Genomic DNA, 57,671 nt, shown 5'->3' on the forward strand with positions numbered 1-57,671 from the left:
AACGGTAACGTTGTTTGCTTCTACGCCGTTATTGGTCGTAACAACGCAGGTGGTATCCGTTACTGCGCCATCAAAGGTAATTAGGCCAACATCCGCAGCCATTACTGATACAGAACCCATTGCCATTACAGCTACAGCAGTAGCCAGAATAGTTTTCTTAAACATATCTTTAACATCCATTTATTCGTTATTAGAAAAAAGCCTAAATTTTCGCGCTTAGAGATAAAGCGAGGTGAATATAATATTGTTTTTATGGAAAATATATTAAGAAGTGCTTGAATGATTTTGTAGTTTAACTGAAGTTATTTTTGATGATGTTGAAGGTAATTAGTCTTGCGGAAAATCTCTTTAATATCAGCTAGTAATTTAGTGCGATGTTCGATTTGTCTGAATGAAGTGTGGTTTTGTTAGTAAACATTACGCAAAAAATAATTGTGAGTGAAACGATATTTGCTCATGAATTTTTATGCGTATTTTATTCTGATGTATTTGGTGAGGATATGATTCACGTTGGAAAAAAGCAAGGTAAGGGGTTGTTTAATACGGGAAGCGAATGATTAATAGAGATATGTTTCTGAATGTAAGTTAAATTAATGTGGGAGGGATATAATTCATGTGAATTGTTGGGCTGAATAAATTATCCAGCCCTATAGAGATTCAGGCAACCTGAACTGGAATCGCCTTCGCAGTGCGCTTCATGTCGTTGTCGCCTTCAAAATAGGCCACTTTTGGCTGCCAGCGACGCGCTTCTTCGTCAGACATCATCACGAAGCTGGCGATGATCACGATATCACCCACGTCAGCGCAGTGCGCCGCCGCACCGTTAACGGAGATGATTTTGGACCCGCGCTCGGCGGCGATGGCGTAGGTAGAGAAGCGTTTGCCGTTGTTCACGTTCCAGATATCAATCGCTTCGTTTTCAAGAATACCCGCCGCGTCGAGGAAATCCTGGTCAATGGCGCAGGAGCCTTCATAGTGCAGGTCGGCCTGGGTGACTTTCACACGGTGAAGCTTACCTTGCAGCATTTTGCGAATCATTACGTTTACCTTTAATTATCCAGGGTGAAGAACTACGCCAGCTCAACCACTTTATTGTCGATAAGGCGTGCCTGGCCGAGCCATGCCGCCACCAGAATCACCGCGCGTTTGCTGGTCTGCGTCAGTTCAAGCAGGGTATCAGCGTCGCGGATTTGAATATCGTCAGCGCGGAAGCCTTTGTCGTTCAGCGCCTGCTCTGCAAGGGAGACGATCTCTTCTGCCGCCAGCTCTTTCGCCAGCAGCTGTTCCGCCATGGCGTTCATGACCTTGCTTAAGCCCGGCGCGATCTTGCGCTGGTCAGCGGTCAGGTAGCCGTTGCGCGAGCTGAGCGCCAGACCGTCTTTCGCACGCACAATCGGTACGCCGACGATCTCAATATCGTAACCCATGTCAGCAACCATCTTGCGAATCAACGCCAGCTGCTGGAAATCTTTCTCACCGAAGCAGGCAACGTCCGGCTGCACCAGGTTAAACAGCTTGCTGACGATGGTGGAGACGCCGCGGAAGTGGCCCGGACGGCTTGCTCCTTCCAGCATGGTAGAAATGCCGGGGACATCAACGTACGTCGCTTCGTCGGTGCCCTGCGGGTAGATATCCGCCGGGGCCGGTGAGAAGACGATGTCTGCGTGGCGCTTTTTAAGCTTCTCGCAATCTTCCTGCAGGGTGCGCGGATAGCGCGCCAGATCGTCGGCGCGGTCAAACTGCATTGGGTTAACGAAGATACTGACCACCACGATATCTGCGCGGGCTTTTGCTTCGTCCACCAGCTTCATATGGCCGTCATGCAGGTTACCCATGGTCGGGACCAGTGCGATACGTTTACCTTCCTGACGCGCGCGACGAATATGCTGGCGAAGCAGCGGCAGGGTTTCAATGATTAGCACAACGAGACTCCTTAATGGAAACTGTGTTCTTCACCCGGGTAAACACCGGATTCAACGTCGGCAATATACTGCCTGACCGCAGCGCGCATGTCGCCCGCTTCAGTGAGGAAATTTTTGGCAAATTTCGGGATATGCCCGCCGGTAATACCAAAGGCGTCGTGCATCACCAGAATCTGACCGTCAGTGACATTGCCGGCGCCAATACCAATCACCGGAATGGAGAGCGCGTCGGTGATGCGTTTCGCCAGCTCAACCGGCACGCACTCCAGCACCAGCAGCTGTGCGCCGGCGGCTTCCAGCGCCAGGGCATCCTCAAACAGCGTCTGCGCTGCGTCGCCGCGGCCCTGCACCTTATACCCGCCAAAGATGTTGACGGACTGCGGGGTCAGGCCCAAATGACCGCACACCGGCACGGCGCGTTCGGTGAGCATTTTCACCGTCTCCACCAGCCAGGCGCCACCCTCAATTTTGACCATGTTAGCGCCCGCGCGCATCACCGCCGCCGCGTTTTCAAATGCCTGCTCTGGCGTGGCGTAGGCCATAAACGGCAGGTCGGAAAGCAGAAGGCAGGTCGGCGCACCGCGGCGTACCGCACGGGTGTGATATGCAATATCTTCGACCGTGACCGGCAGGGTGGAATCATGTCCTTGTACCGTCATCCCTAACGAATCTCCGACCAGCATGACGTTGATACCCTCTTCAGCAAACAGTTTTGCGAAGCTGTAGTCATACGCGGTGATGGTGGCGAAGCGTTTTTTTTCCTGTTTGCATTTCTGCAGTAAGGAGATGGTGGTTGGTTTCATACTGTTTCCTGATAGCCCAAAAGCGAATCTTTGCGCATTCTAACAGTAACATTCGAGGGAACAATGATTTTAGGCAACCGATTAACCACAATTATTCTGAGGTCAACCGGTGAGGGAAGAGGCTCACCAGCGAGCGGGTCTTTCCGCGCCGAGGTTGTCCAGAACGGCCTTGAGCGGGATGCCTTCCGGGAAGGTGAGTTCGGGCGCCACTTCAAAGAGCGGCCAGAGCATAAAGCCGCGGTTTTTCATGTCGTAATGCGGTACGGTGAGGCGTTCAGTGTTAATCACCTCGTGACCGAACAGCATAATATCGAGGTCGAGCGTCCGCGGCCCCCAGCGTTCGGCTTTGCGCACGCGACCCTGCTGCATTTCAATGCGCTGAGTGTTGTCCAGCAGCGTTTCGGCATCGAGGGATGTTTCCAGCACCACGGCGGCGTTCAGATAATCAGGCTGATCCTGCGGGCCGAGCGGCGGCGTGCGGTAAAACGAGGAGACCGCCACGATCCGGCTTTGCGGGATCTCGTCCAGCGCCTGTACGGCAGCGTTAACCTGCTCCAGCGGAGAGGCTAAATTACTGCCGATGGCGATATACGCGAGTGTCATGCCGTACCTTCACGACGCGGCGCGCGTTTGCGCGGACGACGATGACGGCGACGCGGGGCTGGCTCTTCATCCAGCCCGGTCAGCATATCTTTTTGCTCCGGCGGGGCGGAAACCTGGAATTCAGCCCACCACTGCGCCAGGCGCTGCAGCTCCTGATTGCGTTCAGTTTCCGCACGCAGCGACAGCAGGTCGAAGGCGGCGCGGAACTTTGGATGCTCCATCAGCTTCCAGGCACGTTTGCCCTGGCGGCGGGACATGCGCAGCTGAAGCTGCCAGATGTCGCGCACCAGCGTGGTAATACGTTTCGGGATTGCCAGCGTGCGGCACCCTTCGTCCAGCACGTCGTTTGCGGCCAGCGCGAAGGCATCGTAATAGGCGAGGCCGCTCTCCTGAGTGATTCTCTGAGCCGTTTCCAGCAGCGGATACCAGAACATTGCCGCAAACAGGAACGCCGGGTTCACGCGCATATCGTTATGGATGCGGTTGTCGGTATTTTTCAGCACCTGCGCAATCATGCGCTCCATTGGGCTGTCACCATTTTCGGTGAAGTAGCGGGTAATGGTCGGGAACAGCGGCTGGAACAGGTTGTATTCGCGCAGCAGATTGTAGGTTTCAAACCCGTAGCCGGCCTGCAAAAGCTTCAGCGCCTCTTCAAACAGGCGGGCAGGCGGCACGTCGTTAATCAGCGTCGCCAGACGTGGGATCGGCTCTGCGGTTTCCGGGCTGATGCGCATGTTCAGCTTGGCGGCAAAACGCACGGCGCGCAGCATGCGCACCGGATCTTCGCGATAGCGCGTTTCCGGCGTGCCGATCAGGCGGATCAGACCCTCTTTCAGGTCCTGCATGCCGCCGACGTAATCGCGCACGGTGAAATCCGCCACGCTGTAATAAAGGCTGTTGATGGTGAAGTCGCGGCGTTGGGCATCTTCTTCGATAGAGCCGAAGATATTGTCGCGCAGCAGCATGCCGTTCTGGCCGCGCTGTGACGTGGTGCGATCGGATGCGCCCGCTTCGTGGTGGCCGCGGAAGGTCGCCACTTCGATGATTTCCGGCCCAAACATCACGTGAGCCAGACGGAAACGGCGGCCAACGAGACGACAGTTACGGAATAATTTACGCACCTGCTCGGGCGTGGCGCTGGTCGTCACGTCGAAATCTTTCGGTTTTTTGCCCAGCAGTAAATCACGCACCCCACCGCCAACGAGATAGGCCTCGTAGCCCGCTTTATTCAGACGATAGAGCACCTTGAGGGCATTTTCACTGATATCTTTGCGGGAAATATTGTGCTGCTCACGCGGAATAACCGACATGTGTGGCTGTGCAATAGCGTCGTTCGCCATGCTCTCTTCGCGGCTTAGCACTTTACGGCAAAAATTAGCGACTCGGGTAAAAATGGTACACCTCGTAGTGTGTTTTGTTATGAAAAAAGCGGCTAATCATAGCTCAGCGCAACGCATTTGAGAATGCTGGATTTTTGGCACTGCCGCGAGCGTCCAGTTGGCAACGGCCATTTTCAGCAGTTCGTCAATGCGCAGATCCTGCCATTCGTTGGTTACATTCTGGTTGAGAAATCGCAGCGCGTCGATCAAAACAGGACGCGGATCGCCGTCTGGCAGGGCAGGGGCGTGGTTTTGCTTGGAGAGCTTAACGCCCTGCGCATTGACCGCCAGCGGCAGATGAATGTAATCCGGTGCCGTCCAGCCAAACTGATGATAAAGCGAGATTTGCCGTACGGTCGGCTCGACCAGGTCCGCCCCGCGCACAATTTCCGTGACGCCCTGGAAACGATCGTCGACGACCACCGCCAGGTTATACGCAAACAGACCATCACGACGATGAATAATAAAATCTTCACATGCCAGACGTTCTTCCGCCTGAATCTCACCGGAGAGCCGATCGTGGAAGCGGGTGACTGGCGCACGCTGTAGCAAGCGTACGGCGGCATTTTCCGGGGGAAGATTCAGCGTGCGGCAGTGACCATCATAAACCCCTCCCACGCCCTGAATACGCGCGCGGGTGCAGGTGCAGTTATAAGAGAGCCCCTGAGCGCTGAGCCAGGCCAGGCGTTCCCGATAGGCTTCATGACGCTGTGACTGCCACAGAACGTCGCCGTCCCAGTGAAGACCGTAATGTTCCAGCTGACGCAGAATGGTGTCTGCAGCACCGGGAACTTCACGCGGAGGGTCAATATCTTCGATGCGGACGAGCCATTTGCCCTGACTGGCGCGAGCCTGCAGGTAGCTGCCGAGCGCGGCAATTAATGAGCCGAAGTGTAATTCACCGGAAGGAGATGGCGCGAAGCGCCCAATATAGTGTGATTCAGACATATCAACAGTAACAAGGCGGGAGAGACTCCCGCCTTTGGAGTGTATTAACAGCGCTGGCGTTAGCCGGCCATCTGTTTTTCGCGGATTTCGGCCAGCGTTTTACAGTCGATGCACAGATCGGCGGTTGGACGCGCTTCCAGGCGACGAATACCGATTTCAACACCGCAGGATTCGCAGTAGCCAAAATCTTCGTCTTCGACTTTTTTCAGCGTTTTCTCGATCTTTTTGATCAGTTTGCGTTCGCGGTCACGGTTACGCAGTTCGAGGCTGAACTCTTCTTCCTGAGCGGCACGGTCTACCGGATCCGGGAAGTTAGCAGCTTCATCCTGCATATGCGAAACGGTGCGATCCACTTCATCCCTGAGTTGATTACGCCATGCTTCAAGAATACGCTTGAAGTGCGACAGCTGGGCTTCGTTCATATACTCTTCGCCCGGCTTCTCTTGATACGGCTCCACCCCAGCGATGGCGAGAATACTCAGGGACGATGTTTTACGGTTTTGCCCTTCTTGCATGTTGCTTCTCCTTAACACGCACTATCGATCCCCGTGTTGGGGGAAAAATCAGGTCGCTATAAATAGCAGATGCTTTTCCGTATGGCAATTATCTAAACGTAACACTTGACAAGCCTGTGAGGAAAAGCGTATTTGCGCACGCGGCCAGAACACTTATTCATCAATCGTCTAATCCCTTATAAGACAATGGGAAGAGACGATCTCAGAGTCATATTATCGGCAGAAAGTTCCGCTTTATAAGCTAAAACCTCTACCCCCTGCTTTTGTGCCTCATTCAACAGTTGTGCGTATTTAGGATCGATATGGCGGGCAGGGGAAAACCGTTCAATCGCTGTATGCAACACCGCAAACAGCAATACGGCGCGTTTGCCCGCCGCCGCAACACTCATTAGCTCTCGCAGATGCTTCTGCCCGCGTAGCGTTACCGCATCCGGAAAGAAGCCATTTTCCTGTTCCGCTAACGTCACTGATTTTACTTCAATATAGCACTCAGGCCGGTCTTCCGCCTGTAACATGAAGTCAATTCTGCTGCCTTCATCGCCATATTTCACTTCTGTTTTATGCGTACCGTAACCCACCAGTTCGGGAATGGCGCCATTAGTCAGCGCTTCCTTAACCAGCTGATTTGCACGCAGGGTATTAACACAAATAAACGCCCCGTTTTGCGTTTCGGTTATTTCCCAGGTATGGGGATATTTGCGTTTAGTATTTTCTGAAGTGGAATACCAGACCGTGTCACCCGGCGCGGCGCATCCGGTCATGGCGCCGGTGTTGGGGCAGTGCAGGGTAAGCTCTTCGCCTTCCGGCGTCACCACGTCCGCGAGGAAGCGTTTGTAGCGTTGGATCAGCGTGGCGGACTGGAGTGCAGGACTAAACTTCATCAGAATTCCTTGTGGTGTCGCCCAGCGTCCAGCGCTGTAGCGGCTTGTAGCGGGTGCGTCCCTGTGCAAAGACGGATTCATAAAGCGCGAATTCATTAACCGGAAAAGCCCAGTGAAAACCCGGCGGCGGAATGGCAACGGCCTGACCGGCATCGCGCAGCAACGTGATGTGCGGATGAAACGGCTGCGGGCTCTGGTAACAGCCGCTGCGCGCTGCCTGCGCGCGCAGCATATTGGCGAGCTGTAACAACCCGCGCGGCGGCTGGCGCGTGCCCAGCCAGACCACGCGCGAACGCAGCCACTGACCCGCGTCGTCGAGATGCAGCGTGAACGGTGGCTGAGAAATTCGCCCGGCCATGGCGGCTAATGCCCGCTGTTTTTCGGCGCTCACGTCACCCAAAAAGGCCAGCGTCAGGTGCAGGTTAGCCGCCGCAACGGGCCGGCCCGCTTCCGGCGGAAAATGTTCCGCGCGCCAGCGAACGATTTGCCGCTGTAGGGTGGTGGGCAATTCAATGGCAAAAAACAGCCGTTTCGACTCAGACATACGGGGGACTCGGTAATGATATGCGCCGATGCTACAATGTACGCCGACTAATGTTAACCCTCTGGAGCTGTTAGTGTCCTCATTGCCGGTCGCCGTCGTCCTTCCTGAGCTTCTCGCTGCCTTACAACATGCCCCGCAGGTTTTGCTTAACGCGCCTACGGGGGCGGGTAAATCTACCTGGCTGCCGTTGCAGATCCTCAAAGAGGGGAAGATTGCCGGAAAAATCATCCTGCTGGAGCCGCGCAGGCTGGCCGCGCGCAACGTAGCGCAGCGCCTGGCAGAACTGCTGAATGAAAAACCGGGCGAAACGGTAGGCTACCGGATGCGCGCCGAAACCTGCGTCGGCCCGTCCACGCGTCTTGAGGTGGTCACCGAGGGCATTCTCACCCGCATGCTGCAAAACGACCCGGAGCTGACCGGCGTCGGGCTGGTGATTCTGGATGAATTCCACGAGCGCAGCCTGCAGGCCGATCTGGCCCTCGCGCTGTTGCTCGACGTTCAGCAGGGGCTGCGCGACGATCTGCGGCTGCTGATTATGTCGGCGACGCTGGATAACGAGCGGCTACGACAGGTATTACCCGATGCGCCGGTCATCAGCTCAGAAGGGCGGGCATTTCCTGTTGAGCGGCGCTATCAGTCGCTTCCTGCTCATCAGCGCTTTGACGAAGCGGTGGCTGTTGCCACTGCTGACCTTCTTCGCCAGGAGCCCGGTTCGCTGCTGCTGTTTTTGCCCGGCGTGGGGGAGATTCAGCGCGTGCAGGAGCAGCTGGCCTCCAGGGTGGGCAGTGACGTACTGCTTTGCCCGCTCTATGGCGCCCTGCCGTTGACCGAGCAGCGTAAAGCCATCCTTCCCGCCCCGGCGGGGCAGCGTAAAGTGGTGCTGGCAACCAACATTGCCGAAACCAGTTTGACCATCGAAGGCATTCGCCTGGTGGTGGATAGCGCGCAGGAGAGGGTGGCGAGCTTTGATCCGCGCACCGGGCTGACGAAACTGCTGACGCAGCGCGTCAGCCAGGCGTCAATGGTGCAGCGCGCGGGCCGTGCGGGGCGTCTTGAGCCGGGAATTTGCCTGCATTTGACCAGCGCGGAGCAGGCTGAACGCGCGGCACAGCAAAGCACGCCTGAGATTTTACAAAGCGATCTCTCCGGGCTGGTGATGGATCTCCTGCAGTGGGGCTGCCCGAACCCTGAACAGCTCACCTGGCTTAATCCGCCGCCTGTCGTGAATCTCGCCGCCGCGCGCAGCCTGCTAACCCAGCTTGGCGCGCTGGAAGGTGAACGTCTGACGGCGCGCGGTCAGAAAATGGCGGCGCTGGGCAACGATCCGCGTCTGGCGGCGATGCTGGTTGTCGCGCAGGGCGAAGATGAAATTGCCACGGCGGCGAAACTGGCGGCTATTCTTGAGGAGCCGCCGCGTGGAGGCAGCAGCGATCTGGGGCAGGCGTTTTCGCGCAATCAGGGAAACTGGCAGCAGCGGGCGCAGCAGCTGTGCAAACGCCTGAACTGCCGGGGCGGTTCACCCGACGGCGATAAGATTGCCTCCCTGCTGGCGCTGGCCTTCCCGGACAGGATTGCGCGCCGCCGCGGGCTGGATGGTCGCTACCAGCTGGCAAACGGCATGGGGGCGATGCTGGACAGCGATGATGCCCTGACGCGGCATGAATGGCTGATCGCGCCGCTCCTGCTGCAGGGCAGCCAGTCTCCTGATGCCCGTATCTTACAGGCGATTGCCGCGGACATAGATGCCCTGACGCGTACCTGCCCGCACCTGCTCCAGCAATCGGACATCGTGGAATGGGATGAGGCCCAGGGGACGCTAAAGGCGTTTCGGCGTAGCCAGATTGGCAAACTGATCCTCGGGACGAAACCGCTGGCGAAGCCGTCGGAAGAAGAGTTACACCAGGCAATGCTGAACGGCATTCGGGAAAAAGGGCTGGGCGTGCTGAACTGGACGCCGGAAGCCGAACAGTATCGCATTCGTCTGCACTGCGCCGCGAAGTGGCTACCGGAATATAGCTGGCCAGCGGTGGATGATGAGACGCTGCTGGCCACGCTGGAGCACTGGTTACTGCCACAAATGAGCGGCGTGCACTCTCTGCGGGCCCTTAAGGCGCTTGATGTTAAGACCGCGTTACAGAATTTACTGGACTGGTCATTACGTCAACGTCTGGATAGTGAGCTTCCTGGGCATTACACTGTGCCCACCGGGAGCCGGATTGCCATTCGTTATCATGAGGATAATCCTCCGGCGCTGGCGGTTCGGATGCAGGAGATGTTTGGTGAGGCAACCACGCCGTCTATTGCGGAAGGGCGGGTGCCGTTGGTGCTTGAGCTGCTCTCGCCTGCGCATCGCCCGTTGCAGATCACCCGCGATCTGGGGGCGTTCTGGGCGGGAAGCTACCGTGAAGTGCAGAAAGAGATGAAAGGGCGCTACCCCAAACACGTCTGGCCGGACGATCCGGCGAATACGGCGCCAACGCGGCGCACGAAGAAGTATTCGTGAAAGGGGAGTGCGGCTAGATGAGTGCGGTCTGATGCCCTCACCCCGGCCCTCTCCCACGGGGAGAGGGAGAAAACACTAAAGACTTTCCTGACAGGAAAGTCTTGCTGTTTATTTTGAGAGATTTCTTCTTTCACAGGCCTGTGGAAGAAAAGAGAATCTGGCCTTTGCGCCTGAAAGTTGCGGAGAAAAAGCATGGCGGGGAATGACCGCGAGCCAATAGGACGTAAGGGAAAACCCGCGCGTCCGGCGAAAGAAAAAGTAAGCCGTCGTCGCCTCAGAGATGAGGACTATGACGATGACTATGAAGACGATTATGAGGATGAAGAACCCATGCCGCGTAAAGGGAAAGGCAAAGGGCGTAAGCCTCGGGGCAAGCGCGGCTGGTTCTGGCTGCTGCTGAAGCTGTTCATTGTTTTTGTGGTGCTGATCGCGATTTACGGCGTCTATCTGGATCAGAAGATCCGCAGCCGTATCGACGGTAAAGTCTGGCAGCTGCCTGCGGCAGTGTATGGTCGCATGGTGAACCTTGAGCCGGATATGTCCATCAGCAAGAACGAGATGGTGAAACTGCTGCAGGCCACACAGTATCGTCAGGTCACGAAGATGACGCGCCCGGGCGAGTTTACGGTGCAGGCGAAGAGCATTGAGATGATCCGCCGCCCGTTCGACTTCCCGGACAGCAAAGAGGGGCAGGTGCGCGCGCGTCTGACCTTTGACGGCGATCGGCTGGAAACCATCGAGAACATGGACAATAACCGCCAGTTCGGTTTCTTCCGTCTCGATCCGCGCCTGATCACCATGCTCTCGTCCGCCAATGGCGAACAGCGCCTGTTCGTGGCGCGTAACGGCTTCCCGGACCTGCTGGTGGATACCCTGCTGGCGACCGAAGACCGCCATTTCTACGAGCACGACGGTATTAGCCTTTACTCCATCGGCCGTGCGGTGCTGGCTAACCTGACTGCGGGCCGTACCGTGCAGGGGGCAAGTACGCTGACCCAGCAGCTGGTGAAGAACCTGTTCCTCTCCAGCGAGCGTTCTTACTGGCGTAAAGCCAACGAAGCGTACATGGCCGTGCTGATGGACGCGCGCTACAGCAAGGATCGTATTCTTGAGCTGTACATGAACGAGGTGTACCTCGGCCAGAGCGGCGATAACGAGATCCGCGGCTTCCCGCTGGCGAGCCTGTACTACTTTGGCCGCCCGGTGGAAGAGCTGAGCCTTGACCAGCAGGCGCTGCTGGTGGGCATGGTCAAAGGGGCGTCCATTTACAACCCGTGGCGCAACCCGAAACTGGCGCTGGAGCGTCGTAACCTGGTGCTGCGTCTGCTGCAACAGCAGCAGGTGATTGACCAGGAACTGTACGACATGCTGAGCGCACGTCCGCTGGGCGTGCAGCCGCGCGGTGGAGTGATCTCTCCGCAGCCTGCCTTCATGCAGATGGTGCGTCAGGAGCTGCAAAGCAAGCTCGGGGATAAGGTCAAAGATCTCTCCGGCGTGAAGATCTTCACAACCTTTGACTCGGTAGCCCAGGACGCGGCAGAAAAAGCGGCGGTTGAAGGGATCCCGGCGCTGAAGAAACAGCGCAAGCTGAGCGATCTGGAAACCGCGATGGTGGTGGTTGACCGTAACACCGGCGAAGTGCGCGCGATGGTGGGCGGCGCCGAGCCGCAGTATGCGGGCTACAACCGTGCAATGCAGGCGCGTCGTTCGATTGGTTCTCTGGCAAAACCGGCGACCTATCTCACCGCGCTGAGCCAGCCGAATCTGTATCGCCTGAACACCTGGATTGCCGATGCGCCAATCTCCCTGCGTCAGCCTAACGGCCAGGTCTGGTCACCGCAGAACGATGATAAACAGTTCAGCGGTCAGGTAATGCTGGTGGATGCGTTGACCCGCTCCATGAACGTACCCACGGTTAACCTCGGTATGGCGCTGGGTCTGCCGGCCATTGTCGACACCTGGCAGAAGCTGGGCGTACCGAAAGATCAGCTGCACCCTGTTCCGGCGATGATTCTGGGGGCGCTTAACCTGACGCCGATCGAAGTGGCGCAGGCATTCCAGACCATTGCCAGCGGCGGGAACCGCGCACCGCTCTCTGCCCTGCGTTCGGTGATTGCCGAAGATGGCTCCGTGCTGTATCAGAGCTTCCCGCAGGCTGAACGTGCCGTTCCTGCGCAGGCGGCCTATATGACGCTGTGGACGATGCAGCAGGTTGTGCAGCGCGGCACCGGTCGCCAACTGGGGGCGAAATATCCAGGTCTGCATCTGGCGGGTAAAACCGGGACCACCAACAACAACGTCGATACCTGGTTTGCCGGTATTGATGGCCGTGAAGTGGTGATCACCTGGGTAGGCCGTGACAACAACCAGCCGACCAAACTGTACGGGGCGAGCGGGGCGATGTCGATTTACCAGCGCTACCTGGCGAACCAGTCTCCTGTGCCGCTGAATCTGGTCGCGCCGGAAGATATCGTCGATATGGGCGTGGATGGTTCCGGTAACTTTGTCTGCGGCGGCGGGATGCGTACCCTGCCGGTCTGGACGACCAACCCGGATTCCCTGTGCCAGCAGAGCCAGCCTGAACAGCCAACGGGTAACCCGTTCGATCAATCTTCTCAGCCGCAGCAGCCGCAGCAACAACCGGCCCAGCAGCAGAACGAGAAGAAAGACAGCGATGGCGTGGCCGGCTGGATCAAGGACATGTTTGGCGGGAACTAATTAATTTCCTGAATAAAAAAGCCGCTTTATATTTAAGCGGCTTTTTTTTGCCTTTTACACTTTGTAATTTATTAAAAAAATTAAATCTCAAATTAAGAATTTTTAAGTTTATCTATTTTTCATTTAAAACATGCGCTTGGAATGAATAGTGTATCACGTGCCATTGCCCACTCTGGACATAATGAAGAAAAATCTGATGTAATCTCCTCAAGAAATTCACGGGTTCAAAGAATATTTCTTTCGAGCCAATGGCGTAACATGTTGGATAACATTCTGACGCGAAATATTTGTAGCGAGAATGGATGCCTCTATCATCAAATATAAGGATATTATTATGAATAAGTATGTTGTTTCTTCGTTATTAGCCGGAAGCATAATGGCCGCGCTGTCTCTGCCTGTATTTGCATCCAATGATTCCGGTACGGTGAATTTCGCCGGGAAAATTGTTGCTGATACCTGCGAAATTAACGTGGATGGCTCCGGAACTAACGCTTCCACCGTCACTTTCGCCGATACCTATCCTTCGGATTTTGGCGCTGACGGTACGGTTGGCACCTCAAAAGCCTTTAAGATTGAAGTGAAAAAATGTGACCCACTGGTCGCTAAACTGAACCTCAAGTTCAGCGGTACGACGACAGATGCCGCATACAAGCGCTTGAAGAACGATCTGACAGGCGCAGGCAATGCGACCAACGTGGGTATTATCGTTAGTAATGATAACGGCTCAAAAGGCGATGTTGTTTTCGACGGTTCAGTACCGGATGCGGGTACCGATGTGAATAACGACGCGACCGGGGCAACGGCTTCTGTCTTTAACTACACCGCGAAAGTGATTCAGGTAGGTGATACCGCACCAACCGCGGGCCATTACTCCTCCTCTGCAACATTCGAGGTTGTCTATCGCTAAGCAATGACTGGCAGCCTGAACGGCTGCCTTTTTGGAACATTGTATGAAGACTTTATTTAAATTGTTATGTGGTTGTTTAATTATCTCCTGCTGTTCAGTACAGGCAAGCGTTGTTCTCGGTGGTACGCGAATTATTTATCCATCGAATAAATCAGAAGTTCAGATAGCACTTAAAAATAAAGATCCGCATACACGTTATCTGGTGCAAAGCTGGGTCAGTTATCCCAACGATGCAAAAGCGCCATTCATTATTACGCCTCCTGTTTACAAATTGCAGGAAAATCGTCAAACCCTTTTGCACGTTATTTTTACCGGCGATAAAAAAAGTCTGCCAGCGGACCGCGAATCTCTATTTTTGGCAAATGTTAAATCCGTTTCGGCACTTTCGCCTGAGCTAAAAGAGAAAAATACGCTGCAGTTTGCGATGAAAACGCGCCTCAAACTTTTCTGGCGTCCCGCTCAGCTGAAAGAAACCGATGCGCTGAGCGCTTATGAAAAAATCACCTTCCATCGCCAGGGAGACACGCTGATCGCAAACAACCCGACGCCGTTTTACGTCTCGTTTGGCGAGCTGGCCGTTGGCGGGAAAAATGTTCCGGTGAAAGAGACCAAAACCACGCCGGGCGCCATTTCAATGATGGTGGCACCGTTCAGCGAGCAGCGTTTCGCGTTACCTGCATCAGCTAAGGGCGCGGTGACCTGGACGGCAATCAATGATTTCGGTGGACAAACCCCGCAGCGCAAGCAGGGTCTTTAAATAATCATGTTGGTATTTTATGTCGTCATCTCTGCTTCACAAACAGGTACTGTCCGGGATCGCGCTGGCGCTGCTCGCCGCGATCCAGCCTGCAAGTGCCGATGACGAATTTAACCTGCGGATCCTTGAACTGGATACGCCGCTCGAAAATACCTCTACGCTAAAAAACTTCATCAATGATAACGGGTTACTCGCTGGAAGCTACCTCACGACAGTCATGTGGGATCGGGATGTTGTGGATAAACGTCCCATCGCTTTCGTGCTGTCTGACGATAAACAGCGCCTGCTGCCGGAGCTGACCAAAGCGGATCTGCGTGATTACGGCGTGAAAGTCGACACGATCCCGGACTTAAAAGATCTGGATGACGGAGCTTACGTCCGCGATATCTCCCATTTTATTGAAAATGCCCGTTATGAATACAATCAGGATGACCAGACCCTGAAGCTGGTCATCCCGCAAGCGTATCGCGATCGCGCTGCCGCGGGCGCGATACTTCCAAAATTCTGGGATTACGGCGCGCCTGCCGCCTGGACAAGCTATCAACTCAGCGGTTCTCAGCAGCACTACAGTTCGGGCAAAACCTCTTCGACCTGGCTTGGCCTGGAGTCCGGGATTAACCTTGGGGCGTGGCGGCTGCGGAATAACAGCACCTGGAGCGACGCGTCCGGATGGGAGGCCATTGCCAGCACGTTACAACGCGACATCAAAACGCTGAAAAGCCAGCTTGAGATTGGCCAGACGTATACCAACGGTGAGCTTTTTGACAGCGTCCAGATGACCGGCGTGAAGCTGGAAACGGATACTTCTATGCTGCCTGTCAGCCAGCAGGGCTTTGCACCTGTCGTGCGCGGTATTGCTAATAGCGATGCGAAAGTCACTATCAAGCAAAACGGCTACACCATCTATCAAACAAACGTCTCGCCGGGGCCGTTTGAGATCCGCGATTTAAGCCAGGTAACATCCGGAGCCGATCTGGAAGTAACCGTCGAAGAGGCGGACGGCAGCGAGCATAGCTTTATCCAGGCCAGCGCGTCGGTGCCGGTGTTGCAGCGGGAAGGCGGTTTTAAGTATTCACTGGCAGCAGGGCGCTATCGCGGTAATGAAGGTGAAGATGAACCTACCTTTGCGCAAGGTACGGCCATCTATGGTCTGCCTTACGGCGTCACGGCGTATACCGGCGCGCTGGGTGCATCCCTTTATCATGCGCTGCTGCTGGGGCTCGGCGCTGACCTGGGGCATTTCGGCTCGGCATCTGTCGATCTCACCGCCGCGCGAACCGCGTTTGATGACGGACGTGACGATGCCAGCGGTTTATCCTGGCGGGCTCAGTATTCAAAAGATATTCCCGACACGGATACGACCGTGACGCTTGCCAGCTATCGCTACTCCACGTCGGGCTTTTATACCTTTCAGGAAGCTATCGATCGGCGTGACAGCGAGATCGATGACGGCATTTATACCTACCGCAGAACCAACAACCGCCGTAGCCGCATGCAGCTCAACCTTTCCCAGCGTATTTCAGACTGGGGTTCGGCCTATCTCAACGGCTATCAGCAGGATTACTGGGATATGGACGGCCACGAACGTAGCGTCAGCGCGGGGCTGAGCTCCAGCTGGCGCAATATCACCTGGTCGATAAGCTACAACCTGACCCGCACGCCAGATGCCGATACCGACAGGCAAATGGCATTGACGGTCAATATTCCCTTATCGAAGTGGCTGCCTGATGCCTGGGCAACCTACAGTGCTAACACCGCCAGCGGTGGGTTTGTCTCGCATCAGGTCGGGCTCGGCGGTACTGCTCTTGAAGACAATAAGCTGAGCTATAACCTCCAGCAGACCTACGCCAGCCAGGATACGGGCTACGGTGGCAGCCTGTCCGGGCGTTACCGCGGCGCTTCCGGTGAAGTGGGGATGGGGTACAGCTACGGTGGTAACAATCGGCAGTGGAACTACAGCGCTCAGGGGTCAATCGTTGCTCACGAGCATGGCGTGACGCTGGGGCAACCCGTGCGCGACGCCTTCGCCATTGTGCACATTAAAGATGGCGATAACGTCAAAGTGCAAAACGGACGCGGCATTTCAACTGATCGGTTTGGTAACGCGATCGTTCCCTCTCTGACCGCCTACCGGCACAACGTCATTACGGTCAACACTCAGGATCGGGAAGATATTGATATCGACGCGGCGACGAAGGATCTCGTCCCGACGAAAGGCGCCGCGCTGCACGCCACCTTCGATGCGCGCGTTGGACGACGCGCGCTGGTAACTTTGCTCTACGCGGACAAACCCGTGCCGTTTGGTGCCGTCGTAGCGCTGGATAACACCACGGCAATCGTGGGTGATGACGGTGAGGTTTACCTGACGGGGCTGTCCGGCAACACCACGTTTAGCGTGCAGTGGGGGGAAGCGCGCGATCGGCAGTGTCAGGGGACGCTGGATATTCCTTCACAGAGCGCTGCCGGGATCGTCAAAGCAACGGTCAACTGCCATTAACAGAGGTATTTCATGAAGCTACGCCGTTCTTTCAACACGTTCCTCTCACCCGTGCTGCTTCTGCTGGCGGGCGTCTTTTTCCATTCAGCCCGTGCAGAATGTACCTTTAACGGCAGTTCTGACGTGGATGCCGTGGTGACGTTTCAACTTCCTCCGGTGATTGTTGTTCAGCCCGATACGCCCGTCGGCACCGTGATTTATGATGGTAGCGTTGAAAGTAAAGAGGTGACGGTAGAGTGTTACGGTGAAGCGCAAATTCGGCGCGGGTACCTTTATCTGGCGGATACCGATGCGCGCGAAGATGTTATGTCTGGGGTTTATCAAACCAACGTGCCGGGTATTGGCATTCGCGCGGCTTCGTCGAACGAGCGCTTACCCAGCTACAATGAGGAGAATATTATTCGGCCTATCCGCTATCTGGGATCGACCCACGGCTCTTCGCAGAGTACGTCCGTATTTCGTGCCGCCGCACAGTTGGTGGTGACGGGGGATATCCAGGAGGGATATCTCGATACCTCGCGTTTAACCTCAATGGATATTCTGGGCAACGCGGTAATCGGTGAAATGCGGTTTTCCCCCACCAGCGTTCACATTACGACCAACACCTGTAATCTGGTCGACCGAAACATCTATGTGCCGCTGAAAACGGTCAATACGCAGGACTTTAACGGGCAATACTCGGATATTCTTACCGACGACAGTTTCAGGATTGAAATCACCGACTGTGCGGCGGGAACAAAGATCGATTATCAGTTCACCAGCGCGGGCTCGACGGGGGTCACGAACGGCACTATTTTAGGTATTGCTGCCGGAGACTCTGCCGCCGATGGCGTCGGCATACAGATCCTTGACCAGAATAATACGGTACTGCAGTTCGATCAGAACTACACGGCGATAACCAGCACGCAGGACAAAGTCCCTGTCGACATTCCGCTCAAGGCCCGCTACATCAAAACGGGGGAGGTTAAAGCCGGCAAAGTCGACTCTGTCGCGACGTTCGAAGTCTTTTACCGCTAATCCATCCTGCCCGCTCTGGAGGGCTTTAACGATCATTTCGCTAAAATTATTAACCCCCTGTTTTCATCTGGTTAATTCTTAAACCCTTAAATCTTGTAGGGCCGCTTACTGCTTGCTATGCAACCAGCGTTTCGCATATTATTCTGCGGTCATAATAATAATTCTCGTTTACGTTATCATTCACTTTTCCATCAGAGATAAACATGGCGCTTTCCAATACTGCTCAGCCAATTAACACGTCGCTGCGTAAAGTCGCGGTTGTCGTAGCCACAGCGGTTGCCGGCATGTCTGCTTACGCACATGCTGCTGAAACCCCGAAAAAAGAAGAAACCATTACGGTAACCGCAGCACCTGCTGCCCAGGAGAGTGCCTGGGGGCCAGCTGCGACTATCGCTGCGAGACAGTCCGCCACCGGTACGAAAACAGACACGCCAATCCAGAAGGTTCCGCAGTCTATTTCTGTGGTGACAGCCGAAGAGATGGCGCTGCACCAGCCGCGCTCGGTGAAAGAAGCCCTGAGCTACACGCCGGGCGTTGCGGTAGGCACGCGCGGCGCGTCCAACACCTATGATTATTTGGTTATTCGCGGCTTCGCGGCCGATGGGCAGTCGCAGAATAACTACCTCGACGGCATGAAAATGCAGGGGAACTTCTACAACGACGCGGTAATTGACCCGTACATGCTGGAGCGTGCCGAGATCATGCGCGGCCCGGTTTCCGTTCTGTACGGCAAAAGCAGCCCAGGCGGTTTGCTGAACATGGTCAGCAAGCGCCCAACGACCGAGCCGCTGAAAGAGATCCAGTTCAAAGCGGGTACGGACAGCCTGTTCCAGACCGGCTTTGACTTTAGCGATGCGATCGATGATGACGGCGTTTACTCATACCGTCTGACGGGCGTTGCGCGTTCGAACAATTCGCAGCAGGAAGGTAAAGGCGAACAGCGTTACGCCATCGCGCCATCGTTCTCCTGGCGTCCGGATGACAAAACCACCTTCACGTTCCTCTCCTACTTCCAGAACGAGCCTGAAACCGGCTACTACGGCTGGCTGCCAAAAGAGGGGACGGTCGATCCGCTGCCAAACGGCGATCGTCTGCCGACTGACTTCAACGAAGGTGCGAAGAATAATACCTATTCCCGTAACCAGAAGATGGTGGGATACAGCTTCGACCACGAATTTAACGATACTTTCACCGTACGTCAGAATCTGCGTTTTGCCGAGAATAAAACCTCGCAAAACAGCGTTTACGGTTATGGCGTATGTACCGACCCGGCAAACAGCGGGAACAAGCAGTGTGCCGCGTTAGCCCCGGCAGACAAAGGCCATTATCTGGCGCGTAAATACGTCGTCGATAACGAAAAACTGCAAAACTTCACCGTTGATACCCAGCTGCAGAGCAAATTTTCTACCGGTGAGGTGGACCACGTCCTGCTGACCGGCGTTGACTTTATGCGTATGCGTAACGACATCAACTCCTGGTTCGGCTACGACGATTCTGTTCCGCTGCTGGATCTCTACAATCCGGTGAACAGCGATTTTGATTTCGGTTCGAAAGATCCTGCTACCTCCGGCCCGTATCAGATCCTCAACCGTCAGAAACAGACGGGGCTCTACGTACAGGACCAGGCGCAGTGGGATAAAGTGCTGGTGACGCTTGGCGGTCGCTATGACTGGGCCGATCAGGAATCATATAACCGCGTGTTGAACACCACCTCCAAACGTGATGACACCCAGTTCACCTGGCGCGGTGGCGTTAACTATCTGTTTGATAACGGCGTAACCCCGTACTTCAGCTACAGCGAATCGTTTGAACCGGCTTCGCAGACCGATGCACAGGGTAAACTGTTCTCGCCGTCTAAAGGCAAACAGTACGAAGCTGGCGTGAAATATGTGCCTAACGATCGTCCGATCGTTGTCACCGGCGCGTTGTACCAGCTGACCAAAACCAACAACCTGATGGCCGACCCTGCGGGCTCCTTCTTCTCCGTTGAAGGCGGCGAGATCCGCGCCCGTGGCGTAGAGCTGGAAGCCAAAGCGGCGTTATCTGCCAGCGTGAACGTTGTGGGTTCCTATACCTATACCGATGCCGAGTACACCACGGACACCAACTACAAAGGCAACACGCCAGCTCAGGTACCGAAACACATGGCATCCCTGTGGGGCGATTACACCCTGTATGATGGTGCGCTGTCTGGTCTGACGCTGGGTACCGGCGTGCGTTACACCGGCTCCAGCAAAGGCGATCCGGCGAACTCCTTCACGGTGGGCAGCTACACCGTGGTGGATGCGCTGGTCAGATACGATCTTGCTCGCGTTGGCATGGCAGGCTCTAACGTCGCGCTGCACGTGAACAACCTGTTCGATCGCGAGTACGTCGCCAGCTGCTTCAATACCTACGGTTGCTTCTGGGGTGCTGAACGTCAGGTTGTTGCCACCGCGACCTTCCGCTTCTAATCGCTTTTTGGGCACGGTTCGCCGTGCCCTTTTTATTTAAGTTGGCTGACATGCAGGATAATAAAACGCAATCCGACACCACCTTTACGCTCAATCATCTCTCCTTTCGCGTACCCGGGCGCACCCTGCTGCATCCGCTCTCTCTGACGTTCCCTGCCGGTAAAGTGACGGGCCTGATTGGCCACAACGGCTCCGGTAAATCCACGCTGCTCAAGATGCTGGGACGCCACCAGCCGCCTTCGGAAGGGGATATTCTGCTGGACGATCGGCCGCTGGAGAGCTGGAGCAGTAAAGCCTTTGCCCGCAAAGTGGCCTATCTGCCGCAGCAGCTGCCGCAGGCGGAAGGGATGACGGTGCGCGAGCTGGTGGCGATTGGCCGTTATCCTTGGCACGGGGCGCTTGGCCGCTTCGGCGTCGCCGACCGGGAGAAAGTGGAAGAGGCGATTGCGCTGGTTGGGCTAAAACCGCTGGCTCATCGTTTGGTGGATAGCCTCTCCGGCGGTGAACGCCAGCGGGCGTGGATTGCGATGCTGGTGGCGCAGGACAGCCGCTGCCTGCTGCTGGATGAACCGACCTCTGCGCTGGATATCGCCCATCAGGTGGACGTGCTGGCGCTGGTGCATCGCTTAAGCCAGCAGCGTGGCCTGACGGTGATCGCGGTCCTGCACGATATCAACATGGCGGCGCGCTACTGTGACTACCTCGTCGCGCTGCGCGGCGGCGAAATGATTGCCCAGGGCACGCCGTCTGAGCTGATGCGCAGCGAAACGCTGGAACATATTTACGGTATTCCGATGGGTATTTTGCCTCACCCGGCCGGGGCTGCACCGGTGAGCTTCGTGTACTGATGCTGGATAACATTTTCCTTAGCCGCCGTCGTCTGCTGACGGCAATGGCGCTCTCACCGCTGCTGTTTAAAATGAATGCGGCGCGCGCTGCCGCCGTCGATCCTCACCGCATTGTGGCGCTGGAGTGGCTGCCGGTCGAGCTGATGATGGCGCTGGGCGTCACGCCGTATGGCGTGGCGGACATTCCTAACTATAACCTCTGGGTGAACGAGCCGAAGCTGCCGGACTCGGTGATCGACATCGGCCTGCGCACGGAGCCAAACCTCGAACTGCTGACCCAGATGAAACCGTCGTTCCTGTTCTGGTCTGCGGGCTACGGTCCGTCAGAAGAGACCATGGCGCGGATTGCGCCCGGGCGCGGTTTTTCCTTCAGCGACGGTAAAAAACCGCTCACCGTGGCGAAAAACTCCATTAACGAGATGGCGCATTTCCTCAACCGCGAGGCGGAGGCCAAAAAGCACCTCGATGAATTCGATGCCCTGATTGACGCCCTGAAGCCGCGCTTTGCCAACCGGGGCGATCGCCCGCTGCTGATGGTGACGCTGCTGGATGCCCGCCATATGCTGGTCTTCGGTAAAAACTGTTTGTTCCAGGAGGTGCTGGACAGCTTCGGCATTCGCAATGCCTGGGAAGGGGAGATGACCTTCTGGGGCAGCACCGCCGTCGGTATCGATCGTCTGGCGGCGTTTCGCGATGTGGACGTGCTGTGCTTCGACCACGGCAACGAGCGTGAAATGCAAACCTTAATGGCGACGCCGCTCTGGCAGGCGATGCCGTTTGTGCGCGAGAAGCGCTTCCAGCGCGCACCCGCAGTATGGTTCTACGGCGCGACGCTCTCGGCCATGCATTTTGCCCGCGTGCTGGATAACGCGCTGGGAGGCAAGGCATGAGTACGCGTATCGCCCGTTTCCCGGTGCTGCTGTTGTCCCTGCTTTTTCTGGTCGCGCTGGCGTTCACCGGGTTCAATCTCTCGACGGCGTTACCGCGCGCGCAGTGGGGCGCCGCGCTGGCCTCGCCGGATATCGACAATATTCAGCAGATGCTTTTCCACTACAGCCTGCTGCCGCGACTGGCGATTTCACTGCTGGTCGGGGCCGGTTTAGGGCTGGTGGGCGTGTTGTTCCAGCAGGTGCTGCGTAACCCGCTGGCAGAGCCGACCACGCTTGGCGTCGCGACCGGCGCGCAGCTTGGGATCACGATAACCACGCTCTGGGCGTTACCCGGGGCGTTAACCGCGCAGTTTGCGGCTCTTGCAGGGGCATGCGTGGTGGGGGCGCTGGTCTTTGGCGTGGCCTGGGGTAAACGCCTTTCCCCGGTAACGCTTATCCTGGCCGGGCTGGTCGTCAGTCTCTACTGCGGCGCGATTAACCAGCTGCTGGTGCTGTTCCATCACGATCAGCTGCAAAGCATGTTCCTGTGGAGTACCGGTACGCTCACCCAGACCGACTGGAGCATTGTGCAGCGCCTGTGGCCGCAGCTGGCGGGCGGCGTGGTGCTGACGCTGCTGCTCCTGCGTCCTCTGACGCTCATGGGGCTGGATGATGGCGTGGCGCGCAACCTGGGGCTGGCGCTGTCGCTGGCTCGCCTGGCGGCGCTCACGCTGGCGATTGTGCTCAGTGCTCTGCTGGTTAACGCGGTCGGCATCATCGGGTTTATTGGCCTCTTTGCGCCGCTGCTGGCGAAAATGCTCGGGGCGCGTCGTCTTCTGACACGCCTCCTGCTGGCGCCGCTGATCGGGGCGCTGATCCTCTGGCTTTCCGATCAGATCATTCTCTGGCTGGCGCGCGTCTGGATGGAAGTGTCTACCGGGTCGGCAACGGCGCTTATCGGTGCGCCGCTGCTGCTGTGGCTGCTCCCGCGTCTGCGCAGCATCAGCGCTCCAGCGATGGACGCGGGCGATAAAGTCTACGCTGAACGTCGGTCGGTGCTGTGGTTCAGCCTTGCCGGTCTGGCTGTGTTGCTTATCGCCTCGTTTACCGCCCTCGCGTTTGGGCGCGATGCCGCAGGCTGGCACTGGGCAACGGGTGACTTACTCAACGAACTATTACAGTGGCGCTGGCCGCGTATTCTCTCCGCGCTGATTGCCGGGGTGATGCTGGCGGTGGCGGGCTGTATTATTCAGCGTCTGACCGGCAACCCGATGGCAAGCCCAGAAGTGCTGGGGATCAGCTCCGGCGCGGCCTTTGGCGTGGTGCTGATGCTCTTCCTTGTACCGGGCAATGCGTTTGGCTGGCTGATGCCTGCCGGGAGTATCGGTGCGGCGGTCACGCTGATGATTATTCTGATTGCCTCTGGTCGCGGCGGATTTTCTCCGCACCGCATGCTGCTGGCCGGTATGGCGCTCAGCACCGCCTTTACTATGCTGCTGATGATGCTGCAGGCGAGCGGCGATCCGCGCATGGCGAAGATCCTGACCTGGATTTCCGGTTCAACCTATAACGCCACCGCCAGCCAGGTTGTCTGGTCAGGGAGCGTTATGCTCGTGCTGCTGGCGATTGTGCCGCTGTGCCGTCGCTGGATGACCATTCTGCCGCTGGGGGGCGAAACCGCGCGTGCGGTTGGTTTAGCGCTAACGCCAACGCGCGTCGCGCTTCTTCTGCTGGCGGCGTGTCTGACGGCAACCGCCACCATGACCATCGGGCCGCTAAGCTTTGTTGGGTTGATGGCGCCGCATATCGCCAGAATGATGGGTTTCCGACGGACGATGCCGCATATTGTGATGTCGGCCCTGACGGGCGGGATCATTCTGGTGTTTGCCGACTGGTGTGGAAGGATGGTGCTGTTCCCGTATCAGATCCCGGCGGGCCTGCTGTCGACCTTTATCGGTGCGCCGTACTTTATCTATCTGTTGAGAAAGCAGAGTCGGTAATAAAAGTAAACGGCAATCCTTGGATTGCCGTTTTAGTGTTTGCTCCCTCTCCCCGTGGGAGAGGGTTGGGGTAAGGGCTTCACCCAGCGCATATCTTACAACTTCGCAAACACCTTACGCGCCGCGTCGATGGTGTTATTGATATCTTCTTCGCTGTGCGCCACGGACATAAAGCCCGCTTCGAACGCGGACGGTGCCAGGTACACGCCTTCTTCCAGCATCAGGTGGAAGAAGCGCTTGAAGCGTTCAACGTCGCACTTCACCACGTCCTGATAGCGGGTTACGGTTTTCGCATCGGTGAAGAAAATCCCGAACATGCCGCCCACGTGGTTAACAACCAGCGGAATTCCCGCTTCTTCTGCGGCTTCCAGCAGACCGTTTGCCAGCTGCGTGGTGCGGTCCGTCAGGGTTTCGTGAATACCCGGCTGCGCCACTTCGGTCAGACAGGCGAAGCCCGCAGCCATGGCAATCGGGTTACCGGAGAGCGTGCCCGCCTGGTAAACCGGCCCGGTTGGCGCCAGGGCTTCCATCACGTCCTTACGACCGCCGAAAGCACCGACCGGCATGCCGCCGCCGATGATTTTGCCGAGACAGGTCAGGTCCGGCTCAACGTCATAGTAAGACTGGGCGCCCGCCAGCGCCACGCGGAAGCCGGTCATCACTTCGTCGATGATCAGCAGCGCGCCGAACTCATCGCACAGCGCGCGCAGGCCCGGCAGGAAGTCAGGCTGCGGCGGGATGCAGTTCATGTTGCCCGCAACCGGTTCAACGATAATGCAGGCGATCTCCTGCGGATACTGCTCGAACGCCGCGCGAACGGTATTCAGATCGTTGTAGGTGCAGGTCAGGGTATGCTTCGCGAAATCCGCAGGTACGCCAGGCGAGTTTGGCTGGCCGAGGGTCAGCGCGCCGGAGCCCGCTTTCACCAGCAGGCAGTCCGCATGGCCGTGGTAGCAGCCTTCGAATTTGATGATTTTGTCGCGACCGGTAAAGCCGCGCGCCAGGCGGATGGCGCTCATGGTGGCCTCGGTACCGGAGTTCACCATACGCACCATGTCCATGGTCGGCACCAGTTCGGTAACCAGCTCCGCCATTTTCACTTCCATCTCGGTTGGCGCACCGAAGCTCAGGCCGCGCTGCGCGGCTTCGATGACCGCGTTACGAATAGCGGGATGGTTATGTCCGAGAACCATCGGCCCCCAGGAACCGACGTAATCGATATAGGCTTTGCCATCGACATCGTACAGATACGCGCCGTCAGCACGTTCAATAAACAGCGGCGTGCCGCCCACGCCGGTAAAGGCGCGTACTGGCGAGTTCACGCCACCGGGGATTAGCTCGCGGGCTGCACTGTAGAGGTTTTCAGACTTGCTCATGGCGTCGTTCCTGGTTCGTATAAAATGATTAAGCACACTATTCTAAGTGATCCGCAGAAGGTTATGAAATTTTTAGCCTGGTAATGCTTTAAGATTTGTTAAGTATTTTTCAGGCGACGCAGGGAAGGTCTCTGGTAAAATCTTCGCGGCTTTTTGTATGACGAATAAGAACAGGACATGAAATCAGATTCTCCGTCTTTTGAAGAACAACAGTTTACGCGCGCCCAGCACCGAATCAGTATTCGGCGGCTGCTCAATCGCGATAAAACGCCGCTGGCGATCCTGCTGGCCGCTGCGGTGGTGGGTACCCTTGCAGGCCTGGTTGGCGTGGCGTTTGAAAAAGCGGTTAATGCCGTACTCAACTGGCGAGTGGGAACCGTAGCCGGTTTTGCCGAGCGCGAATGGCTGGTCTGGGTAGCGGCATTCGGCCTGTCTGCGCTGTTTGCCATGGTGGGGTATTTTCTGGTGCGTAAATTCGCCCCGGAGGCGGGCGGGTCTGGCATACCGGAAATTGAAGGCGCGCTGGAGGAGCTGCGCCCGGTGCGCTGGTGGCGGGTGATCCCGGTTAAGTTTATCGGCGGCATGGGGACGCTGGGCGCGGGGATGGTGCTCGGCCGTGAAGGGCCAACGGTGCAGTTGGGGGGGAACGTCGGCCGCATGGTGGGCGATCTGTTCCGCATGCGCAGCGCCGAGGCGCGTCATACGCTGCTGGCCACCGGTGCAGCGGCGGGGCTTTCCGCGGCGTTTAACGCGCCGCTGGCGGGTATTTTGTTCATCATCGAAGAGATGCGCGCGCAGTTCCGCTACAACCTGATCTCCATTAAAGCGGTGTTTACCGGCGTCATTATGTCGAGCATCGTCTTTCGCATCTTTAATGGCGAAGGGGCGGTGATTGAAGTCGGTAAACTGACCAACGCACCGGTTAATACTCTGTGGCTATACCTGATCCTCGGCATGATTTTTGGTGTGGTGGGGCCGCTGTTTAACACCTTTATCTTACGCGCGCAGGATATGTTCCAGCGCGTTCACGGCGGCAATACCACGAAATGGGTGCTGATGGGCGGCCTGCTGGGCGGCATTTGCGGCGTGCTCGGCTTTATTGAACCGAATGCCGCGGGCGGCGGTTTCGGGCTGATTCCGATTGCCGCAGCCGGGAATTTCAGCGTGGGTTTGCTGCTGTTTATGTTTATCTCCCGGGTTATTACCACGGTACTGTGCTTCTCCTCCGGCGCGCCCGGCGGGATTTTTGCCCCGATGCTGGCGCTGGGCACGCTGCTGGGCACCGCGTTTGGTATGGCGGCTGAGGCGGGGTTCCCCGCTTACCACCTGGACGCCGGCACCTTTGCAGTGGCCGGGATGGGGGCGCTGCTGGCCGCGTCCCTGCGCGCGCCGTTAACCGGCATCGTGCTGGTGCTGGAGATGACGGATAATTACCAGCTCATTTTGCCAATGATCATTACCTGTCTCGGGGCGACACTATTAGCCCAATTCCTGGGTGGAAAACCGCTATACTCCACCATCCTCGCGCGTACCCTGGCAAAACAAGAGGCGGAGCGGGCCGCCGCGCAGAATACTTGAATGAATTACCAGGGTATTAGATAATGACGAAAAGAATTGGGTGAATTTTACCCAATAGCAGTATTCATGGGAGCATAAGATGAGTGATGACGTAGCTGTGCCGCTGGAGTTTACCGAAGCAGCAGCCAACAAAGTGAAAACCCTGATTGCCGACGAAGACAATCCGGATCTGAAACTGCGTGTCTATATTACCGGTGGCGGCTGCAGCGGCTTCCAGTATGGTTTTACCTTTGACGATCAGGTGAACGATGGCGATATGACCATCGAGAAGCAGGGCGTCGCGCTGGTAGTTGACCCGATGAGCCTGCAGTATCTGGTGGGCGGCTCGGTGGATTACACCGAAGGTCTGGAAGGTTCGCGTTTTGTGGTGACCAACCCGAACGCCACAAGCACCTGCGGGTGTGGTTCTTCATTCAGCATCTAAGCGCGTGCGGGCTGATGCCCTCACGCCGACCCTCTCTCACAGGGAGAGGGAGAAAAGACTAAAAACGGTAACCTGAGGGTTACCGTTTTGCTTTTACCTTCCATTATCATCCAGCGCAAACGTCGGCAGCTTCAGGTGCCAGCGTATCGCCGCTAAACGTATCACCAGCGTAACGACCATCCCCAGCATCGCCGCATTTTCCAGCGGTACCGCGAAGGTGTAGTATGCCGTGGCGTGCACAATCCCGCCAATGATGCAGGCTGTGGCATAGATTTCGGTACGCAGGATCATCGGTACTTCGCGCGCCAGGATGTCTCGAATGATCCCGCCGCCCACGCCGGTTAAGACCCCCATGCAGATCGCCACCATTGGCCCTGTTCCGGCATTGAAGGCTTTATTCACCCCGATCCCCACAAACACGGCCAGACCCACGGCATCCAGCACCGGCAATATCCACTTTGGCAGCCTGCGAGGCTGGCGAACCAGCATGATAGTCAACAGGCAGGTGACCATTGCGACCACAAGATCGGTAGGATCTTTCACCCAAAACACCGGGCCATTTGCCAGCGCCATATCGCGGATTGTCCCGCCGCCAACGGCGGTCACCACGCCCAGCACCAGCACGCCAAACGGATCCATGCGTAGTTTTCCGGCGAGCAGGACGCCGGAGATAGCAAAAACGGCTGTACCAAGAATATCCAGCCAATAAACGAGCATCGTTAAATCCTCGAACGTATGTTAATGACCCTCTGCCAGGGCGGCACAGAGCTGTTTTGCGGCGAGGATAATACGCGGGCTGGCGCGTTCAAACCAGTCACCGTTGAGTGCGATCACCGGAATTTTTAGCTGGTTCTTCCAGAATTGTTTAATTTTAGGAATCTCGCTCGCATTTCCGACCACGACGATGGCCTGCGGCTGGCGCGCCAGAACCTGCTCACGGCTCACCTGAGGCCACGGTACCTGGCTGGCAGCAAAGATATTTTCCCCGCCGCAGACTTCCAGCACCTGGTTCTGTATCGAGCCTTTTCCGGTGGTAAACAGCGGTTGGCTGCCAAACTGCAGGAAAATGCGCTTTTTGGCTGGCGTATCGTATTGGGCTTTCAGCGCGGCATAGTCGCTGAGCATCTGGTTCGCCGCACTCTCGGCTTTTTGAGGCGCAGGGCTATAAGGGGCCAGGGCGAGCAGCGCCTGGGCGACCTGCTCAATACTTACCGCGTCAACCCACATGACCTTGATGCCAAGCGAGGTGAGCTGGTTGACCTGCCGCTCGGCGTTACCGCCGCGCCAGGCCAGCACGAGATCCGGCTTAAGCGCCACGATGCGCTCAAGGTTCATCCCTTGCCAGGTTGCCACTTGCTCAATACCGGCCGCCTGCGGGGGGTAATCCGAAAAGCTGCTGACGCCAACGGGAGTGATCCCGGCGGCAAACGCCAGTTCGGTATTAGCGGGGGAAAGGGTAATCACACGCGGCGCGGCGAACAGCCACGCCGGTGCGAGCAGCAGCAGGGCGGCCAGCGCCCTGATAGACCGTTTAGCCACGTGCCAGGTTCTGCACCAGGCGTTCCACCATCACGGTGGACTGTTTTGCCGCAACGGCCAGGAACTCGTCGAAGCTGATGTGAGACTGCTGGTCTGCCACGTCAGAGATGGCGCGAACTACCACGAACGGTACGTTGAAATTGTGGCAAACGTGCGCAATCGCGGTCGCTTCCATCTCAACGGCAACCGCCTGCGGGAAGTTATGACGGATTTTCGCCAGACCAACGGAGCCATTGATGAACGCATCACCGCTGACAATCAGGCCGCGTACCGCGTTGAGATTGAGCTCAGCAATGCAGGCTTCAGCCGCCGCAATCAGTTTATCGTCAGCTTTAAACCCTGCCGGGCAGCCCGGAAGCTGGCCGTATTCGTAGCTGAACGCGGTGACGTCGGCGTCGTGGTAACGCGCTTCGTCGGAGACAACGATGTCGCCCACTTTCAGCGTCGGTGCCAGACCGCCTGCCGAGCCCGTGTTAATGATGACGTCCGGCTTGCAGCGCTCAAGCAGCAGGGTCGCACCCAGCGCAGCAGCCACTTTACCGATGCCTGATTTCAGCAGAGCCACCTCAACACCGTTCAGCTGGCCGGTGTAGATCTCACAACCCCCGAGAGAGAGGGTCTGACGGTTCTCAATTTTGTCACGCAGGAGCGTAACTTCTTCTTCCATTGCACCAATAATGCCGATTTTCATAGATTTACTCGCGATGTGCCTTGTTAAGAGGCATAGTCTATCATGCGGTTAAGGGGAAACGCATTCTCACGCGGGGGAGCACATGTCACCAATCGATTTTCGTACCAAAATTAACTGGCACCGTCGTTTCCGTTCGCCACAGGGCGAAAAGAGCGAACATGAGATCCTGCGTATCTTCGAAAGCGATCGCGGCAGGATTATTAACTCGCCCGCCATCCGGCGTTTACAGCAAAAGACCCAGGTATTCCCGCTGGAGCGTAACGCCGCGGTGCGCACGCGCTTAACCCACTCAATGGAAGTGCAGCAGGTCGGGCGTTATATTGCCAAAGAGATTTTAAGCCGCCTCAAAGAGCTGCGTTTACTGGAAACCTATGGTCTGGATGAGCTGACGGGGCCTTTCGAAAGCATCGTTGAGATGGCCTGCCTGATGCACGATATCGGCAACCCGCCTTTTGGCCACTTTGGCGAGGCGGCCATTAATGACTGGTTTAAACAACGGCTTTATCCGTCGGATGCGGCAAGTCAGCCACTCAGCGATGACCGCTGCATCGTGCGCGATTTACGCCTGCGCGAGGGCGAAGAAGGGCTGAACGATCTGCGCCGTAAAGTTCGCCAGGATCTCTGTCACTTTGAGGGCAACGCGCAGGGGATCCGGCTGGTGCACTCCCTGATGCGCATGAACCTGACCTGGGCGCAGGTTGGCTGCATTTTGAAATATACGCGTCCCGCATGGTGGATGGGAGAGACGCCCGCGTCCCACAGCTATTTAATGAAAAAGCCGGGCTATTACCTTTCCGAAGAGGCCTATATAGAACGGCTGCGTAAAGAACTTTCCCTGACGCCAAACGGCCGCTTCCCATTGACGTGGATTATGGAAGCCGCCGACGATATTTCCTATTGCGTGGCCGACCTGGAAGATGCCGTTGAGAAAAGAATATTCAGCGTCGAGGAGCTTTATCAGCATCTTTATGCGGCATGGGGAATCCATGAAAAAGGATCGCTGTTTGCGCAGGTTGTCGAAAATGCCTGGGAAAAATCGCGCTCAAATACGTTAAGCCGCAGTACGGAAGATCAGTTCTTTATGTATTTGCGGGTCAACACGTTAAATAAACTGGTGCCGTATGCCGCCTCGCGCTTTATTGATAATTTGCCGCAAATCTTCAGCGGGGAATTCAACCATGCGCTGCTGGAAGATGACAGCAGTTTCAGCCAACTCCTTGAGCTTTATAAGCATGTGGCGATGCGGCATGTGTTCAGCCATCCTGATGTTGAGCAGCTGGAACTGCAGGGATACCGTGTAATCAGTGGATTACTGGAAATTTATTCCCCGTTGCTTCAGCTCTCCGTTGAGGAGTTTAGCGAGCTGGTGGAAAAAGAACGCGTGCGGCGAATTCCTATCGAATCCCGGCTTTATCAGAAACTCTCTACCCGTCATCGGCTGGCGTATGTCGAAGCGATAGGTAAGCTGGATCGCCACGCTCCGGAATGGCCGGTGATGGAATATTATTATCGCTGCCGTCTCATCCAGGACTATATCAGCGGCATGACCGATTTGTATGCCTGGGATGAATACCGCAAGCTCATGGCCGTGGAATAATTCCGGAGTTTTGTAAAGAAGGCCAATAAATTTTTACCTTTTCCATAAACTTATGGCCGGAACTAAGCGGTATAAAATGAATCTGAGTTACACAGCAATTTTGCGTTACCTGTAAATCGAGATTGAGAAACATGAAAAAAACCACATTAGCAATGAGTGCACTGGCTCTGAGTTTAGGTTTAGCGCTGTCTCCTCTGACTGCTACTGCAGCCGAGACCGCGTCGTCGGCAGCAACCGCGCAGCAGATGCCAAGCCTGGCACCGATGCTCGAAAAAGTGATGCCATCGGTGGTGAGTATTAACGTTGAGGGCAGCACGACCGTCAATACGCCGCGCATGCCGCGTAACTTCCAGCAGTTCTTCGGTGACAATTCACCGTTCTGCCAGGACGGTTCCCCATTCCAGAGCTCTCCGTTCTGTCAGGGCGGTGGCGCAGGGGATGACGGCCAGGGTGGCGGCCAGCAACAGAAATTCATGGCGCTTGGCTCGGGGGTGATTATTGATGCGGCGAAAGGCTACGTCGTGACCAACAACCACGTTGTGGATAACGCTAACAGCATTAAGGTTCAGCTGAGTGATGGTCGTAAGTTCGATGCCAAGATGGTCGGTAAAGACCCGCGCTCTGACATCGCGCTGATCCAGATTCAGGATCCAAAAAACCTGACGGCGATTAAAATTGCCGACTCCGATTCGCTGCGCGTGGGCGATTACACCGTCGCTATCGGTAACCCGTTCGGTCTGGGTGAAACCGTGACCTCCGGTATCGTCTCTGCGCTGGGCCGTAGCGGCCTGAATGCGGAAAACTATGAAAACTTCATCCAGACGGATGCGGCCATTAACCGCGGTAACTCCGGCGGTGCGCTGGTGAACCTGAACGGCGAGCTGATCGGTATCAACACCGCTATTCTGGCACCGGACGGCGGCAACATCGGGATTGGCTTTGCTATCCCGAGCAACATGGTGAAAAACCTGACTGCTCAGATGGTGCAGTACGGCCAGGTGAAACGCGGTGAGCTGGGTATTATGGGTACCGAGCTGAACTCCGAGCTGGCGAAAGCGATGAAGGTGGATGCGCAACGCGGCGCGTTCGTGAGCCAGGTTATGCCGAACTCCTCTGCAGCGAAGGCGGGTATTAAAGCGGGTGATGTGATCACCTCCCTGAACGGTAAACCGATCAGCAGCTTTGCCGCCCTGCGTGCGGAAGTGGGCTCGATGCCGATTGGCAGCAAAGTGACCCTTGGCCTGCTGCGTGACGGCAAACCGGTTAACGTGAGCCTGGAGCTGCAGCAGAGCAGCCAGAATCAGGTGGATTCCAGCACTATCTTCAGCGGTATTGAAGGTGCCGAGATGAGCAATAAAGGCGCAGATAAAGGCGTGGTGGTGAACAACGTGAAGGCGAATTCACCTGCTGCCCGTATCGGCCTGAAAAAAGGCGATGTGATCATGGGGGCTAACCAGCAGCCGGTGAAAAACATCGCTGAACTGCGCAAAATTCTCGACAGCAAACCGTCCGTGCTGGCGCTGAATATCCAGCGCGGTGACACCTCAATCTATCTGCTGATGCAGTAATCCTTTTAAGCCCCTGTACGCAGGGGCTTTCTCGTTTCTGTGACGCCTACCGCAACTCCATACTTCCCCCTCTCACTTTGTGCATTCGCACAATGCAGCCGTTGCTGAACTTCCCTATGCTTGAGCTCTGCTCACAGGAGGGTTACATGGCTGGCTGGCATCTTGATACCAAAATGGCGCAGGATATCGTGGCGCGCACCATGCGCATCATTGACACCAATATCAACGTAATGGATGCCCGCGGGCGCATTATTGGCAGCGGCGATCGCGAGCGTATTGGTGAATTGCACGAAGGTGCCCTGCTGGTGCTCTCTCAGGGACGCGTGGTTGATATCGACGATGCGGTAGCGAAACACCTGCACGGCGTGCGTCAGGGGATTAACCTGCCGCTGCGTCTGGAAGGGGAAATTGTTGGCGTTATTGGCCTGACGGGCGAACCGGAATCCCTGCGTAAATACGGCGAGCTGGTTTGTATGACGGCGGAAATGATGCTTGAGCAGTCGCGCCTGATGCACCTGCTCGCCCAGGACAGCCGTTTACGCGAGGAGCTGGTAATGAACCTGATTCAGGCGGAAGAGCATACGCCTGCACTCAGCGAATGGGCGCAGCGTCTGGGGATCGATCTGAACCAGCCGCGCGTGGTGGCGGTGATTGAGGTCGATAGCGGACAGCTTGGCGTAGACAGCGCGATGGCCGAGCTGCAGCAGCTGCAAAATGCGCTGGCGACGCCGGAGCGCGACAACCTGGTGGCGATAGTCTCGCTGACGGAAATGGTGGTGCTTAAACCCGCGCTCAATTCGTTCGGCCGCTGGGATGCTGAGGATCACCGTCGTCGCGTGGAACTGCTGATTTCCCGTATGGAGGAGAACGGCCAGCTGCGTTTTCGCGTTGCTCTGGGCAATTACTTTACCGGGCCGGGCAGCATCGCCCGGTCCTGGCGTACCGCGCGCACCACCATGATGGTGGGCAAGCAGCGGATGCCGGAGAGCCGCAGTTATTTTTATCAGGATCTGATGCTGCCGGTGCTGCTCGACAGCCTGCGCGGCGGCTGGCAGGCGAACGAGCTGGCGCGTCCGTTAGCGCGCCTGAAGGCGATGGACAATAACGGCTTGCTGCGCCGGACCCTGCAGGCGTGGTTCCGCCATAACGTGCAGCCGCTGGCGACGTCTAAAGCGCTGTTTATTCACCGCAACACCCTGGAGTATCGGCTTAACCGAATTTCGGAGCTGACGGGGCTGGATTTGGGAAACTTTGACGACAGGCTGCTGCTCTATATAGCGTTGCAGCTGGACGAGCAGAGATGATGCAGCGTGCGTTTTTCACCCTCTCCCACAGGGAGAGGGCCGGGGTGAGGGGATCAGACCGCACCGGACTTATTTATTGCGCGTTAATTTCTCAAGATCCGCTTCAATCTCGCTGATCTTGTTGGTGACAACGCTTTCAAGGTGACGCAGATCGTCGAGGATCTTGCGCTTGAGATCGACTTCGGTGCGATCGCGCTGGCAAATCTGATCGAGTTCATCGATCACATAGCGCAGGTTAGGGCTAATTTCCTGCACCTCTTTGTACCCTTGTCCTACGCCGTCAGCGACGACGGTCTTACGCTGGCGTGGATATTTAAACTTCACGCTCTTGGCGAAAAACTCTCCTTTATCCTTGTGAAAATAGATTTTTAAAATGTCGTTGTTGGCTTCCTGGCGAAGGCTGTAACGATCGATTTCATCAGGATTGGTAATGCCCAGACTTTTCAGATTATCGTACATAGCGGTACCCTTATCTCAACATAACCTTTGAATAATTAACGAAAAAATTCCTTTTTGCCACCCTCACATACAAAAAAAGCGGGGTCGATCCTGATTACATTTCACTGAAATTACCGGGCAGGGAAGGTGCATTGCCCCCACTCGTTTATTGTTGTTTTTAACGACTACGTCAAGTGGAAATAAATTTTATACCTTAATCGGCATTCTCATCGCTGACGCAGCATAGCGATAGCCGTGAGAAAAGAAGAGCGAGACGGTATTCAAAACCGGGGAAATGAGGCAAAGTTATCGCACGAAAGCGTAGCCCGCGGAGATAATGACATGTCAGGACGCATTGATTATCAAATTGAAAAATACAGCTTTGGCGCCGCAGAGGAGAGCCCAAGGCTCACGCACCAGTGGGCAGAAGTTGCCGCAGAGTGCCGCCAGCTAAAGGCTGGTGCGGAAGAGCGTCTACGCATTGCCTTACTGAACGTGGATTATGTCACCAGCTTCGAACTGCCGTTCCGACTGGTGCTGACCCGCGCCCCTCAGCTTATCGCCGGGCTGCGCGATGAGTTTCAGCTAAGCCAGAAGAACGTCATCTTTAACGGCAAGCGCTTTGGCTGCGTCTACAGCCTGAAAGCCGATCTCAATGCGATTCCCGAGGCTTTTCAGTACCGCATGAGCACCCGCATTAGGCGGATCGATCCCACCGGGCTTACTGCAGAGCCTTTCCGGCAGATTGCCAAAGAGGTAAAAGCGCCGCGTGAGCGACTGAAGCTGGCGCTGGAGTCGGGTCTGGCCGTGACGGCTCTCGACGGGCTTTTCTGGCTTGGGAGCCAGCGTATGGCGGCGGATATCGCAGGGTTGAGAAAAAAGGGAATGGCAATCGCGACGGCGGAAACGGACGTTTTTGATGATTATACCGGGACGCACAGGCGGGTCCCGGTATATCAACGCGTCGGGGATTAGTCGATGGTGCGCAGCAGTTCGTTGATGCCCACTTTACCGCGGGTTTTTGCATCTACTTTCTTCACGATAACCGCACAGTACAGGCTGTATTTACCGTCTTTTGACGGCAGGTTACCGGAAACGACCACGGAGCCCGCAGGAACGCGACCGTAGTGCACTTCGCCAGTTTCGCGGTCGTAAATACGGGTGCTCTGGCCGATGTAAACGCCCATGGAGATCACGGAGCCTTCTTCCACGATCACGCCTTCCACCACTTCTGAACGTGCGCCGATGAAGCAGTTGTCTTCGATGATGGTCGGGTTAGCCTGCAGTGGCTCCAGAACGCCACCGATGCCGACGCCGCCGGACAGGTGAACGTTTTTACCGATCTGCGCGCAGGAACCGACGGTTGCCCAGGTATCAACCATGGTACCTTCGTCAACGTACGCACCGATGTTCACATAGGATGGCATCAGCACGGTGTTACGTGCGATGAATGCGCCCTGACGTACAGCCGCCGGTGGTACCACGCGGAAGCCTTCTTTCTGGAAACGCGCTTCGTCGTAATCCGCGAATTTCATTGGCACTTTATCGAAGTAGCGGCTTTCTGCTCCGTCGATAACCTGGTTATCGTTGATGCGGAAAGAGAGCAGCACGGCCTTCTTCAGCCATTGATGAGTGACCCACTGACCGTCGATTTTTTCTGCCACGCGCAGCGCGCCGGAATCCAGCAGGGAAATAACCTGGTTTACCGCTTCACGGGTCACGGTATCCACATTTGCCGGAGTGATCTCGGCGCGACGCTCAAAAGCGGACTCAATAACGTTCTGTAACTGCTGCATTGTTTACTCTTTCCATTTCACTAAAAAACACGTCACCCTTTATCGTTTGGATTGAGGGCTGCTGTCAACCGTTGTTGCACTTCAAGCTGCAGGTCATTATTAAGGGCACGCCGGTCTGCGGTGGCGATTATAAATAAATCTTCTACTCGCTCGCCAATGGTTGTAATTCGGGCGCCATGAAGCGAAATTCCCAGATCGGCAAAAACCTGGCCGACGCGGGCAAGCAGCCCTGGCTGGTCGAGCGCGATCAGCTCCAGGAACGATTTACGGTCGGTGTGGGTCGGCAGGAAATTAACCTCGGTATCGACGGTAAAGTGGCGTAATTTAGCCGGCTGGCGACGCGGCTGCGGCGGCTGCCAGCTGCGCTGGGTAATCGCCTGCTCCAGACCGAAACGTATCCCTTCATGCCTGTCCGACGACAGCGGGCTGCCGTCCGGCTCCAGCACGATAAAAGTATCCATCGCCATGCCGTCGCGGGTGGTAAAAATCTGCGCGTCGTGAACGCTCAGGTTACGCCTGTCCAGCTCGGCGCAGACGGCAGCAAACAGATAAGGCCGGTCCGGGCTCCAGATGAATATCTCCGTTCCGCCGCGCGTGGCCTGCGGGCTCAGCAGGATCATCGGTTGTGACAGATCGTGCTTCAACAGGTGCCGCGCGTGCCAGGCAAGCTGGTTTGGGCTGTGGCGCACAAAATAGTTGGCACGACAGCGGGCCCAAATCTGATGCAGCGCCTCTTCATTAATGTTATCCATCCGCAGCAGCGCCAGCGCCTGCAGCTGGTGATGACGCACGCGCTCGCGCATGTCCGGGGTGTTTTGCATCCCGCGACGCAGCTGTTTTTCGGTGGCGAAGTACAGCTCGCGCAGCAGGCTCTGCTTCCAGCTGTTCCACAGGGTCTCGTTGGTGGCGCAAATATCGGCCACCGTCAGGCAGACCAGATAGCGCAGACGGTTTTCCGTTTGCACCTCTTCGGCGAACTGCTTAATCACCTCAGGGTCCTGGATATCGCGACGCTGGGCGGTGACCGACATCAGCAGGTGATGGCGCACCAGCCAGGCGACCAGCTGCGTTTCACGTGAGTTGAGACCGTGCAGTTCGGCAAATTTCAGCACATCCTGCGCGCCCAGCACCGAGTGATCGCCGCCGCGGCCCTTGGCGATGTCGTGGAACAGAGCGGCAATCAGGATCAGTTCCGGGTGGGTCAGGCGCGGCCACAGTTCCACGCACAGGGGATGGCGGGAGCGCGTCTCTTCTTTCGCAAAGCTTTCCAGCTTGAGCATCACGCGGATGGTGTGTTCATCCACCGTGTAGGCGTGGAACAGATCGAACTGCATCTGCCCGACGATGTGCGACCACTGCGGCATATAGGCCCACAGTACGCTATGGCGGTGCATCGGCAGCAGCCCGCGGCTGACGGCGCCCGGGTGGCGAAGCATGCTCAGAAAAAGCGAGCGTGCTTCCGGGATGTAACACAAAGGCTGCGTCAGATGGCGGCGCGCGTGGCGCAGATGGCGCAGGGTAGTGGAGTAGATCCCGGTGATCGTGCTGTTGCGCACCATGGTGTAGAACATCCGCAGGATCGCTTCCGGCTCGCGGATAAACAGCGCTTCGTCGCGCAGATCGATCAGCGTGCCGCGGAGCTGGAATTCGTCATCAATCGGGCGCGGCTTTTCGTCCGCCGTCAGGGCGAGGATCGCTTCATCAAAAAGCTGCAACAGCATCTGGTTCAGCTCGGTGACCCGGCGGGTGACGCGGAAGAAATCCTTCATCATCTGCTCAACCGGCTCGTTGCCTTCGCCCTGATAGTTCAGCCGCTGCGCCACGCTGAGCTGACGGTCAAACAGCAGGCGGTTATCGTAGCGGGTAACTTCCAGATGCAGGGCAAAACGGATGCGCCACAGCAGGTGCAGGCATTCGTTCAGCTCGTTACGCTCGGCCTCGGTCAGGAAGCCGAAGCCGACCATCTCGTCCATCGAGGTGGCGCCAAAGTGGCGACGGGCGACCCACTGTAACGTGTGGATGTCGCGCAGGCCGCCGGGGCTGCTTTTAATATCGGGTTCAAGATTATAGCTGGTGCCGTGGTAGCGCTGGTGGCGCTGGTTTTGCTCCTCGACCTTGGCGGCGAAGAATTTCTCAGATGGCCAGAAGCCGTCGCTGAAAATATGCTTTTGCAGCTCCAGGAACAGCGCGACGTCGCCAATCAGCAGGCGGGTTTCAATCAGGTTGGTGGCGACGGTCAGGTCAGATAACCCCTCCAGCAGGCACTCTTCCAGAGTGCGCACGCTGTGGCCCACTTCAAGCTTGACGTCCCAGAGCAGGGTCAGCAGCTCGCCTATTTTCTGCGCCTGTTCGTCCGGCAGCTTTTTGCGGCTTAAGATCAGGAGATCGATATCGGAGAGCGGATGGAGCTCACCGCGGCCATAGCCCCCGACGGCAACCAGCGCGACGTCGCTAACCTGCCCGAAACCGTAGTCGATCCACAGACGCTGCAGGAGCTGGTCGATAAATTCGGTGCGCGCTTCGATGAGCTGCTCGGCAGATACGCCCGCGTCGAACGCGCTGCCCAGCCAGCGGTGGAAAACATCCATATGGGCTTTTATGTGCGCGCAGGTCAGCTCGTGCGGCGGCCAGACGCCCGGGTTATCGGGCTGGTCGGGGAGGGTGGGAAGTGCTGTGTTAGCATACTGTTCGGGTAATAGATTACTCATCGTGCGCCACCCATAAGAAAAAGCTATCGCCATTAAAAAAGCCGGCATTTGCCGGCTTCTTATCACTCAATGTTCGTCAGTATCGCCGGGATGGTGTCATCCTTGCGCAACGTCATAATTTCGCAGCCGTTGTCCGTTACCACAATAGTATGCTCGTACTGGGCAGACAAGCTTCTGTCTTTGGTTTTCACCGTCCAGCCGTCTTTCATGGTGCGAATACGGTAGTCACCGGCGTTGACCATCGGCTCGATGGTGAAGGTCATCCCTTTTTGCAGCACCACGCCGCCGTCATCGGCATCATAGTGCAGCACCTGCGGCTCTTCGTGGAAGACGCGGCCAATGCCGTGACCACAGTACTCGCGCACCACGGAGAAACCTTCCGCTTCCACGAATTTCTGGATTGCGGCACCGAGGGTGCGCAGGCGAATGCCCGGCTTAACCATTTTCAGCGCCAGGTACAGGCTCTCTTGCGTCACTTTGCACAGACGCTCGCCCAGAATAGTTGGTTTGCCAACGATGAACATCTTAGAGGTGTCACCGTGGTACTCGTCTTTAATGACGGTCACGTCGATGTTGACGATGTCCCCATCTTTCAGCAGTTTTTCGTCGTCCGGAATACCGTGGCAAACCACTTCATTAATAGAGATGCAGACGGATTTCGGGAAGCCGTGGTAGCCGAGACAGGCGGAAACCGCGTGCTGCTCGTTAACGATATAGTCATTACAGATGCGATCCAGTTCGCCGGTGCTGACGCCCGGCTTCACGAACGGCTCGATCATTTCGAGTACTTCCGCGGCCAGACGACCGGCGACGCGCATCTTTTCAATTTCTTCAGGTGTCTTAATAGAGATAGCCATGTAATCTGTCCATCGGTGTCGATTTTTTCGACAATACTAGTCTAAGTGTCGTCAATGGTATCAGTCAGGCACGTCCCGTGCCAAATTGAGAATCATTAACAGCACACTCCGCCAACAACTGTTGGTTTCTGGTCGTGTTTTGTGGTATAAAGCGCGCCGGACTTCCGATCCATCTCAGATACACAGGCTGGACGGAAGCGACAAATCTCACTTTGTGTAACAACACACACGTATCGGCACATATTCCGGGGTGCCCTTCGGGGTCGGTAATATGGGATACGTGGAGGCATAACCCCAACTTTCAATATAGAGGTTTTAAAACATGGCAACTGTTTCCATGCGCGACATGCTCAAGGCTGGTGTTCACTTTGGTCACCAGACCCGTTACTGGAACCCGAAAATGAAGCCTTTCATCTTCGGCGCGCGTAACAAAGTTCACATCATCAACCTTGAGAAAACTGTACCAATGTTCAACGAAGCCCTGGCTGAGCTGAACAAGATCTCTTCCCGTAAAGGTAAGATTCTGTTCGTTGGTACTAAGCGCGCTGCAAGCGAAGCTGTGAAAGATGCTGCTAACAGCTGCGACCAGTTCTTCGTGAACCATCGCTGGTTGGGCGGCATGCTGACCAACTGGAAAACTGTTCGTCAGTCCATCAAGCGCCTGAAAGATCTGGAAACCCAGTCTCAGGACGGTACTTTCGACAAGCTGACTAAGAAAGAAGCGCTGATGCGCACTCGTGAACTGGACAAGCTGGAAAACAGCCTGGGCGGTATCAAAGATATGGGCGGCCTGCCAGACGCGCTGTTCGTAATCGATGCAGACCACGAGCACATCGCTATCAAAGAAGCTAACAACCTGGGTATCCCGGTATTCGCTATCGTTGATACCAACTCCGATCCGGACGGTGTTGACTTCGTTATCCCGGGTAACGACGACGCAATCCGTGCTGTTAGCCTGTACCTGAGCGCTGTAGCTGCTACCGTTCGTGAAGGCCGTTCCCAGGATCTGGCTTCTCAGGCGGAAGAAAGCTTCGTAGAAGCTGAATAATAAGGTTTTACCCCTTATTAGTACCGTGTATGAATAGGGGCCCATTATCGGCCCCTTTTTTCAATTTACACTGTTTGGCCTCCGGCCGGGCAGTTCACATCTCCCGAGGATTTAAGAATGGCTGAAATTACCGCATCCCTGGTAAAAGAGCTGCGCGAGCGTACTGGCGCAGGCATGATGGATTGCAAAAAAGCGCTGACTGAAGCGAACGGCGACATCGAGCTGGCAATCGAAAACATGCGTAAATCCGGTGCGATCAAAGCAGCTAAGAAAGCAGGCAACGTTGCTGCTGACGGCGTGATCATCACTAAAATCGACGGCACCTACGGCATCATTCTGGAAGTTAACTGCCAGACTGACTTCGTTGCTAAAGATGGCGGTTTCCAGGCATTTGCGAACAAAGTTCTGGACGCAGCTGTTGCTGGCAAAATCACTGACGTTGAAGTTCTGAAAGCACAGTTCGAAGAAGAACGTGTTGCGCTGGTTGCTAAAATCGGTGAGAACATCAACATCCGTCGCGTATCTTCTCTGGAAGGTGAAGTACTGGGTTCTTACCAGCACGGCGCACGTATCGGTGTTCTGGTTGCGGCTAAAGGCGCTGACGAAGAGCTGGTTAAACAGCTGGCAATGCACATCGCTGCAAGCAAGCCAGAATTCGTTAAGCCAGAAGACGTGTCTGCTGAAGTGGTAGAGAAAGAGTACCAGGTTCAGCTGGACATCGCGATGCAGTCTGGTAAGCCAAAAGAAATCGCAGAGAAAATGGTTGAAGGCCGCATGAAGAAATTCACCGGCGAAGTTTCTCTGACTGGCCAGCCTTTCGTTATGGATCCAAGCAAGTCTGTTGCTCAGCTGCTGAAAGAGCACAACGCTGACGTAACTGGCTTCATCCGCTTCGAAGTGGGCGAAGGCATCGAGAAAGTTGAGACTGACTTCGCAGCAGAAGTTGCTGCAATGTCCAAGCAGTCTTAATGATTGAAAAGGAGCCGCCTGAGGGCGGCTTCTTTTTGTCACCCGTCACAGGAAATCAGACAGGCTCCAGTATCGCCGTGCTGATTTGCGGCATATTATGTCGCCAGAATTAACTCCCATCTTAATCGTTGACAGTCTCAGGAAAGAAACATGGCTACCAATGCAAAACCCGTGTACAAACGCATTCTGCTTAAGCTGAGTGGCGAAGCGCTGCAGGGATCGGAAGGCTTCGGTATTGACGCAAGCATCCTTGATCGCATGGCACAGGAAATCAAAGAACTGGTCGAACTGGGTATCCAGGTTGGCGTGGTCATTGGCGGTGGCAACCTTTTCCGTGGTGCTGGTCTGGCGAAAGCGGGGATGAACCGCGTTGTGGGCGACCACATGGGTATGCTGGCAACCGTGATGAATGGCCTGGCAATGCGTGACGCTCTGCATCGCGCTTATGTGAACGCCCGCCTGATGTCTGCGATTCCCCTGAATGGCGTATGCGATAATTACAGCTGGGCAGAGGCTATCAGCCTGCTGCGCAACAACCGCGTGGTGATCCTCTCCGCCGGTACGGGTAACCCGTTCTTTACCACCGATTCCGCTGCCTGCCTGCGCGGTATCGAAATTGAAGCCGACGTGGTGCTGAAAGCGACCAAAGTAGACGGCGTGTTTACTGCCGACCCGGCAAAAGATCCGTCTGCGACCATGTACGATCAGCTGAGCTACAGCGAAGTGCTGGATAAAGAGCTGAAAGTGATGGATCTTGCCGCCTTCACGCTGGCTCGCGACCACAAACTGCCGATCCGTGTCTTCAACATGAACAAGCCCGGCGCACTGCGTCGCGTGGTCATGGGCGAAAAAGAAGGCACTTTGATCACGGAATAATTTCCGTCGACGATAAATACAGGTAAGATTCCGCTTTACTTTGTAGTGGTATCTTACCTGGACGCGCCTTTGGCGTTGTCATGAATTAAACGCGACTATACTTAGCACACCTGTAGCGCTGTGCTGGCGGATAGTCTGCCTGAGACAAGTTTTCAAGGATTCGTAACGTGATTAACGACATCAGAAAAGATGCTGAAGTACGCATGGACAAATGCGTAGAAGCGTTCAAAAACCAAATCAGCAAAATCCGTACTGGCCGTGCTTCCCCAAGCCTGCTGGATGGCATCATCGTAGAATACTACGGTACGCCAACCCCTCTGCGTCAGCTGGCGAGCGTGACGGTTGAAGATACCCGTACGCTGAAAATCAACGTCTTCGATCGCTCTATGAGCCCGGCCGTTGAGAAAGCGATCATGGCCTCTGACCTGGGGCTGAACCCAAGCTCTGCGGGCGCTGACATCCGCGTTCCGCTGCCTCCGCTGACGGAAGAGCGTCGTAAAGACCTGATCAAAGTGGTTCGCGGTGAAGCTGAGCAGGGTCGTGTTTCCGTACGTAACGTGCGCCGCGACGCGAACGATAAAGTGAAAGCACTGCTGAAAGAAAAAGAGATCAGCGAAGATGACGATCGTCGTTCTCAGGACGACATTCAGAAAATGACCGACGCTGCCATCAAGAAAATTGATGCGGCGCTGGCAGAAAAAGAAGCGGAACTGATGCAGTTCTGATTTCTGTCGTACACTGATAAACGCCGTTCAGAGGGACTTCGGGTCTTGCTGGCGGCGTTTTGCTTTTATCTGGTCTAACTTTTTCGGGCATCTCATGAAGCATTTAACACTCCTCGGCTCAACCGGCTCCATTGGTTGCAGTACTCTCGACGTCGTCCGCCATAATCCTGAACTTTACACCGTGACAGCGCTGGTGGCCGGTAAGAATGTGCAGCGGATGGTCGAGCAGTGTCTGGAGTTTATGCCCCGCTATGCGGTGATGGATGACGAAGAGAGCGCGCGCCTGCTGAAAGCCCAGCTGCGTGAGAAGGGCAGCCGAACCGAGGTGCTGAGTGGCCAGCAGGCGGCCTGCGAGATGGCGGCGCTGGATGAGGTTGACCAGGTTATGGCGGCCATCGTCGGCGCGGCCGGGCTGCTGCCGACACTTGCTGCGATCGATGCCGGTAAAGATGTTTTGCTCGCTAATAAAGAGTCGCTGGTGACCTGCGGACGTCTGTTTATGGACGCGGTAAAACAGCGCGGGGCGCGTCTTTTACCGGTCGACAGCGAGCACAACGCCATTTTTCAGAGTTTACCGCAACCTTTTCAACAGAACCTGGGGTACGCTGACCTGGAGCAGAATGGCGTTGTGTCGATTCTGCTTACCGGGTCTGGTGGCCCGTTCCGTGAAACGCCACTGTCTGAACTGCGCGCAATGACGCCGGATCAGGCGTGCCGTCATCCGAACTGGTCAATGGGGCGTAAAATCTCCGTGGATTCTGCCACCATGATGAACAAAGGTCTGGAATACATTGAAGCGCGCTGGCTGTTTAATGCGTCGGCGAAACAGATGGAAGTACTGATCCACCCGCAGTCGGTGATTCACTCGATGGTGCGCTATCAGGATGGCAGCGTGCTGGCACAGCTCGGCGAGCCGGATATGCGTACGCCTATTGCCCATTCAATGGCATGGCCGAACCGGGTGAAATCCGGCGTGAAGCCGCTTGATTTCTGTAAGCTCAGTTCTCTGACGTTCAGTGAACCAGACTACGATCGTTATCCTTGTCTGAAGCTTGCAATGAACGCCTTTGACCAAGGGCAGGCGGCGACGACGGCACTGAATGCAGCCAATGAAATTACCGTTGACGCATTTCTGAATCAGCAGATCCGTTTTACCGATATCGCGACCTTAAATTTATCGGTACTGGAAATGATGGATTTGCGCGAGCCACAAAGCGTGGAAGAGGTGCTGGCGGTGGATACAGCTGCTCGTGATATTGCGCGTAAACAGGTGACACGTCTCGCAAGCTGGTGATAAAGCAAGCACTAGTGGTCGTGCTATTTGTTAGCGTTGGGCTTCAGTGATATAGTCTGCGCCACCTGATCGCAGGAATTTGACTTTATGTGGTCAGGTAAGCCGTGGTTTGACACGGCTTTTTTATGTACAGGCTTAAGTATTCCTGAGTACCGTTAAATCCTTTCAGGGACAAAAAACGCGTTATGTTGTCTGCGAATCAACCAATAAGCGAAAACTTGCCAGCTCATGGCTGCCGTCATGTAGCAATCATTATGGATGGCAACGGGCGCTGGGCGAAAAGACAAGGGAAAATACGAGCCTTTGGGCATAAAGCGGGAGCGAAATCTGTTCGCCGCGCCGTCTCTTTTGCCGCCAATAACGGCATTGATGCGTTAACGCTCTATGCTTTTAGCAGTGAAAACTGGAATCGACCTCCGCAGGAAGTGACTGCGTTGATGGAATTGTTCGTGTGGGCGCTAGACAGCGAAGTAAAAAGCCTGCACCGCCACAACGTTCGCCTGCGCATCATTGGCGATACCAGTCGTTTTAACTCACGTTTGCAGGAGCGGATTCGTAAAGCAGAAGCGCTGACGGAAAATAATACCGGTCTGACGCTCAACGTTGCGGCGAATTACGGTGGACGCTGGGATATTATCCAGGGCGTTCGGCATCTGGCCGAACAGGTTCAGGAAGGGCTGTTGAGACCCGACCAGATTGATGAAGAGGCGCTAAGCAAGCAAATCTGCATGAATGAACTGGCACCTGTGGATTTGGTAATTAGGACAGGGGGGGAACATCGCATAAGTAACTTTCTGATATGGCAAATTGCCTATGCTGAACTTTACTTTACGGATGTTCTCTGGCCCGATTTTGATGAACAAGACTTTGAAGGTGCGCTGCATGCCTTTGCCAATCGAGAGCGTCGTTTCGGCGGCACCGAGCCAGGTGGCGACAAAGCCTGATGGGGGTAGCTTTTGCTGAAGTATCGCCTGATTTCCGCTTTTGTTTTAATACCCATTGTCATTGCGGCGCTGTTTTTACTGCCCCCGGTGGGATTCGCCATTGTCACGCTGGTAGTGTGCATGCTCGCCGCCTGGGAATGGGGACAGTTTAGCGGCTTTACCTCGCGCAGCCAGCGGGTATGGCTTGCGGTACTCTGTGGCTTTATCCTGGCCATAATGCTGTTTACGTTGCCTGAATATCACCATGATATTCATCAACCGCTGGTAGCCGGCTCCCTGTGGGTGTCGTTGGCCTGGTGGGTTGCCGCGCTGTTGCTGGTGCTTTTTTATCCAGGTTCAGCCGCAATATGGCGACATTCAAAAGTGCTGAGACTGATTTTTGGTTTGCTCACCATTGTTCCGTTTTTCTGGGGCATGGTCGCGCTGCGCGCCTGGCACTATGACGAAAACCACTACAGCGGTGCGATCTGGCTGCTTTATGTGATGATTCTCGTCTGGGGGGCTGACTCCGGGGCCTATATGTTTGGTAAACTGTTTGGCAAACATAAGCTGGCACCAAAAGTTTCTCCGGGGAAAACCTGGCAAGGCTTCATCGGCGGCTTGTTTACGGCAGCGATCATCTCCTGGGGCTATGGCGTCTGGGCAGATCTGGCCGTGGCACCGTCAATACTGCTGGTGTGCTCGATTTTTGCTGCACTTGCCTCAGTGCTCGGTGATTTAACCGAAAGTATGTTTAAGCGTGAAGCAGGGATTAAGGACAGCGGACATCTTATTCCAGGGCATGGCGGTATACTGGATCGCATTGACAGCCTGACAGCGGCTGTTCCAGTATTTGCTTGCCTGCTTTTACTGGTATTCGGGACGATTTAACGGAAGGTTTTATGCTGAGCATTCTCTGGAATCTGGCGGCGTTCATTGTTGCACTGGGTGTACTGATTACCGTGCATGAATTTGGCCATTTCTGGGTTGCTCGCCGTTGTGGTGTGCGGGTAGAGCGATTCTCCATCGGTTTTGGCAAATCACTCTGGACGCGCACCGACCGTCACGGCACGGAATTTGTCATCGCCCTTATCCCGCTTGGCGGCTACGTCAAAATGCTCGACGAACGCGTTGAGCCAGTCGCTCCCGAACTGCGACACAGTGCGTTTAACAACAAAACCGTTGGACAACGCGCCGCCATCATTGCTGCCGGACCGGTAGCCAACTTCATCTTTGCGATTTTCGCTTACTGGCTGGTGTTTATCATCGGCGTCCCTGGCGTGCGTCCGGTAGTGGGGGAGATTGCACCTGACTCCATCGCGGCGAGTGCGCAAATTACATCCGGGATGGAACTTAAAGCGATTGATGGCATCGAAACCCCTGATTGGGATGCCGTGCGACTGCAGCTGGTAGCCAAAATTGGCGATCCGCAGACAACTATCAGCGTATCGCCGTTTGGGTCAGACGCGCGTCAGGACAAAGTACTGGATTTACGCCACTGGCGTTTCGAGCCAGACAAAGAGGATCCCGTCGCTGCGCTGGGCATTCGTCCCCGCGGCGCGCAGATTGAGCCGGTATTAGCTGAAGTACAGGCAAATTCGGCGGCGAGCAAAGCGGGTTTGCAAGCTGGCGACAGGATCGTTAAAGTCGATGGTCAACCATTAACAGAGTGGATGACCTTTGTTACTCTGGTGCGCGATAATCCGGGGACGTCCCTCGCGCTGGAAGTTGAAAGGCAAGGCAGTCCGCTTTCGCTGACGCTGATCCCGGATACGAAGTCGGTCGGCAAAAAGGCAGAAGGGTTTGCAGGCGTTGTGCCAAAAGTGATCCCGCTGCCAGATGAGTACAAGACAATACGCCAGTATGGGCCGTTCAGCGCCATTCTTGAAGCCACGGATAAAACATGGCAACTGATGAAGCTGACGGTCAACATGTTGGGGAAATTGATAACCGGTGATGTGAAACTGAACAACCTCAGTGGGCCAATCTCGATTGCTCAGGGGGCTGGGATGTCAGCGGAGTTCGGGGTGATTTACTATCTCATGTTCCTCGCGCTTATTAGCGTGAACCTTGGGATAATCAACCTGTTCCCGCTTCCCGTTTTAGACGGGGGTCATCTGCTGTTTTTAGCGATTGAAAAGCTAAAAGGCGGGCCGGTATCCGAGCGAGTTCAAGACTTTAGTTATCGCATTGGCTCGATTTTGCTGGTGCTGTTAATGGGGCTTGCACTTTTCAATGATTTCTCTCGGTTGTAAGAGAGTTAGTTAGGAAGAACGCATAATAACGATGGCGATGAAAAAGTTGCTCATAGCGTCGCTGCTGTTTAGCAGCGCCACCGTATACGGTGCTGACGGGTTCGTAGTGAAAGATATTCATTTCGAAGGCCTTCAGCGTGTCGCCGTTGGTGCGGCCCTCCTCAGTATGCCTGTGCGCCCCGGCGATACGGTTAATGATGAAGATATCAGTAACACCATCCGTGCTCTGTTTGCCACCGGCAACTTTGAGGACGTCCGCGTCCTGCGCGATGGTGATACGCTGCTGGTACAGGTAAAAGAACGTCCAACGATCGCCAGTATCACTTTCTCCGGCAACAAGTCGGTGAAAGATGACATGCTCAAGCAAAACCTTGAAGCATCGGGTGTTCGTGTGGGTGAATCTCTGGACCGCACAACCCTTTCAGACATTGAAAAAGGTCTGGAAGACTTCTACTACAGCGTCGGTAAATACAGCGCCAGCGTGAAAGCGGTTGTCACTCCGCTCCCGCGTAACCGTGTTGACCTGAAGCTGGTCTTCCAGGAAGGTGTTTCTGCGAAGATCCAGCAGATCAACATCGTGGGTAACCACGCGTTCAGCACCGACGAACTGATCTCGACCTTCCAGCTGCGCGATGAAGTGCCGTGGTGGAACGTAGTTGGCGATCGTAAATACCAGAAGCAGAAACTGGCGGGCGACCTTGAAACCCTGCGCAGCTACTATCTGGATCGCGGTTATGCCCGCTTCAACATCGACTCGACTCAGGTCAGTCTGACTCCGGACAAGAAAGGTATCTACATTACGGTTAACATCACTGAAGGCGATCAGTACAAGCTTTCCGGTGTTGAAGTGAGTGGTAACCTGGCGGGGCATTCTGCTGAGATCGAATCGCTGACCAAAATTCAGCCGGGCGATCTGTATAGCGGATCCAAAGTCACCAAAATGGAAGACAGCATTAAGAAGCTGCTCGGCCGCTATGGTTATGCCTATCCGCGCGTACAGACTCAGCCGGAAATCAACGACGCGGATAAAACCGTTAAGCTGCACGTTAACGTTGATGCGGGTAACCGTTTCTACGTGCGTAAGATCCGCTTCGTCGGTAACGACACCTCCAAAGACTCCGTTCTGCGCCGTGAAATGCGCCAGATGGAAGGTGCTTGGCTGGGCAGCGACCTGGTCGACCAGGGTAAAGAGCGTCTGAACCGTCTGGGCTATTTTGAAACCGTAGACACTGAAACTCAGCGTGTACCGGGCAGCCCGGATCAGGTTGATGTCGTTTATAAAGTGAAAGAGCGTAACACCGGTAGCTTTAACTTCGGCGTGGGCTACGGCACGGAAAGCGGCGTGAGTTTCCAGGTAGGCGTCCAGCAGGATAACTGGCTGGGTACGGGTTACTCTGTTGGTATTAACGGTACCAAAAACGACTACCAGACCTACTCTGAGTTCTCCGTTACCAACCCATACTTCACCGTTGACGGTGTGAGCCTGGGCGGTCGTATCTTCTATAACGACTTTAAAGCGGATGATGCAGATCTGTCTTCCTACACCAACAAAAGTTACGGTGTGGACGGAACGCTTGGCTTCCCGGTTAACGAATACAACACCCTGCGAGCGGGCTTAGGTTACGTGCATAACGACCTGTCCAACATGCAGCCGCAGGTGGCGATGTGGCGTTATCTGGACTCTATCGGCCAGTCTGCAAGCACGTCCAGCGATGACAACGGTTTTGCTGCAGATGACTTCACCTTCAACTACGGCTGGACTTACAACCGTCTTGACCGCGGTTACTTCCCAACGGAAGGCTCTCGCGTCAACCTGAACGGTAAGGTGACCATTCCTGGTTCCGATAACGAGTTCTATAAGGTGACGCTGGATACCGCGTCCTACTTCCCGATTGATGACGATCACAAGTGGGTGGTTCTGGGTCGTACCCGTTGGGGCTATGGTGACGGTATCGGCAGTAAAGAGTTGCCGTTCTATGAGAACTTCTACGCGGGTGGTTCAAGCACCGTGCGTGGCTTCCAGTCCAACAACATTGGTCCGAAAGCGGTTTATTACGGCGGTAATGATGAAGATAACTGCGCAAGCCGCGATCCAAAACAAGTATGTAGCTCTGATGATGCGGTAGGCGGTAACGCCATGGCCGTGGCCAGCCTGGAGTTCATCACCCCAACGCCATTTATCAGTGATAAATACGCGAACTCCGTACGTACGTCCTTCTTCTGGGATGCGGGTACGGTGTGGGATACCAACTGGGAGAATACTGCCCAGATGCGCGCGGCTGGCGTACCAGACTACAGCGATCCGGGCAATATTCGCATGTCTGCCGGTATCGCATTACAATGGATGTCACCGCTGGGGCCGTTGGTCTTCTCCTACGCCCAGCCGTTTAAGAAATACGATGGAGACAAAGCGGAGCAATTCCAGTTTAACATTGGTAAAACCTGGTAATAATCCGCTGCAATGGAATGCGTTGGCAGTGTAGCGCTGACAACCGGCGATCGGTAAAACGGTCGCCTTGCCACGCAAAGAACGGTACCTTCTGGTGCCAATGGGATGGTAAGGAGTTAATTGTGAAAAAGTGGTTATTAGCTGCAGGTCTCGGTTTAGCGATGGCAACTTCTGCTCAGGCAGCAGACAAAATCGCAATCGTCAACATGGGTAATTTGTTCCAGCAAGTCGCTCAGAAAACCGGTGTTTCTGCGACTCTGGAAAACGAATTCAAAGGCCGTGCGAGCGAACTGCAGCGTATGGAAGGCGATCTTCAGTCCAAAATGCAGCGTCTGCAGCGTGATGGTTCTACCATGAAAGCAAGCGATCGCAGCAAACTGGAAAAAGACGTTATGGCTCAGCGCCAGACCTTCTCCCAGAAAGCGCAGGCTTTCGAGCAGGATCGTCAGCGTCGTTCTAACGAAGAGCGCGGCAAGCTGGTGACTCGCATTCAGACTGCTGTTAAAGCAGTTGCTGCCGATCAGAGCATCGATCTGGTTGTTGATGCGAACGCCGTTGCTTTCAACAGCAGCGATGTTAAAGACATCACCGCTGATGTTCTGAAACAGGTTAAATAAGTAATGCCTTCAATTCGACTGGCTGATTTAGCTCAGCAGTTGGATGCAGAATTACACGGTGATGGCGATATCGTCATCACCGCTGTTGCGTCCATGCAATCTGCTAAAGCTGGCACGATTACCTTCATGGTAAGCCCTAAGTACCGTGAACAACTGGCTCAATGCCAGGCGTCAGCTGTTGTTCTGACGCAGGACGATCTTCCTTTTGCCACTGGAAGCGCGCTGGTAGTGAAAAACCCCTACCTGACGTATGCACGCATGGCTCAAATTCTTGATACCACGCCGCAGCCGGCGCAGAACATTGCTGCCAGTGCAGCGATTGATCCGACGGCTAAGCTGGGTAACAACGTGGCCGTTGGCGCGAATGCGGTTATTGAATCTGGCGTTGAGCTGGGCGATAACGTCGTCATTGGCCCTGGATGCTTCGTTGGGAAAAATACGAAAATCGGCGCTGGAACCCGTTTATGGGCCAACGTGTCCGTTTATCATGAAGTTGAAATCGGCGAAAATTGCCTCGTCCAGTCCAGTACCGTGATTGGTTCTGATGGCTTTGGTTACGCGAACGATCGCGGTAACTGGGTTAAGATCCCACAGCTTGGTCGCGTTATTATTGGCGATCGCGTGGAGATCGGGGCCTGTACAACGATCGACCGTGGTGCACTCGACGACACGATCATTGGCAATGGTGTTATCATCGATAACCAGTGCCAGATTGCGCATAACGTTGTGATTGGCGACAATACCGCGGTTGCGGGGGGTGTCATCATGGCGGGCAGCCTGAAAATTGGTCGTTACTGCATGATTGGCGGCGCGAGCGTGATTAATGGCCATATGGAAATATGCGACAAGGTGACGGTGACGGGTATGGGCATGGTAATGCGTCCTATCACTGAACCTGGCGTCTATTCCTCCGGTATTCCGCTGCAACCCAACAAGGTATGGCGTAAAACAGCAGCGCTGGTGATGAACATTGATGATATGAGCAAGCGACTCAAGTCTCTTGAGCGTAAGATCGATCAACAAGACTAAACGTCACCCGTTTAACGCCATCTTTCCCGGCCTGTCGGCTTTCTAATAAACCGGCAGGCCGTGTTATTATTGTTATCAGTACATTTTGACAGGAAGAGTATTTTGACTACTGACACTCATACTCTGCATATTGAAGAGATTTTAGAACTTCTGCCGCACCGCTACCCGTTTTTGCTGGTAGACCGCGTGCTGGATTTTGAAGAAGGTCGTTTTCTGCGCGCAGTGAAAAATGTTTCCGTGAACGAGCCGTTCTTCCAGGGACACTTCCCGGGTAAGCCTATTTTCCCGGGTGTGTTGATTCTGGAAGCGATGGCTCAGGCTACCGGTATTCTGGCGTTTAAAAGCGTCGGTAAGCTGGAGCCGGGTGAACTGTATTACTTCGCAGGTATTGATGAAGCGCGCTTCAAGCGTCCTGTCGTACCTGGTGATCAGATGATCATGGAAGTCACTTTTGAAAAAACGCGTCGTGGCCTGACTCGCTTCAAAGGCGTAGCGCTGGTTGACGGCAAAGTTGTTTGCGAAGCGACGATGATGTGTGCTCGTAGCCGGGAGTCCTGATACGTGATTGATAAATCCGCCTTTATTCATCCTACCGCTATTGTGGAAACCGGTGCCATCATTGGTGCTAACGTCCACATTGGCCCGTTCTGTATTGTTGGACCCCATGTCGAAATTGGTGAGGGTACAGTACTGAAATCTCACGTTGTCGTGAATGGTCACACGACCATTGGCTGCAATAACGAGATCTATCAGTTCGCTTCCATCGGCGAAGTTAACCAGGATCTGAAATATGCTGGTGAGTCGACCCGTCTGGAAATCGGCGATCGTAACCGTATTCGCGAAAGCGTCACCATTCATCGTGGAACAGTGCAGGGTGGTGGGTTGACGAAGGTGGGCAGCGACAACCTGTTTATGGTAAATGCGCATATTGCGCACGACTGTACCGTGGGCGATCGCTGTATTCTTGCCAACAACGCAACGCTGGCAGGACACGTATCGGTTGATGACTTCGCAATTATTGGCGGCATGACCGCAGTCCATCAGTTCTGCATAATTGGTGCACACGTGATGGTCGGCGGATGCTCCGGTGTGGCGCAGGACGTTCCACCGTATGTGATTGCGCAGGGTAACCATGCCACGCCGTTTGGCGTGAACATCGAAGGCCTCAAGCGTCGTGGTTTTAGCCGCGAAGCGATTACCGCCATCCGCAACGCGTACAAGCTGCTGTACCGTAGCGGTAAAACGCTGGAAGAGGCGAAGCCGGAAATTGCCGAACTGGCGAATAAGCATCCTGAAGTGAACGCGTTCATGGAGTTCTTTGACCGTTCCACGAGGGGTCTGATTCGTTAATGGTCGACAGTCGTCCGCTTACGATAGCCCTGGTCGCCGGAGAAACCTCCGGCGATATTCTTGGTGCAGGTCTCATCCGTGCGCTTAAGGCGCGTGTACCCAATGCTCGCTTTGTGGGCGTAGCGGGCCCGCTGATGCAGGCAGAAGGCTGTGAAGCCTGGTATGAAATGGAAGAGCTGGCCGTTATGGGCATTGTTGAGGTGCTGGGGCGCCTGCGACGCCTGCTGCATATTCGTGCCGATCTCACCCGCCGCTTTACCGAACTCAAACCCGATGTGTTTGTCGGTATCGACGCACCCGATTTCAATATTACCCTCGAAGGTAATCTGAAAAAGCAGGGCATCAAAACCATTCACTACGTCAGTCCGTCCGTGTGGGCGTGGCGACAGAAACGCGTTTTCAAAATCGGACGGTCCACCAACCTGGTGCTGGCTTTCCTGCCTTTCGAAAAAGCGTTTTACGACAGATTTAATGTTCCGTGCCGTTTTATCGGCCATACCATGGCGGATGCGATGCCGCTGGATCCGGATAAAAACGCGGCGCGTGACGTGCTTGGTATCCCGCATGATGTGCACTGTCTGGCGCTGCTGCCGGGTAGCCGGGGCGCGGAAGTGGAAATGCTCAGCGCTGATTTCCTGAAAACGGCGCAAATTCTTCGCAAGACTTACCCCGATCTTGAAGTGGTGGTGCCGCTGGTGAATGCCAAACGCCGCGAGCAGTTTGAGCGCATCAAAGCCGACGTTGCCCCGGATCTTCACGTCCGTCTTCTCGACGGGAAAGGGCGAGAAGCCATGTATGCGAGCGATGCCGCACTGCTGGCTTCCGGCACGGCAGCGCTGGAGTGTATGCTGGCGAAATGCCCGATGGTGGTCGGTTATCGCATGAAGCCGTTTACCTTCTGGCTGGCAAAACGTCTGGTGAAAACGGATTATGTCTCCCTGCCAAACCTGCTTGCCGGGCGCGAGCTGGTTAAAGAGCTTTTGCAGGATGAGTGCCAGCCGCAGGCGCTGGCGGATGCCCTGCTGCCGCTGCTGGCAAACGGCAAGACCAGCCACCAGATGCACGATACCTTCCGTGAACTGCATCAGCTGATCCGCTGTAATGCTGATGAGCAAGCGGCTGATGCAGTGCTGGAGTTAGCAAAATGATGGAATTTATTTATCCCCACACGCACCTCGTTGCCGGAGTGGATGAAGTCGGGCGCGGCCCGTTGGTCGGTGCCGTGGTGACCGCCGCGGTGATCCTCGATCCAACGCGCCCGATTATTGGTCTGAACGACTCAAAAAAACTCAGTGAGAAACGCCGCCTGGCGCTGTTCGATGAAATTAAAGAGAAGGCGCTGGCCTGGAGCGTTGGGCGCGCAGAGCCGAATGAAATCGACGATCTGAATATTCTGCACGCCACGATGCTGGCAATGCAGCGAGCTGTTGCTGGCCTGAAGGTTGTGCCTGAATATGTGCTGATCGACGGTAACCGTTGCCCGGCGCTGCCGATGCCTTCTATGGCCGTTGTTAAAGGAGACAGCCGCGTCGCAGAGATCAGTGCAGCTTCTATTATTGCCAAAGTGACGCGCGACGCCGAAATGGCCGCGCTGGACCTCACTTATCCTCAGTATGGTTTCGGCCAGCATAAGGGGTATCCAACGGCTTTCCATCTGGAAAAGCTGGCTGAACATGGCGCAACCGAACATCACCGGCGCAGCTTTGGCCCGGTGAAGCGCGCGCTGGGACTGGTGTCCTGAATCAATACGCAAGCAATTAAGTAACGCGGAATCTGAAGATGGCTGAACCACGTTTCGTACACCTGCGGGTGCATAGCGACTACTCCATGATCGATGGGCTGGCGAAGACCGGGCCGCTGGTAAAAAAGGCGGCCTCTCTGGGCATGCCTGCGCTGGCGATCACCGATTTTACCAACCTGTGTGGCCTGGTGAAGTTCTACGGGACGGCGCATGGCGCGGGAATGAAGCCTATCGTCGGTGCGGATTTTCATGTGCAGAGCGATCTCATCGGGGATGAGCTGACGCAAATCTCCGTGTTGGCCATGAACAATACGGGCTACCAAAACCTCACTCTGCTTATCTCAAAAGCCTATCAACGCGGTTACGGCGCGCTGGGCCCGTGGATTGACAGGGACTGGCTGGCTGAGCTGAACGAAGGGCTGCTGCTGATCTCCGGCGGCCGCATGGGCGATGTCGGTAAATCACTGCTGCGCGGTAATAGCGCGCTGGTGGATCAGTGCGTCTCGTTCTATGAAGAGTACTTCCCGAATCGTTACTATCTGGAGCTGATTCGAACCGGTCGCCAGGATGAAGAGAACTATCTGCACGCTGCTGTCGCGCTGGCTGAAGAGCGCGGCTTGCCCGTGGTGGCAACGAACGACGTGCGTTTCCTGGAGTCCGGCGATTTTGACGCGCACGAAATTCGCGTCGCTATCCATGATGGCTTCACACTCGACGATCCAAAGCGTCCGCGCAACTACTCATCGCAGCAGTATATGCGCAGCGAAGAGGAGATGTGCGAGCTCTTCTCCGACATTCCGGAAGCGCTGGAAAACAGCGTAGAGATTGCCAAGCGCTGTAACGTGACCGTGCGCCTCGGCGAATACTTCCTGCCGCAGTTCCCGACGGGGGACATGACTACGGAAGATTTCCTGGTCATGAAATCGAAAGAGGGTCTGGAAGAGCGTCTCGAATTCCTGTTCCCGGATGAAGAAGAGCGTAAAAAACGTCGTCCGGAGTATGACGAACGCCTGGATATTGAACTTCAGGTGATTAACCAGATGGGCTTCCCCGGCTACTTCCTGATCGTAATGGAGTTTATCCAGTGGTCGAAGGATAACGGCGTTCCGGTTGGTCCGGGCCGTGGCTCGGGTGCGGGCTCGCTGGTGGCGTATGCGCTGAAAATTACCGATCTCGATCCGCTGGAATTTGACCTGCTGTTCGAACGTTTCCTTAACCCGGAACGTGTTTCCATGCCCGACTTCGACGTTGACTTCTGCATGGAAAAACGTGACCAGGTCATCGAGCACGTAGCCGATATGTACGGCCGTGACGCGGTTTCGCAGATCATTACCTTCGGTACCATGGCGGCGAAAGCGGTTATCCGCGACGTGGGACGCGTGCTGGGTCACCCGTACGGCTTTGTCGATCGTATTTCTAAGCTGGTACCGCCCGATCCGGGCATGACGCTGGCAAAAGCGTTTGAAGCCGAACCTCAGCTGCCGGAAATCTACGAAGCGGACGAAGAAGTTAAAGCGCTGATTGACATGGCGCGTAAGCTTGAAGGCGTGACGCGTAACGCCGGTAAGCATGCGGGGGGCGTGGTTATCGCCCCGACCAAAATCACCGACTTTGCGCCGCTCTACTGCGACGAAGCGGGCCAGCACCCGGTTACCCAGTTCGATAAAAACGACGTGGAATACGCCGGGCTGGTGAAGTTCGACTTCCTCGGTCTGCGCACGCTGACCATCATCAACTGGGCGCTGGAGATGATCAACGCCCGCCGCGAGAAGAACGGCGAGCCGCCGCTGGATATCGCGGCCATCCCGCTGGATGACAAGAAAAGTTTCGACATGCTGCAGCGCTCGGAGACGACAGCCGTCTTCCAGCTTGAATCCCGCGGCATGAAAGACCTGATTAAGCGCCTGCAGCCCGACTGCTTCGAAGATATGATCGCACTGGTGGCCCTGTTCCGTCCGGGCCCGCTGCAGTCAGGGATGGTAGATAACTTCATCGACCGTAAGCACGGGCGCGAAGAGATTTCCTACCCGGACGTGCAGTGGCAGCACGAAAGCCTGAAGCCGGTACTGGAGCCAACCTACGGCATCATCCTGTATCAGGAACAGGTTATGCAGATTGCCCAGGTGCTTTCCGGCTATACCCTCGGCGGCGCGGACATGCTGCGTCGTGCGATGGGTAAGAAAAAACCGGAAGAGATGGCCAAGCAGCGCTCCATTTTTGAAGACGGGGCGAAGAAAAACGGCGTTGACGGCGAACTGGCGATGAAAATCTTCGACCTGGTGGAGAAATTCGCCGGGTACGGATTTAACAAATCCCACTCCGCTGCCTATGCTTTGGTTTCGTATCAAACGCTGT

The 57,671-nt window shown here is 55.6% G+C and carries 50 protein-coding genes (2 of these 50 cut by a window edge); 32 read left to right on the forward strand and 18 right to left on the reverse strand.

Annotated features, from left to right (window positions below; genetic code table 11):
* The 10 genes from UTO39_RS10800 to thpR all read right to left on the reverse strand — a co-directional run.
* On the reverse strand, positions 1-165 hold the beginning of the coding sequence (locus tag UTO39_RS10800; protein WP_320727174.1) for a fimbrial protein. The gene continues 420 nt to the left of window position 1, outside the view; the window shows 165 of its 585 coding nt (coding positions 1-165); its start codon is at positions 163-165; the stop codon falls past the left edge of the window.
* Between the two features lie 492 nt (positions 166-657).
* Complete coding sequence (gene panD, locus UTO39_RS10805) at positions 658-1,038, reverse strand: aspartate 1-decarboxylase (protein WP_006810068.1); 381 nt, start codon at positions 1,036-1,038, stop codon at positions 658-660.
* Positions 1,039-1,070: 32 nt separating this feature from the next.
* The gene (panC, locus tag UTO39_RS10810; protein ID WP_061099193.1) at positions 1,071-1,922 is read right to left on the reverse strand and encodes a pantoate--beta-alanine ligase; all 852 of its coding nucleotides are present in this window, start codon (positions 1,920-1,922) and stop codon (positions 1,071-1,073) included.
* A gap of 11 nt (positions 1,923-1,933) precedes the next feature.
* Entirely contained in the window at positions 1,934-2,725 is a 792-nt protein-coding gene (gene panB / locus UTO39_RS10815; RefSeq protein WP_061099192.1) for a 3-methyl-2-oxobutanoate hydroxymethyltransferase, read from the reverse strand.
* Between the two features lie 123 nt (positions 2,726-2,848).
* Positions 2,849-3,328: a 2-amino-4-hydroxy-6-hydroxymethyldihydropteridine diphosphokinase gene (gene folK / locus UTO39_RS10820; RefSeq protein WP_320727155.1), complete on the reverse strand. Its 480-nt coding sequence runs from the start codon at positions 3,326-3,328 to the stop codon at positions 2,849-2,851.
* The gene (gene pcnB, locus UTO39_RS10825; RefSeq protein ID WP_320727175.1) at positions 3,325-4,722 is read right to left on the reverse strand and encodes a polynucleotide adenylyltransferase PcnB; all 1,398 of its coding nucleotides are present in this window, start codon (positions 4,720-4,722) and stop codon (positions 3,325-3,327) included. Before pcnB ends, folK begins: the two co-directional genes overlap by 4 nt.
* A gap of 42 nt (positions 4,723-4,764) precedes the next feature.
* Entirely contained in the window at positions 4,765-5,655 is an 891-nt protein-coding gene (gene gluQRS, locus UTO39_RS10830) for a tRNA glutamyl-Q(34) synthetase GluQRS (protein WP_061099189.1), read from the reverse strand.
* A gap of 59 nt (positions 5,656-5,714) precedes the next feature.
* Positions 5,715-6,170: an RNA polymerase-binding protein DksA gene (gene dksA, locus UTO39_RS10835; protein WP_013095632.1), complete on the reverse strand. Its 456-nt coding sequence runs from the start codon at positions 6,168-6,170 to the stop codon at positions 5,715-5,717.
* Between the two features lie 176 nt (positions 6,171-6,346).
* The gene (gene sfsA, locus UTO39_RS10840) at positions 6,347-7,051 is read right to left on the reverse strand and encodes a DNA/RNA nuclease SfsA (protein WP_045259482.1); all 705 of its coding nucleotides are present in this window, start codon (positions 7,049-7,051) and stop codon (positions 6,347-6,349) included.
* Entirely contained in the window at positions 7,041-7,595 is a 555-nt protein-coding gene (thpR, locus tag UTO39_RS10845; RefSeq protein ID WP_061099187.1) for an RNA 2',3'-cyclic phosphodiesterase, read from the reverse strand. Before thpR ends, sfsA begins: the two co-directional genes overlap by 11 nt.
* Before the next feature lie 73 nt (positions 7,596-7,668).
* On the opposite strand from thpR, the gene hrpB reads away from it, so the two are divergent.
* The 10 genes from hrpB (at position 7,669) to fhuB (ending at position 24,164) form a co-directional block, all read left to right on the forward strand.
* Positions 7,669-10,098: an ATP-dependent helicase HrpB gene (gene hrpB / locus UTO39_RS10850; RefSeq protein ID WP_320727156.1), complete on the forward strand. Its 2,430-nt coding sequence runs from the start codon at positions 7,669-7,671 to the stop codon at positions 10,096-10,098.
* Between the two features lie 192 nt (positions 10,099-10,290).
* The gene (gene mrcB / locus UTO39_RS10855; RefSeq protein WP_061099185.1) at positions 10,291-12,816 is read left to right on the forward strand and encodes a bifunctional glycosyl transferase/transpeptidase; all 2,526 of its coding nucleotides are present in this window, start codon (positions 10,291-10,293) and stop codon (positions 12,814-12,816) included.
* 298 nt (positions 12,817-13,114) lie between these two features.
* A complete protein-coding gene (locus UTO39_RS10860) occupies positions 13,115-13,723 on the forward strand; it encodes a fimbrial protein (RefSeq protein WP_320727157.1) in 609 nt (202 codons plus the stop codon).
* 43 nt (positions 13,724-13,766) lie between these two features.
* The gene (locus UTO39_RS10865; RefSeq protein WP_320727158.1) at positions 13,767-14,480 is read left to right on the forward strand and encodes a molecular chaperone; all 714 of its coding nucleotides are present in this window, start codon (positions 13,767-13,769) and stop codon (positions 14,478-14,480) included.
* Between the two features lie 19 nt (positions 14,481-14,499).
* Complete coding sequence (locus tag UTO39_RS10870) at positions 14,500-16,977, forward strand: fimbria/pilus outer membrane usher protein (RefSeq protein ID WP_320727159.1); 2,478 nt, start codon at positions 14,500-14,502, stop codon at positions 16,975-16,977.
* A 12-nt stretch (positions 16,978-16,989) separates the two neighbouring features.
* On the forward strand, positions 16,990-17,994 hold the full coding sequence (locus tag UTO39_RS10875; RefSeq protein ID WP_320727160.1) for a fimbrial protein: 1,005 nt from the start codon (positions 16,990-16,992) through the stop codon (positions 17,992-17,994).
* Positions 17,995-18,197: 203 nt separating this feature from the next.
* Complete coding sequence (fhuA, locus tag UTO39_RS10880; RefSeq protein WP_320727161.1) at positions 18,198-20,447, forward strand: ferrichrome porin FhuA; 2,250 nt, start codon at positions 18,198-18,200, stop codon at positions 20,445-20,447.
* Positions 20,448-20,497: 50 nt separating this feature from the next.
* Positions 20,498-21,295: a Fe3+-hydroxamate ABC transporter ATP-binding protein FhuC gene (fhuC, locus tag UTO39_RS10885; protein WP_061099180.1), complete on the forward strand. Its 798-nt coding sequence runs from the start codon at positions 20,498-20,500 to the stop codon at positions 21,293-21,295.
* Entirely contained in the window at positions 21,295-22,185 is an 891-nt protein-coding gene (gene fhuD, locus UTO39_RS10890; protein ID WP_320727162.1) for a Fe(3+)-hydroxamate ABC transporter substrate-binding protein FhuD, read from the forward strand. The genes fhuC and fhuD overlap by 1 nt, the downstream gene beginning before the upstream one ends.
* The gene (gene fhuB / locus UTO39_RS10895) at positions 22,182-24,164 is read left to right on the forward strand and encodes a Fe(3+)-hydroxamate ABC transporter permease FhuB (protein ID WP_320727163.1); all 1,983 of its coding nucleotides are present in this window, start codon (positions 22,182-22,184) and stop codon (positions 24,162-24,164) included. The genes fhuD and fhuB overlap by 4 nt, the downstream gene beginning before the upstream one ends.
* Before the next feature lie 95 nt (positions 24,165-24,259).
* Here fhuB and hemL read toward each other — a convergent pair whose 3' ends face one another.
* Positions 24,260-25,540, reverse strand: coding sequence for a glutamate-1-semialdehyde 2,1-aminomutase (hemL, locus tag UTO39_RS10900; protein WP_151413521.1), 1,281 nt, complete (start codon positions 25,538-25,540; stop codon positions 24,260-24,262).
* 177 nt (positions 25,541-25,717) lie between these two features.
* On the opposite strand from hemL, the gene clcA reads away from it, so the two are divergent.
* Positions 25,718-27,118, forward strand: coding sequence for a H(+)/Cl(-) exchange transporter ClcA (clcA, locus tag UTO39_RS10905; RefSeq protein WP_061099176.1), 1,401 nt, complete (start codon positions 25,718-25,720; stop codon positions 27,116-27,118).
* Between the two features lie 79 nt (positions 27,119-27,197).
* A complete protein-coding gene (gene erpA, locus UTO39_RS10910) occupies positions 27,198-27,542 on the forward strand; it encodes an iron-sulfur cluster insertion protein ErpA (RefSeq protein WP_008501923.1) in 345 nt (114 codons plus the stop codon).
* 93 nt (positions 27,543-27,635) lie between these two features.
* On the opposite strand, the gene UTO39_RS10915 is transcribed toward erpA, so the two are convergent.
* From UTO39_RS10915 to mtnN, 3 genes are read right to left on the reverse strand one after another with little or no spacing between them, the layout of a single operon-like run.
* Complete coding sequence (locus UTO39_RS10915; protein ID WP_061099175.1) at positions 27,636-28,259, reverse strand: TRIC cation channel family protein; 624 nt, start codon at positions 28,257-28,259, stop codon at positions 27,636-27,638.
* A gap of 21 nt (positions 28,260-28,280) precedes the next feature.
* Positions 28,281-29,081 (reverse strand): vitamin B12 ABC transporter substrate-binding protein BtuF, encoded by an 801-nt coding sequence (btuF, locus tag UTO39_RS10920; RefSeq protein ID WP_320727164.1) that lies wholly within the window; start codon positions 29,079-29,081, stop codon positions 28,281-28,283.
* Entirely contained in the window at positions 29,074-29,772 is a 699-nt protein-coding gene (gene mtnN / locus UTO39_RS10925; protein ID WP_320727165.1) for a 5'-methylthioadenosine/S-adenosylhomocysteine nucleosidase, read from the reverse strand. The genes btuF and mtnN overlap by 8 nt, the downstream gene beginning before the upstream one ends.
* Before the next feature lie 82 nt (positions 29,773-29,854).
* Between mtnN and dgt the strand changes: the two genes are divergently transcribed.
* From dgt to cdaR, 3 genes are all read left to right on the forward strand, one after another.
* Positions 29,855-31,369 (forward strand): dGTPase, encoded by a 1,515-nt coding sequence (dgt, locus tag UTO39_RS10930; protein ID WP_320727166.1) that lies wholly within the window; start codon positions 29,855-29,857, stop codon positions 31,367-31,369.
* A 131-nt stretch (positions 31,370-31,500) separates the two neighbouring features.
* Positions 31,501-32,937, forward strand: a complete 1,437-nt coding sequence (gene degP, locus UTO39_RS10935) for a serine endoprotease DegP (protein WP_061099172.1) — start codon at positions 31,501-31,503, stop codon at positions 32,935-32,937.
* Positions 32,938-33,083: 146 nt separating this feature from the next.
* Positions 33,084-34,241 carry a DNA-binding transcriptional regulator CdaR gene (gene cdaR / locus UTO39_RS10940; RefSeq protein ID WP_320727167.1) on the forward strand — a complete coding sequence of 386 codons (1,158 nt, stop codon included), beginning with the start codon at positions 33,084-33,086 and terminating at the stop codon, positions 34,239-34,241.
* A gap of 69 nt (positions 34,242-34,310) precedes the next feature.
* On the opposite strand, the gene UTO39_RS10945 is transcribed toward cdaR, so the two are convergent.
* Positions 34,311-34,700 carry a DUF3461 family protein gene (locus UTO39_RS10945; protein ID WP_008501916.1) on the reverse strand — a complete coding sequence of 130 codons (390 nt, stop codon included), beginning with the start codon at positions 34,698-34,700 and terminating at the stop codon, positions 34,311-34,313.
* 321 nt (positions 34,701-35,021) lie between these two features.
* Between UTO39_RS10945 and UTO39_RS10950 the strand changes: the two genes are divergently transcribed.
* Positions 35,022-35,654: a DNA-binding protein gene (locus UTO39_RS10950; protein ID WP_049000557.1), complete on the forward strand. Its 633-nt coding sequence runs from the start codon at positions 35,022-35,024 to the stop codon at positions 35,652-35,654.
* On the opposite strand, the gene dapD is transcribed toward UTO39_RS10950, so the two are convergent.
* From dapD to map, 3 genes are all read right to left on the reverse strand, one after another.
* Positions 35,651-36,475 carry a 2,3,4,5-tetrahydropyridine-2,6-dicarboxylate N-succinyltransferase gene (gene dapD, locus UTO39_RS10955; RefSeq protein ID WP_008501915.1) on the reverse strand — a complete coding sequence of 275 codons (825 nt, stop codon included), beginning with the start codon at positions 36,473-36,475 and terminating at the stop codon, positions 35,651-35,653. The two genes, UTO39_RS10950 and dapD, sit on opposite strands and share 4 nt — an antisense overlap.
* A 32-nt stretch (positions 36,476-36,507) precedes the next feature.
* Positions 36,508-39,183: a bifunctional uridylyltransferase/uridylyl-removing protein GlnD gene (gene glnD / locus UTO39_RS10960; RefSeq protein ID WP_061099702.1), complete on the reverse strand. Its 2,676-nt coding sequence runs from the start codon at positions 39,181-39,183 to the stop codon at positions 36,508-36,510.
* A 62-nt stretch (positions 39,184-39,245) separates the two neighbouring features.
* Positions 39,246-40,040: a type I methionyl aminopeptidase gene (map, locus tag UTO39_RS10965; RefSeq protein ID WP_028015578.1), complete on the reverse strand. Its 795-nt coding sequence runs from the start codon at positions 40,038-40,040 to the stop codon at positions 39,246-39,248.
* A gap of 322 nt (positions 40,041-40,362) precedes the next feature.
* On the opposite strand from map, the gene rpsB reads away from it, so the two are divergent.
* From rpsB to dnaE, 16 genes are all read left to right on the forward strand, one after another.
* Positions 40,363-41,088 (forward strand): 30S ribosomal protein S2, encoded by a 726-nt coding sequence (gene rpsB / locus UTO39_RS10970; protein WP_003856207.1) that lies wholly within the window; start codon positions 40,363-40,365, stop codon positions 41,086-41,088.
* 117 nt (positions 41,089-41,205) lie between these two features.
* Positions 41,206-42,057, forward strand: a complete 852-nt coding sequence (gene tsf / locus UTO39_RS10975) for a translation elongation factor Ts (RefSeq protein WP_028015579.1) — start codon at positions 41,206-41,208, stop codon at positions 42,055-42,057.
* Positions 42,058-42,207: 150 nt separating this feature from the next.
* On the forward strand, positions 42,208-42,933 hold the full coding sequence (gene pyrH, locus UTO39_RS10980; RefSeq protein WP_008501910.1) for a UMP kinase: 726 nt from the start codon (positions 42,208-42,210) through the stop codon (positions 42,931-42,933).
* 167 nt (positions 42,934-43,100) lie between these two features.
* On the forward strand, positions 43,101-43,658 hold the full coding sequence (frr, locus tag UTO39_RS10985) for a ribosome recycling factor (RefSeq protein WP_003856180.1): 558 nt from the start codon (positions 43,101-43,103) through the stop codon (positions 43,656-43,658).
* Positions 43,659-43,752: 94 nt separating this feature from the next.
* On the forward strand, positions 43,753-44,952 hold the full coding sequence (gene ispC / locus UTO39_RS10990) for a 1-deoxy-D-xylulose-5-phosphate reductoisomerase (RefSeq protein ID WP_061099169.1): 1,200 nt from the start codon (positions 43,753-43,755) through the stop codon (positions 44,950-44,952).
* Positions 44,953-45,137: 185 nt separating this feature from the next.
* A complete protein-coding gene (ispU, locus tag UTO39_RS10995; RefSeq protein WP_028015581.1) occupies positions 45,138-45,896 on the forward strand; it encodes a (2E,6E)-farnesyl-diphosphate-specific ditrans,polycis-undecaprenyl-diphosphate synthase in 759 nt (252 codons plus the stop codon).
* Between the two features lie 12 nt (positions 45,897-45,908).
* Complete coding sequence (gene cdsA, locus UTO39_RS11000) at positions 45,909-46,766, forward strand: phosphatidate cytidylyltransferase (protein WP_061099168.1); 858 nt, start codon at positions 45,909-45,911, stop codon at positions 46,764-46,766.
* 11 nt (positions 46,767-46,777) lie between these two features.
* Positions 46,778-48,130 (forward strand): sigma E protease regulator RseP, encoded by a 1,353-nt coding sequence (gene rseP / locus UTO39_RS11005; protein ID WP_061099167.1) that lies wholly within the window; start codon positions 46,778-46,780, stop codon positions 48,128-48,130.
* 31 nt (positions 48,131-48,161) lie between these two features.
* Positions 48,162-50,579: an outer membrane protein assembly factor BamA gene (gene bamA / locus UTO39_RS11010; RefSeq protein WP_266179226.1), complete on the forward strand. Its 2,418-nt coding sequence runs from the start codon at positions 48,162-48,164 to the stop codon at positions 50,577-50,579.
* A gap of 122 nt (positions 50,580-50,701) precedes the next feature.
* The gene (gene skp, locus UTO39_RS11015; protein WP_014882635.1) at positions 50,702-51,196 is read left to right on the forward strand and encodes a molecular chaperone Skp; all 495 of its coding nucleotides are present in this window, start codon (positions 50,702-50,704) and stop codon (positions 51,194-51,196) included.
* Between the two features lie 3 nt (positions 51,197-51,199).
* Positions 51,200-52,225, forward strand: coding sequence for a UDP-3-O-(3-hydroxymyristoyl)glucosamine N-acyltransferase (gene lpxD / locus UTO39_RS11020; RefSeq protein ID WP_041911190.1), 1,026 nt, complete (start codon positions 51,200-51,202; stop codon positions 52,223-52,225).
* A 102-nt stretch (positions 52,226-52,327) separates the two neighbouring features.
* On the forward strand, positions 52,328-52,783 hold the full coding sequence (gene fabZ, locus UTO39_RS11025; RefSeq protein ID WP_010426706.1) for a 3-hydroxyacyl-ACP dehydratase FabZ: 456 nt from the start codon (positions 52,328-52,330) through the stop codon (positions 52,781-52,783).
* A gap of 3 nt (positions 52,784-52,786) precedes the next feature.
* Positions 52,787-53,575, forward strand: coding sequence for an acyl-ACP--UDP-N-acetylglucosamine O-acyltransferase (gene lpxA / locus UTO39_RS11030; protein ID WP_023310462.1), 789 nt, complete (start codon positions 52,787-52,789; stop codon positions 53,573-53,575).
* On the forward strand, positions 53,575-54,723 hold the full coding sequence (gene lpxB, locus UTO39_RS11035) for a lipid-A-disaccharide synthase (RefSeq protein WP_253540784.1): 1,149 nt from the start codon (positions 53,575-53,577) through the stop codon (positions 54,721-54,723). The genes lpxA and lpxB overlap by 1 nt, the downstream gene beginning before the upstream one ends.
* Entirely contained in the window at positions 54,720-55,316 is a 597-nt protein-coding gene (rnhB, locus tag UTO39_RS11040) for a ribonuclease HII (RefSeq protein WP_061099164.1), read from the forward strand. Before lpxB ends, rnhB begins: the two co-directional genes overlap by 4 nt.
* A gap of 38 nt (positions 55,317-55,354) precedes the next feature.
* Positions 55,355-57,671, forward strand: partial view of a DNA polymerase III subunit alpha gene (gene dnaE / locus UTO39_RS11045; protein ID WP_061099163.1) — the 5' portion only. 1,166 nt of this gene lie beyond the right edge of the window; 2,317 of the gene's 3,483 nt are visible here — the first part of the coding sequence; its start codon is at positions 55,355-55,357; its stop codon lies beyond the right edge, outside the window.

It is taken from the genome of Enterobacter sp. 118C5 (genome assembly GCF_034107645.1).
Lineage (GTDB): Bacteria > Pseudomonadota > Gammaproteobacteria > Enterobacterales > Enterobacteriaceae > Enterobacter > Enterobacter nematophilus.

Excerpts from the sequence above, each read along its gene's own strand:
- UTO39_RS10870 (WP_320727159.1), top strand. The coding sequence starts at position 14,500 with ATGTCGTCATCTCTGCTTCACAAACAGGTACTGTCCGGGATCGCGCTG.
- lpxD (WP_041911190.1), top strand. The coding sequence starts at position 51,200 with ATGCCTTCAATTCGACTGGCTGATTTAGCTCAGCAGTTGGATGCAGAA.
- UTO39_RS10945 (WP_008501916.1), bottom strand. The coding sequence starts at position 34,700 with ATGTACGATAATCTGAAAAGTCTGGGCATTACCAATCCTGATGAAATC.
- rnhB (WP_061099164.1), top strand. The coding sequence starts at position 54,720 with ATGATGGAATTTATTTATCCCCACACGCACCTCGTTGCCGGAGTGGAT.
- folK (WP_320727155.1), bottom strand. The coding sequence starts at position 3,328 with ATGACACTCGCGTATATCGCCATCGGCAGTAATTTAGCCTCTCCGCTG.
- UTO39_RS10860 (WP_320727157.1), top strand. The coding sequence starts at position 13,115 with ATGGATGCCTCTATCATCAAATATAAGGATATTATTATGAATAAGTAT.
- panD (WP_006810068.1), bottom strand. The coding sequence starts at position 1,038 with ATGATTCGCAAAATGCTGCAAGGTAAGCTTCACCGTGTGAAAGTCACC.
- dksA (WP_013095632.1), bottom strand. The coding sequence starts at position 6,170 with ATGCAAGAAGGGCAAAACCGTAAAACATCGTCCCTGAGTATTCTCGCC.
- fhuB (WP_320727163.1), top strand. The coding sequence starts at position 22,182 with ATGAGTACGCGTATCGCCCGTTTCCCGGTGCTGCTGTTGTCCCTGCTT.
- UTO39_RS10865 (WP_320727158.1), top strand. The coding sequence starts at position 13,767 with ATGAAGACTTTATTTAAATTGTTATGTGGTTGTTTAATTATCTCCTGC.
- fhuC (WP_061099180.1), top strand. The coding sequence starts at position 20,498 with ATGCAGGATAATAAAACGCAATCCGACACCACCTTTACGCTCAATCAT.
- erpA (WP_008501923.1), top strand. The coding sequence starts at position 27,198 with ATGAGTGATGACGTAGCTGTGCCGCTGGAGTTTACCGAAGCAGCAGCC.
- sfsA (WP_045259482.1), bottom strand. The coding sequence starts at position 7,051 with ATGAAGTTTAGTCCTGCACTCCAGTCCGCCACGCTGATCCAACGCTAC.
- tsf (WP_028015579.1), top strand. The coding sequence starts at position 41,206 with ATGGCTGAAATTACCGCATCCCTGGTAAAAGAGCTGCGCGAGCGTACT.
- hemL (WP_151413521.1), bottom strand. The coding sequence starts at position 25,540 with ATGAGCAAGTCTGAAAACCTCTACAGTGCAGCCCGCGAGCTAATCCCC.
- clcA (WP_061099176.1), top strand. The coding sequence starts at position 25,718 with ATGAAATCAGATTCTCCGTCTTTTGAAGAACAACAGTTTACGCGCGCC.
- fhuD (WP_320727162.1), top strand. The coding sequence starts at position 21,295 with ATGCTGGATAACATTTTCCTTAGCCGCCGTCGTCTGCTGACGGCAATG.
- fhuA (WP_320727161.1), top strand. The coding sequence starts at position 18,198 with ATGGCGCTTTCCAATACTGCTCAGCCAATTAACACGTCGCTGCGTAAA.
- thpR (WP_061099187.1), bottom strand. The coding sequence starts at position 7,595 with ATGTCTGAGTCGAAACGGCTGTTTTTTGCCATTGAATTGCCCACCACC.
- degP (WP_061099172.1), top strand. The coding sequence starts at position 31,501 with ATGAAAAAAACCACATTAGCAATGAGTGCACTGGCTCTGAGTTTAGGT.
- pyrH (WP_008501910.1), top strand. The coding sequence starts at position 42,208 with ATGGCTACCAATGCAAAACCCGTGTACAAACGCATTCTGCTTAAGCTG.
- glnD (WP_061099702.1), bottom strand. The coding sequence starts at position 39,183 with ATGAGTAATCTATTACCCGAACAGTATGCTAACACAGCACTTCCCACC.
- bamA (WP_266179226.1), top strand. The coding sequence starts at position 48,162 with ATGGCGATGAAAAAGTTGCTCATAGCGTCGCTGCTGTTTAGCAGCGCC.
- UTO39_RS10915 (WP_061099175.1), bottom strand. The coding sequence starts at position 28,259 with ATGCTCGTTTATTGGCTGGATATTCTTGGTACAGCCGTTTTTGCTATC.
- rseP (WP_061099167.1), top strand. The coding sequence starts at position 46,778 with ATGCTGAGCATTCTCTGGAATCTGGCGGCGTTCATTGTTGCACTGGGT.
- UTO39_RS10875 (WP_320727160.1), top strand. The coding sequence starts at position 16,990 with ATGAAGCTACGCCGTTCTTTCAACACGTTCCTCTCACCCGTGCTGCTT.
- mtnN (WP_320727165.1), bottom strand. The coding sequence starts at position 29,772 with ATGAAAATCGGCATTATTGGTGCAATGGAAGAAGAAGTTACGCTCCTG.
- gluQRS (WP_061099189.1), bottom strand. The coding sequence starts at position 5,655 with ATGTCTGAATCACACTATATTGGGCGCTTCGCGCCATCTCCTTCCGGT.
- rpsB (WP_003856207.1), top strand. The coding sequence starts at position 40,363 with ATGGCAACTGTTTCCATGCGCGACATGCTCAAGGCTGGTGTTCACTTT.
- UTO39_RS10950 (WP_049000557.1), top strand. The coding sequence starts at position 35,022 with ATGTCAGGACGCATTGATTATCAAATTGAAAAATACAGCTTTGGCGCC.
- map (WP_028015578.1), bottom strand. The coding sequence starts at position 40,040 with ATGGCTATCTCTATTAAGACACCTGAAGAAATTGAAAAGATGCGCGTC.
- dgt (WP_320727166.1), top strand. The coding sequence starts at position 29,855 with ATGTCACCAATCGATTTTCGTACCAAAATTAACTGGCACCGTCGTTTC.
- ispU (WP_028015581.1), top strand. The coding sequence starts at position 45,138 with ATGTTGTCTGCGAATCAACCAATAAGCGAAAACTTGCCAGCTCATGGC.
- mrcB (WP_061099185.1), top strand. The coding sequence starts at position 10,291 with ATGGCGGGGAATGACCGCGAGCCAATAGGACGTAAGGGAAAACCCGCG.
- lpxB (WP_253540784.1), top strand. The coding sequence starts at position 53,575 with ATGGTCGACAGTCGTCCGCTTACGATAGCCCTGGTCGCCGGAGAAACC.
- ispC (WP_061099169.1), top strand. The coding sequence starts at position 43,753 with ATGAAGCATTTAACACTCCTCGGCTCAACCGGCTCCATTGGTTGCAGT.
- panB (WP_061099192.1), bottom strand. The coding sequence starts at position 2,725 with ATGAAACCAACCACCATCTCCTTACTGCAGAAATGCAAACAGGAAAAA.
- dapD (WP_008501915.1), bottom strand. The coding sequence starts at position 36,475 with ATGCAGCAGTTACAGAACGTTATTGAGTCCGCTTTTGAGCGTCGCGCC.
- cdaR (WP_320727167.1), top strand. The coding sequence starts at position 33,084 with ATGGCTGGCTGGCATCTTGATACCAAAATGGCGCAGGATATCGTGGCG.